At 47.2% G+C, this 44,888-nt stretch carries 34 protein-coding genes, 1 pseudogene and 2 riboswitches; of the genes and pseudogenes, 26 read left to right on the top strand and 9 right to left on the bottom strand.

Translation table 11 applies throughout. From position 1 onward, the window contains the following. The first annotated feature begins 281 nt into the window (after positions 1-281). From ACYVR3_RS11415 to ACYVR3_RS11390, 6 genes are all read left to right on the top strand, one after another. Positions 282-1,022 carry a sugar phosphate isomerase/epimerase family protein gene (locus tag ACYVR3_RS11415; protein ID WP_461244342.1) on the top strand — a complete coding sequence of 247 codons (741 nt, stop codon included), beginning with the start codon at positions 282-284 and terminating at the stop codon, positions 1,020-1,022. A gap of 1 nt (position 1,023) precedes the next feature. After that, positions 1,024-1,791 (top strand): SDR family oxidoreductase, encoded by a 768-nt coding sequence (locus tag ACYVR3_RS11410; protein WP_461244341.1) that lies wholly within the window; start codon positions 1,024-1,026, stop codon positions 1,789-1,791. A 12-nt stretch (positions 1,792-1,803) separates the two neighbouring features. Then, on the top strand, positions 1,804-2,751 hold the full coding sequence (locus tag ACYVR3_RS11405; protein WP_461244340.1) for a phosphoglycerate dehydrogenase: 948 nt from the start codon (positions 1,804-1,806) through the stop codon (positions 2,749-2,751). 2 nt (positions 2,752-2,753) lie between these two features. Beyond that, positions 2,754-3,014: a hypothetical protein gene (locus ACYVR3_RS11400; protein ID WP_461244339.1), complete on the top strand. Its 261-nt coding sequence runs from the start codon at positions 2,754-2,756 to the stop codon at positions 3,012-3,014. Positions 3,015-3,100: 86 nt separating this feature from the next. Further along, positions 3,101-4,123 (top strand): LacI family DNA-binding transcriptional regulator, encoded by a 1,023-nt coding sequence (locus ACYVR3_RS11395; protein WP_461244338.1) that lies wholly within the window; start codon positions 3,101-3,103, stop codon positions 4,121-4,123. Positions 4,124-4,364: 241 nt separating this feature from the next. Next, on the top strand, positions 4,365-8,765 hold the full coding sequence (locus ACYVR3_RS11390; protein WP_461244337.1) for a MucBP domain-containing protein: 4,401 nt from the start codon (positions 4,365-4,367) through the stop codon (positions 8,763-8,765). Between the two features lie 356 nt (positions 8,766-9,121). On the opposite strand, the gene ACYVR3_RS11385 is transcribed toward ACYVR3_RS11390, so the two are convergent. From ACYVR3_RS11385 to thiS, 5 genes are read right to left on the bottom strand one after another with little or no spacing between them, the layout of a single operon-like run. Next, a complete protein-coding gene (locus ACYVR3_RS11385; protein WP_461244343.1) occupies positions 9,122-10,333 on the bottom strand; it encodes a dicarboxylate/amino acid:cation symporter in 1,212 nt (403 codons plus the stop codon). 39 nt (positions 10,334-10,372) lie between these two features. After that, entirely contained in the window at positions 10,373-11,599 is a 1,227-nt protein-coding gene (locus ACYVR3_RS11380; RefSeq protein ID WP_461244336.1) for a M20 family metallo-hydrolase, read from the bottom strand. 5 nt (positions 11,600-11,604) lie between these two features. Continuing rightward, a complete protein-coding gene (locus tag ACYVR3_RS11375) occupies positions 11,605-12,381 on the bottom strand; it encodes a thiazole synthase (RefSeq protein WP_461244335.1) in 777 nt (258 codons plus the stop codon). Between the two features lie 12 nt (positions 12,382-12,393). Continuing rightward, positions 12,394-13,041, bottom strand: a complete 648-nt coding sequence (gene thiF, locus ACYVR3_RS11370) for a sulfur carrier protein ThiS adenylyltransferase ThiF (protein WP_054733003.1) — start codon at positions 13,039-13,041, stop codon at positions 12,394-12,396. A 13-nt stretch (positions 13,042-13,054) separates the two neighbouring features. Next, positions 13,055-13,255: a sulfur carrier protein ThiS gene (thiS, locus tag ACYVR3_RS11365; protein WP_054733004.1), complete on the bottom strand. Its 201-nt coding sequence runs from the start codon at positions 13,253-13,255 to the stop codon at positions 13,055-13,057. A gap of 145 nt (positions 13,256-13,400) precedes the next feature. After that, positions 13,401-13,492, bottom strand: a riboswitch (TPP riboswitch). Positions 13,493-13,810: 318 nt separating this feature from the next. Between thiS and thiE the strand changes: the two genes are divergently transcribed. From thiE to ACYVR3_RS11350, 3 genes are all read left to right on the top strand, one after another. Next, positions 13,811-14,443, top strand: coding sequence for a thiamine phosphate synthase (gene thiE / locus ACYVR3_RS11360; RefSeq protein WP_461244334.1), 633 nt, complete (start codon positions 13,811-13,813; stop codon positions 14,441-14,443). An 11-nt stretch (positions 14,444-14,454) separates the two neighbouring features. Next, a riboswitch (TPP riboswitch) is annotated at positions 14,455-14,555 on the top strand. Positions 14,556-14,593: 38 nt separating this feature from the next. Beyond that, entirely contained in the window at positions 14,594-15,904 is a 1,311-nt protein-coding gene (locus ACYVR3_RS11355) for an acetylornithine deacetylase (RefSeq protein ID WP_461244333.1), read from the top strand. Between the two features lie 26 nt (positions 15,905-15,930). After that, positions 15,931-16,482, top strand: a complete 552-nt coding sequence (locus tag ACYVR3_RS11350; RefSeq protein WP_461244332.1) for an ECF transporter S component — start codon at positions 15,931-15,933, stop codon at positions 16,480-16,482. 161 nt (positions 16,483-16,643) lie between these two features. Here the strand turns inward: ACYVR3_RS11350 and ACYVR3_RS11345 are convergent. Then, positions 16,644-17,350: pseudogene (locus ACYVR3_RS11345) on the bottom strand (flavodoxin family protein). Positions 17,351-17,736: 386 nt separating this feature from the next. Between ACYVR3_RS11345 and ACYVR3_RS11340 the strand changes: the two are divergent. Genes ACYVR3_RS11340 through recO form a run of 5 tightly spaced genes read left to right on the top strand, consistent with a single transcriptional unit; the run spans position 17,737 to position 21,332 of the window. Continuing rightward, the gene (locus ACYVR3_RS11340) at positions 17,737-18,705 is read left to right on the top strand and encodes a PhoH family protein (protein WP_057152209.1); all 969 of its coding nucleotides are present in this window, start codon (positions 17,737-17,739) and stop codon (positions 18,703-18,705) included. A gap of 32 nt (positions 18,706-18,737) precedes the next feature. Further along, positions 18,738-19,223: an rRNA maturation RNase YbeY gene (gene ybeY / locus ACYVR3_RS11335; RefSeq protein WP_461244331.1), complete on the top strand. Its 486-nt coding sequence runs from the start codon at positions 18,738-18,740 to the stop codon at positions 19,221-19,223. Beyond that, complete coding sequence (locus ACYVR3_RS11330) at positions 19,207-19,596, top strand: diacylglycerol kinase family protein (RefSeq protein ID WP_057152210.1); 390 nt, start codon at positions 19,207-19,209, stop codon at positions 19,594-19,596. Before ybeY ends, ACYVR3_RS11330 begins: the two co-directional genes overlap by 17 nt. Positions 19,597-19,614: 18 nt before the next feature. Further along, complete coding sequence (gene era, locus ACYVR3_RS11325) at positions 19,615-20,520, top strand: GTPase Era (protein WP_054733019.1); 906 nt, start codon at positions 19,615-19,617, stop codon at positions 20,518-20,520. Positions 20,521-20,534: 14 nt separating this feature from the next. Next, positions 20,535-21,332, top strand: coding sequence for a DNA repair protein RecO (gene recO, locus ACYVR3_RS11320; protein ID WP_461244330.1), 798 nt, complete (start codon positions 20,535-20,537; stop codon positions 21,330-21,332). Between the two features lie 59 nt (positions 21,333-21,391). Here the strand turns inward: recO and ACYVR3_RS11315 are convergent, their stop codons facing one another. Then, positions 21,392-21,568 (bottom strand): hypothetical protein, encoded by a 177-nt coding sequence (locus ACYVR3_RS11315; protein ID WP_156301636.1) that lies wholly within the window; start codon positions 21,566-21,568, stop codon positions 21,392-21,394. Between the two features lie 210 nt (positions 21,569-21,778). Here ACYVR3_RS11315 and ACYVR3_RS11310 point away from each other — a divergent pair, with 210 nt between their 5' ends. From ACYVR3_RS11310 to ACYVR3_RS11280, 7 genes are all read left to right on the top strand, one after another. Beyond that, positions 21,779-23,197 (top strand): MFS transporter, encoded by a 1,419-nt coding sequence (locus ACYVR3_RS11310; protein WP_461244329.1) that lies wholly within the window; start codon positions 21,779-21,781, stop codon positions 23,195-23,197. A gap of 386 nt (positions 23,198-23,583) precedes the next feature. Then, positions 23,584-30,405 (top strand): mucin-binding protein, encoded by a 6,822-nt coding sequence (locus ACYVR3_RS11305; protein WP_461244328.1) that lies wholly within the window; start codon positions 23,584-23,586, stop codon positions 30,403-30,405. A gap of 227 nt (positions 30,406-30,632) precedes the next feature. Beyond that, positions 30,633-31,076, top strand: a complete 444-nt coding sequence (locus tag ACYVR3_RS11300; RefSeq protein WP_461244327.1) for a LytTR family DNA-binding domain-containing protein — start codon at positions 30,633-30,635, stop codon at positions 31,074-31,076. Then, the gene (locus ACYVR3_RS11295; RefSeq protein WP_461244326.1) at positions 31,073-31,528 is read left to right on the top strand and encodes a DUF3021 domain-containing protein; all 456 of its coding nucleotides are present in this window, start codon (positions 31,073-31,075) and stop codon (positions 31,526-31,528) included. Before ACYVR3_RS11300 ends, ACYVR3_RS11295 begins: the two co-directional genes overlap by 4 nt. 598 nt (positions 31,529-32,126) lie before the next feature. Next, positions 32,127-33,053, top strand: a complete 927-nt coding sequence (glyQ, locus tag ACYVR3_RS11290) for a glycine--tRNA ligase subunit alpha (protein WP_054733034.1) — start codon at positions 32,127-32,129, stop codon at positions 33,051-33,053. After that, positions 33,053-35,125 (top strand): glycine--tRNA ligase subunit beta, encoded by a 2,073-nt coding sequence (gene glyS, locus ACYVR3_RS11285; protein ID WP_461244325.1) that lies wholly within the window; start codon positions 33,053-33,055, stop codon positions 35,123-35,125. Before glyQ ends, glyS begins: the two co-directional genes overlap by 1 nt. Before the next feature lie 473 nt (positions 35,126-35,598). Beyond that, the gene (locus tag ACYVR3_RS11280) at positions 35,599-36,612 is read left to right on the top strand and encodes an SH3-like domain-containing protein (protein ID WP_461244324.1); all 1,014 of its coding nucleotides are present in this window, start codon (positions 35,599-35,601) and stop codon (positions 36,610-36,612) included. A 79-nt stretch (positions 36,613-36,691) separates the two neighbouring features. Here ACYVR3_RS11280 and ACYVR3_RS11275 read toward each other — a convergent pair whose 3' ends face one another. Then, positions 36,692-37,324, bottom strand: coding sequence for a nitroreductase family protein (locus ACYVR3_RS11275; protein WP_461244323.1), 633 nt, complete (start codon positions 37,322-37,324; stop codon positions 36,692-36,694). Between the two features lie 100 nt (positions 37,325-37,424). Next, entirely contained in the window at positions 37,425-38,057 is a 633-nt protein-coding gene (locus ACYVR3_RS11270) for a carbonic anhydrase family protein (protein ID WP_461244322.1), read from the bottom strand. Positions 38,058-38,412: 355 nt separating this feature from the next. Here ACYVR3_RS11270 and dnaG point away from each other — a divergent pair, with 355 nt between their 5' ends. The 5 genes from dnaG (at position 38,413) to pepT (ending at position 44,662) form a co-directional block, all read left to right on the top strand. Then, a complete protein-coding gene (gene dnaG / locus ACYVR3_RS11265; RefSeq protein ID WP_461244321.1) occupies positions 38,413-40,284 on the top strand; it encodes a DNA primase in 1,872 nt (623 codons plus the stop codon). An 11-nt stretch (positions 40,285-40,295) separates the two neighbouring features. Continuing rightward, positions 40,296-41,417 carry an RNA polymerase sigma factor RpoD gene (rpoD, locus tag ACYVR3_RS11260; protein ID WP_461244320.1) on the top strand — a complete coding sequence of 374 codons (1,122 nt, stop codon included), beginning with the start codon at positions 40,296-40,298 and terminating at the stop codon, positions 41,415-41,417. 191 nt (positions 41,418-41,608) lie between these two features. Beyond that, positions 41,609-42,316, top strand: a complete 708-nt coding sequence (locus ACYVR3_RS11255; RefSeq protein WP_461244319.1) for a tRNA (adenine(22)-N(1))-methyltransferase — start codon at positions 41,609-41,611, stop codon at positions 42,314-42,316. Beyond that, positions 42,303-43,415 carry a Nif3-like dinuclear metal center hexameric protein gene (locus ACYVR3_RS11250; RefSeq protein WP_461244318.1) on the top strand — a complete coding sequence of 371 codons (1,113 nt, stop codon included), beginning with the start codon at positions 42,303-42,305 and terminating at the stop codon, positions 43,413-43,415. Before ACYVR3_RS11255 ends, ACYVR3_RS11250 begins: the two co-directional genes overlap by 14 nt. Positions 43,416-43,426: 11 nt before the next feature. Next, entirely contained in the window at positions 43,427-44,662 is a 1,236-nt protein-coding gene (pepT, locus tag ACYVR3_RS11245; protein WP_461244317.1) for a peptidase T, read from the top strand. Positions 44,663-44,888 lie beyond the last annotated feature (226 nt).

Raw genomic sequence — 44,888 nt, 5'->3', positions numbered from 1 at the left:
GAAAACGTAAAATTCCCATCAAGCACTTGAATCATGTGTTTGATGGGGATTTTGGAGTTTCTGGTGAATAATTCAGGATTGATATTATTAATAAATTGAACCTTCGCAATTAACGGACATATTATAGGAACACTGGCGTTAATTGATGATTAGCAGACGAAAAAAGGCGTTGACTTTTACGGTTAGATGATTATGATTGGCAATATAGGAAACCGGTAAACCTAAAAGCAATCGGTTTCCTAAATTGCCACATTAGATCATTAGATAAGGAGTGACACTTCATGACACAACCATTACTTGTACTCAACACGCTCGTACTTCAATCAGAACACAATCAGGGAAAATCACAGCTTGAACTAGTCAAGCAGCTCTTAGCAACCGGTCGTCACGCGATTGAACTACGCCGAGAATTTGGCGATGGGTCGTTAGCCGAATTGGAGACCCTAAATGCACTTCGTTTACAGCATCAGCTAGTTTACTTTTATTCAGTTCCAGAGAACCTTTTTATTAACCAGCAATTGAACCCGCAATTATTACAGATTATCGGGGAAGCTGAACATTTGGGTGCTAGTTATATCAAGATGACGCTGGGTGATTACGTTTCAGGTCAAGAATTTGATAGCCAACAATTGACTAGCATTTTACCGGCCAGCATCCATTTGAACTTGGAAAATGATCAAACACAAGAAAATACTGAACCGGAAAAATTAAAGGATTTCTTTGATCGATTTGATACCACTAAGATCAAAGTTGGTTTTTTAAACGACTTGGGGAACTGGATTTTTGTGAACCGAGATGCTGAAATGGCCACGAAAATATTATTACCGTACACTCGTTTCGTACATTTAAAGAGTTACGTATTGGATGCAAAAGGGCGGCCAACAACCGTACCATTCGATCAGGGAGAACTTGATTGGCGAGCAGCATTACAGCAGTTTGATTCATCATTACCAGTAGCGTTGGAATATCCAACGACTTTGACTGCGTTACAGGATGATTTACGGACTTTAGGAGGCAATTAAGATGACGTTTAGTACTGATTATTTTCGTTTGGATGGCAAGGTGGCACTTATTACTGGTGGGGCTTCCGGCTTAGGTGCTAATTACACTAAGGCAATGCTGAAATCAGGCGCTAAGGTATTTATTGTTAGTTATGATCAACAAGGCTGGGCTGAAACACGAGCATTGGCCGACAATAAGGATGAAGTTCAATTTTTGGAACGAGACATCACGGAGGATGGAGCCGCAAAAGATATTGTTAACGCAGTAATTGCGGCCTTTGGGCATTTAGATATTTTAATTAATAATGCCGGTATTCAAATTCGTAATGAATGGCAGAATTTCAAGGATGCTGACTGGCAACGGGTAATCAATTTAAACCTGAGTGCTACTTACTATCTGGCGCATGAGGCGGCAATCAAAATGGCTGCTCAAGGTTCTGGCAAAATTATTAACGTTGGATCTATGCAATCGTTTAGAGCGGGGAAATACATCTTTCCATACACTGCCAGCAAACATGGGGTCGTTGGTTTGACGAAGGCCTATGCGGATGCGCTTGCCAAAGACAATATTCAAGTTAATGCAATCGCACCAGGTTACATCGATACGCCGATGACAAAAGCACTTCAAAATGATCCAGAACGGAACACAGAAATTTTGGCCCACATTCCAGCAGGTCATTGGGCGGATCCATCAGAACTGATGGGGACTATGGTTTTCTTGGCTAGCCAGGCGTCTGATTACGTGACTGGGGTCACAGTGCCAGTCGATGGCGGCTATTTATTACGATAGGAGGAACTTTCAATGGCAAAAACAGTTGCGATTCCAGCCGGTTTAGCTCAGGTTGGTAAAGACTACTTAACAAAACATGGTGCGCAGTTAGTTGAGTTACCACAGCAGGATGAAACCACGATCCTTAAACAGGCTGCTAATGTGGACGGAATGATTTTGATGACGGATCCTTTCAGTAATGCTGCTGCTCAGCAGATGCCTAATCTAAAGATAATCGCCCGTCACGGTGTTGGATATGATAATTTGGACGAAGATTTTTGGGGAGAACAGGGTGTTTGGGTAACTATTACACCTAATGCGAATGCGGGGACAGTCGCAGAAACAACATTAGCTGAAATTCTAGACGTTTCGAAACGACTTTCCGCCAACACGGCAGCGATGCGGCGGGGTGATTTTAGTTATAAAAATCGTCATATGGGGTTTGATCTCGCTGGAAAAACGCTTGGTATCATGGGATTTGGCCGGATTGGTCAGGCATTAGCTAAACTAGTGAGTGGATTAGGGATGGAAATCTTAATTTACGATCCCTATGTTGAATCTACTGAGGTGGGTGAACTCGTTACTCGAAGTACGTTGTTGACGGAGTCAGATATCATTACGTTACACATGGCCGTTACACCAGCCAATACCCGTGGCATTGGTGAACATGAATTTGGCCAAATGAAAAACGATGCTGTTTTAATTAATTTAGGTCGGGGCGCGCTAGTTGATCAAATTGCATTAGTAGATGCGTTGCGCACCCATACGATTGGTGGTGCGGCTCTGGATGTTTTCGATGAGGAACCATTGCCACTGACCAGTCCGTTTTACCAGTTAGATAACGTTTTGTTAACACCACACATTGCGTCCAATACGACACAATGTATGGATCGAATGGCGTTAGATTCGGCCAAAGAAGTAATCCGGGTTTTAAACGGAAAAGCGCCAGAATGGCCAGTTAATACGGTGAAGGGGGCGTAACTATGGCGACCCAACGTACTCAGATAGATGCAAATCAGTTTGCGTATACTGCACTAAATACGATACATTTTCGAGACTGCGACAATTATGAACGCCAGTTAAAAGAACGACTTACGGTTTTTTTGATGGCTAAATATCTGATCGATGATTTCAACAATCTCGAAAATCGAGCATTTGATGGATTGAACAATAACGATGTCGCTTTATCAAAGCTAGGTTTTGACGAATTACTTAAAAAAATCGAAGCGTTAAATCAGTATTAGGTTATGGTGGTGCATGTTTGATGCTGGGGTAGCGGTTTCCTAACATTGCGATTCGGCGTATAATTAAGCAAAACAAGTTAACCGAGGTGAGCACCATTAACGCAAAAAAGACGGCACCAACTATCAATGATATTGCTAAGCTAACAGGGGTTTCAAAGACGACGGTCTCACGATACTTGAATGGACGTTACGGGAAGATGTCTGCAGAAACTCGTACTAAAATTACTCAGGCAATTACCGAAACCGGTTATCATGTGAACCGCCAAGCTCAAGCGATTACTAAAAAGCAGACTTTTGTGATTGGTGTTATCGTGGCTGATGTGGAAAACATTTTCTCGTCGATGCTTTTTAAAGGTGCGGACGCAGTCTTTGAAAATCAGCAATATCAGCTAATGTTGATGAATTCGGATAACTCAATTGCTCGAGAACGGTCACAAATCGAACGTTTATTAAGTTTAAGAGTGGACGGCTTGATTTTGCAACCCATGAGTAAACAAGCTGCAGATTATCAGATTTTATTGGATAATCACGTCCCAACTGTGATGGTAGACCGCCAAGTTGACCAGTTAAACTGGCCCATGGTCGTTACTGATAACTACCACTATTCCAAGTTATTGGTAGATTACATGATTCGACTACGCTATCAAAAAGTAATCGTTGTAAGTGAAGCTGTTGATGATAATACAGCTCGGCAATCTCGTTACCATGCCGTGCAGGACAGCTGTGAAAAGCAGGGAATTCCCTTCAAATTGATTGAAATTGATTCGACAACAAGCGATGAAAAGTTATATAGCCAACTGGTGGCTGTTACGAATGATCTTCAATTAAAGGTTGCAGTGTACGCATTAAAGGGCACTTTATTAATGCGAATCGTTCATATCTTGTCAACGTATTCAGTTGAGGTACCACAATCACTGGGGTTAGCCGCATTTGATGACTGGGATTGGGCAACCTTAACAACGCCTCAAATTACCACGATTCAGCAAAATCCACAGTTAATGGGGCAACGGGCTGCAGAGGTATTGTTGACGACACTGTCTGAACCGGATACACCGCCGACGACAGTGCAAGTACCTAGTGAATTTATTGTGCGACAGTCACTGATTTGATGTTCCGGGAGCAAAGTAATGACGGATTAGGTACTCGATTTAGGGTGACTTAATCCGTCATTTTTGATTTCAAGCACTTGAAATAGGCATGCTTTAGAAAAACGTACCTGACTGCTGATGTGCTTTTTAAAAAGCAAGACATCATTCAGCTTGAATGATGAAAAAAATGTTAAAATCTGGTTGTCTATAAGTGGCAATAGTTGGAATGACGTCAGCATGAGCGACTTTGGAGGGGATTGAGATGGAAACAAAGACGCATTTTAAAATGTATAAGGACGGTCGACGATGGGTTATTGCGGGAATAACGACGATGGCAGTAGGGCTGACAATTTGGTCAACACCAATGAAAATTGCCCATGCAGCTACTCCGGCAGAGACATCGGTGAGCATGGTAACGAGTACAACGGCTTCAACTCAAGTACCGACTTTAAGCGACGTACAACCAGATTCAGGATCGAGTGATGATTTGACACAGGCGACCCCAACGATACCAACAGAAGCGCAATCGGTAACCGCAGTACCAGAACAATCAGAGGTAACGGTAGCGCCTAGTGATGAACAAATTGCTAATTCAGCAGAGGTACCATCATTAGCTAAGGATGGTCAGACTCAATCGCAAAGTGTACCGATAACGATCGGCAATGATCGCGCGGAATCGACGACTGACAACCCGGTCACAGCTGATTCGCTACGTGAGACCACCACGGCGCAACCTGTAACCGCTGAAGCGCAAGCGCCAGTTGAAGCTCAAGCTGATGACGTCCAGAACGTAACGGCAATCGAGAATCCAGCTGACTCGCCATCAGCCTCGACCACGTCAACTGAGTTAACGAACGTCGTTAAGGCAACTAATCTATTTAACGTCCCCAAGGTTGGTAATCTTCAGTGGAGTTTCAAAAACCCAAGTTTAAGTGAGGTCGTCGGCCAAAATGCCTGGCAAGGGGCGGACTATGCGGCCGGTATTACGACAACTGCCAAGGGAATCGATCCGAAAACCGGTCAGTTGTATCTTGATGAATGGATGCCGGATGAAATCTTCCAGTATTTTCTTTACACCAACAACTACACGGATCAGTACGCAAGTTTTGGCACTTTTCGGTCTCAATTTACCAAGGATACGTTAGCGCAAATGACGACGTTTGCCTCCTCTGAAGCGGCACAACACGTTGGTACCTATCAAAATTTAAGCAGCCTGACAAATTATACGGCGTTAATGAGTATGGGGTCATTAGAAGGCTTACAGTATGCGACGAATTTAACCTCAATTGCCCTTCACCCATCGACTGATATTAGCCAAGAAGTTTTTGGTAACATTGCTCAAAATGGCAATCTATGGGATATTTCGGCGTTAGCACCGTTAACGAAACTGCAAACTGTGACCATTTCAACGTTTTCAATCTCGGATATTTCGGCGTTGGCGGATAAACCAGAATTGACGCGGGTTGATTTAATGTATAACCAAATTTCAGATATTTCACCGCTAGCAACGGACGCTAAATTGAGTCCGAAGTCAACTTATTTAAGATTTCAACACCTCTTGTTAACGCCAATTACGCTGAGCACTGGCACGACGACTTACACAACGCCATCATTTATTGTTAAAAATCTCCAGGGTAATAACGTACCAGTTTTAGCATTTGATCCTAAATCAGACGAGTATCCAAGTTTGTTTCCAAGTACGGCAGACGGTGGTAACTTGGATGATGTGACGCTCAGCTGGTCTAATATCTTGCCTGATACAACCACTAATTATGGCAGCTTTACAACGACTTGGTCCGATATGAGTGCTAATTTTGAAGGATGGATCATTCAACCCTATACGCTGAAAGATGGTATTGGCAATGTCACGGTTAATTATCAGTTGTTACAAGCAGATGGTCAGCAGCTTTCGGTTTACCCGACATCAGTGTTAGCAGGAGATGTGGACGCGGCGTTTGATCTGAACACCGATGCAACGATTGCGCAGGCGTTGCGGGTAATTATGGGTGATAAGGGATTGGATTTCTCCGGCGTTATCTTGACCGGTAGTGGTCAAAATAGTGACTATCTCGCCAATAACGGTCTAGCAGAACGGGTTGGCCTAACTGGCACTTATACGGCAGATGGGCAAACGCTCACGATTTTATTCCTTAAAAGTTGGCAGGTACAGGTTAACTACGGCGTTCTTTCCCCGGATGATCGTTCAGCATCCGCAATTATGAACGACGATGGTCAACCGCTTCAGCAGACCATTAACGGTAACCTTTCAACGCCGATTGCGTTACGTGGCGATAATGGCATTGTTGCCAATCTGCCTGGCTATATTTTTGCGGGCGTTGAGGTGAGTTCACCTGGAAGCGAATGGACACCGTTGCCTGCTGACGCCGATCAAGTTCCGTTCATTGATGGTAATCAAAGTGTGTTAGTGCTGTATCGAGTTGCGCAAACGGCAACCGTGAATTACGTTGATGAAACTACGGGGCAACTACTAAAAACAGTTGCAGCAACGGATGATCCAACGTTGAGTGGCATTGCGGGGACGACAAGTTTATATCGTAGTCAGGAGCAGATTGCAGCGTATGAACAGCAGGGGTACCAACTCATTAGTGATGCGACGCAGGATGCTGACGGGCAATCGTTGATTGTCTTTGGAGATACTGGCCAACCAGTGACATACCAGATTAAGTTGGCGCACACGTATCAGGCGGAACCGGTTCAAACGGTGACCCGGACAATTAATTACGTGAATAAGAGTGGTCAAGTTATCGCCGACCCCCAAACCCAATCGGTAACGTTTATGACGGTGATTGATCAAACGACCCCATCGGCTTCGGGGACGAGTTACTACTATTTGGGGGCGACGCAACAAGCGCCAACTTTGACGGCAACCGGTCAGCCAAGTGACACGAACTGGATTCAAGGTGATAGCGGTCTGTTGACTGACGTTGCTAATCCAATTATTCCGACCTATGAAGTCGTTGAAACAACGGCTGCTGACCAAAATTTAACGCAAATGACCGCAAAATTTGTAACGGTACAAGACGGTAATTCTGTTGAAACGGTGACGTATAATTTCATCCAGGGTCAGGTCGGCGAAATTCCAGCAACAACGAGCCTCACGATTATCTCCGTTGATTCAACTGGACAAGCACTACAAGACCCGAGTGTTCAAAGTGGTTCGCAAAATACTGATTTTGCGGTAACGGCACCGGAAATTGCTGGGTATCGGTTAGTTGATCCGCAGCAAGCGCTCGTAACGGGGACGTATCATGGCAACGTGATGACGCTAACCTTCATGTATGAACCGAAACCAATTGAGGAAGTTGCATCAAATGTAACGCTGACGATCAATTACGTGGATCGCCTAGGCAATTCGATCGCGCCGGCAGCAACTCAAAGTGGCAACCAAGGTGAACCGTTTAGTATCGCAGTGCCAACGATTGCAGGCTATCGACCAGTTGATCCGCAGCAAGCGCTCGTAACGGGGACGTATCATGGTAACGTGATGACGTTGACGTTGATGTACGAACCCGAACCAATTGAAGAAATTGCATCAAATGTAACGCTGACGATCAACTATGAGGATCGTTTGGTTAATGTGATTGCCCCGGCAACGATTCAAAGTGGCACACAAGGTGAACCGTTTAGTATCGCAGTACCAACGATTTCAGGTTATCGACCAGTCGATCCACAGCAATCGGAAGTAACGGGGACGTATCATGGCAACGTGATGACGTTGACGTTGATGTACGAACCCGAACCAATTGAAGAAATTGCATCAAATGTAACGCTGACGATCAACTATGAGGATCGTTTGGGTAATGTGATTGCCCCGGCAACGATTCAAAGTGGCACACAAGGTGAACCGTTTAGTATTGCAGTGCCAACGATTGCAGGCTATCGACCAGTCGACTCACAGCAATCGGAAGTAACGGGGACGTATCATGGTAACGTGATGACATTGACTTTAACATACGAAGCGCAACCAACCGAAACGGTACCGGCAACCGTGCAGTTAACGGTGATCTATGTTGATCAAAATGGCCAGTCAATTGCGACACCAACGCACGAAAGTGGTACTCAAGGTACGGCATTTACCATTACTGCGCCAACGATTACGAACTATCAATTGGTTGACCCGAACCAACAAACGGTGACCGGAACGTACCATGGTAATCAAATGACGCTGACGTTGACATACCGGCCGGAACAGACAACGCCGGCCGGCACACCACCAACGGAGGCTGGTAATTCAATTGTTAACGAGACGGAAACGGATTCTCCGATGATTGAGGTGCCGGTAACTCCCACCCCAACTGATTCAGGTAGCTCAAAGTCGAGTTCACTTGAACCAACGGTAGCTTCGGCACCAGAGAAAACCATTAAAAATACGCCAATGGTGGGGTGGACAGCCGCCCAACCGACATCAGGTAAGCAGCAGTCAGTCGATCAACAACGCACGTTACCCGCTCAGTCAGGTACGGTGTCGGCGACTAACCAACCGATGACATTACCGAGCGATGTAAACCCGATCATCGAGCCGAAGTTACCGCAAACTTCTGAACGTGCAACAACCAAGGTAACCCTTATTGGTGTTAGTTTATTAGCGATGTTGGCCGGTCTCGGCTGGCAATTGAAGCTACGGCGGAAGCATGAGCGTTAATTTCATGGTATTTTAGGTCATTTATATAGGTAAGAAAAGGCCCTCAGTCGGCGCACTTGGTTGCGACTGAGGGCCTTTTGTGGGGTTAATGATCTGATTGAAAGTAATGCTGAAGTGCATCAGCTCAACACTTCGAAAATCAACAATCAAAAGAGGAGTTAGGTCAATGGTTTCCTGTTGTTTTAGTGCAATTTGTTCGTAATCAATCATTTTTAAACTAATTTGAGTTCTAGCGCGAAATGGGTTGCCACGTCAGTTAAGTGTTAGCAACAAAAGACCGGTTTCCCTGATCTCCAATTGAGAGATTAGAAAAACCGGTCTTCTGGTAGTTGAAGCATACAAATTGAGGAAAAAACTTACTTATTCACAGCATGATGCACGACCGTTTCATACACCGAATGATCCAACTCGTCTTCATCACTCGCAATCGCAATTGCCGTCGTGGTATCACCGACAACGTTGGCGACCGTTCGAAACATACCGGAGAACCAATCGATTCCGGCAAGTAATGCAATGCTAGCAGTTGGTAACCCAAGCGTTGGCACGATAATGGTCAATGCAACGAGACCACCACCAGGAACGACAACGGTACCGAGGCAAGCCAAGACGGAAAGGGCAACGATCTGCATTAATCCCGTAACAGAGGTGCCGATCCCGTATAGTTGAGTTAGCATCACGCAAACTAGGGCGAGGTACATTGCAAGACCGTTACTATTAAGCGCCATGCCAAGTGGGAGCACCAGTTTATTGATGCGTTCACTGACACCGAGTCGCTCATGCGCATCGGTCATTTCAATTGGTAGCGAAACGGCGGAAGAAGTGGTCGTCAAGGCAACCAGCATAATTCTGGAAAAACCCCGAATCAGACCAAATAACGGCACGTGGGCGTACCAACTGATGCCCAAGAAAAGCGCGGCGAGAAAGAGGCCAGTGCTGACGCCGTAAATCGCTAGGAATTTGATCAGTGGTAAAATGACACGAAGTCCATTGTCAGCAGTAACGCCGATCATCAATGCGCCGATCCCGATGGGGGCCGCCTTCATGACCAACATGACTAAGTTAACCGTTAACTGGTTAAGTTGTTTAACCAGGTTTAGCACACCATCGAACTGTTGGTGTTGATTGGCGTGGTTCAGGACAAGACCGAAGAGGAGTGCGAAGACAATGACTTGAATCACATCGCCCTTGGCTAGGGCGCTAAAAATGTTATCTGGGAAAAAGTTCAAAATCGTGGTTGCCCAGTCACCGCTGGCGGTTTGGACGGCACTTTTAGCATGAAGTTGACCAAGTTGAAGCCCACTACCGGGACGGAAGAGTAGTCCCATGCCCAAACCGATTGCCGCGGCAATCACAGTTGTTACGAAGAACCAAAGGGCGGTTTTACCGCCTAAGCGGGAAAGGGCTTTGTGATCGAGGCTACCGATGGCTTCAATCACGGCGCCAAAAATTAGGAATACAACGGACATCTGAATCAAGCGTAGAAAGATATCCCCAATGATTTTTAAACTAGCGAGCTGATGGCCGCCGACGATACCAAGCCCCATGCCGACGATCATGCCTAATGTAATTTGGGTTGTTAAGTTTAAACGTTTGATAGTAACTGCCTCCTAGTATGCTTGAGCGTGTAAGCTCGCAGTGAGTAACTTGATGCCGGTTTGAAGGTCCGCAAATTCGGTCCGTTCTTCTGGTGCATGGCTAATGCCGTTGATACTCGGCACAAATAACATCGTGGTGGGAACAAACTGACTCATGATCATACTATCGTGACCCGCGCCAGAGGCGAGTTGCATGCTGGTTAACCCAAGCTGATCAGCCAGCTTTTGATTGAGTTGACAAAGGTCATCAGCTAATTGAACGGGTCGGTCATGCACCCAACGGTCAACAGTGATGGTTAAGGTATGATCTGGGTGATTAGTGGTTAAATGAGTCAGCTGCATTTCGAACTGGTCCAAAATTCCATCAATGGTATGGCGACAGTCGATCGTAAAGGCGACCTGCCCGGGGATGACGTTGGCGGTATTTGGTGAAACGTCAAACTGGCCGACCGTAAACGTAAGCGTTGGACTCAGCGTTTTCGCAATCTGGGCAAGTTCATGAATCAGATTAACGGCCACCTGAAGGGCGTCGTGTCGCTGATCCATTGGGGTCGTTCCTGCGTGATTAGCGGTACCAGACACCGTTACGGTAAATCGGCGTTGACCAACGATGCCAGTCACTAACCCAATCTGAGCTTGATGTTGGACGAGACGCGGTCCCTGTTCAATGTGCAGTTCAGTAAAACTAGCCGGTAGTGCTGGTCGTTCGTGGCGGACGCCAGGCAACGTCAGCAATTGTTGAACCGCGGTTTGTCGAGCATCGTCAAAATTGATACCCGATGGATCCGTAATTGCGGTCGTTTCAGCTAAGCCGGTATAGTGTTTGGAGCCACTAAAAGTTGCCGGAAATCGGCTGCCTTCTTCTTCACTAAAGGAGATCAACCGAAGTGGTCGTTGGGGTTGCCCGTGAGTTTGTTGCAGGGTGGCAATCGCGTGAAGACCACCCAAAACACCGTAGAGACCATCGTAACGACCACCATTTGCCACCGTGTCCATGTGCGAACCAGTCGCAACTGCTGGGGCGTTCGTTTGACCCGGTAAGTCTAAGTAGACGGTTCCGTAGTCGTCAACGCGTACCTGCATCCCAATTGATTGGCCAAATTGAATCAACGCTTGTTGCGCTGCGACCCAGTTGGGGGTGTAGACCAGCCGGTTTTGCCCCGGTGTCGCGTCAGATAGGGCGTTGATTTGATCCATTTGATTGAGAAACGTCTGCCAATTAACCGTTAAAGGCGTCATCGTGATTACGACTTCTTACTAAGGCCGGTCAGAGGTGAGGACGCAACGGCACCGTGTTCGATCACGCGGCCAGGTTCAGCTAAAAAGGCTTTTCGGCCGGCGTCAACGGCAAGCTTAAAGGCTTCAGCCATCAGTGGAATGTTACCGGCAGTCGCCATTGACGTGTTGGCCATGATGGCATCGGCGCCCATTTCCATGGCTTCGGCAGCTTGGCTTGGACGACCGATTCCGGCATCAATGATGATTGGCACGTCGATTTCATCGATTAAAATCTGAATGAGATCCTTGGTTGCGAGACCTTTGTTCGTCCCGATTGGCGCGGCTAATGGCATGACCGTGGCAGCCCCGGCATCAACTAAGCGCTTGGCAACGTTTAAATCTGGCAGAACGTAAGGCATTACGATAAAGCCTTCTTTAGCCAGAACCTCAGTTGCTTTAACGGTTTCATCGTTATCGGGCATCAGGTATTTTTTATCCGGTACCACTTCCAATTTGATAAAGTTGCTGCCACTGAGTTCGCGGGCTAATCGGGCAGTTCGGATGGCTTCTTCAGCGTTAGTCGAACCTGACGTGTTGGGCAAGATCGTAATGCCTTCTGGAATGTAGTTGAGGATGTTTTCTTCGGCCGTGTTGGTCCGGCGAAGTGCCATGGTAATAATTTGCGCGTTGGCGTTTTTGATTGCTGAATCAATGAGTTCGTACGAATATTTACCAGATCCTAAAATAAAGCGTGAGGTAAAGGTGTGACCCGCAATGGTAAGTACATCAGTTTCAGTTGTCATGTGAATGACCTCCTAGATAGTTGAGTGACCTAAAATCAATCGGGTAATCATGTTAGCTTCGTGACCGGCGGCAATCATGACGCGTGGCGCCATTAAGCCTTCGGCACCGGTTGACGTGTTATCGCCAGCAATGTAGACGTTTGGACGAACCTGTTTGGTAGTGATGCTGTTCGAACTATGAACACCAGCCATCCCAGTTGCCATCACGATTGGCTTATGTGGGAAGAACTCACTGGCCGCATCCAGCAACATCGCTTTAGCGGCGGGGTTGTCAAATGCCTCGCAGATGATGTCGCAATCGGCAAATAAATCGGCCACGTTGTCGTGCGTAATCTCAACGATGGCGGTATCGATGGTCACGAAAGGGTTAAATTCCTGCAGGTTTTGCTTGAGTGCCGTCACTTTATCCATGCCAACTTGACTTAACTTGTACTGTTGGCGATTGAGGTTGCTGAGTTCGACGGCATCAAAATCAATTAACGTGAGGTGGCCGACGCCGATTCGAGCAAGCGCAATGGCAATGTTAGACCCCAGACCGCCAGCGCCAGCGATAGTCACGTGTGCCGCGCTAAGCTTTTCGGTTGAGTCGGCCACGTTGCGGGCCTTCATGCCGGTATAAACGTCGTTAATGTCGAGTCCCTGAAGTTGTGGTTGTGTCATGTAATGGGGCCTCCTAACGACCGCCGCCGACAAACGAGATCAATTCTAGTTTGTCGTCCGGTTGGATCTGAGTGGTTTCAAATTGTGGTCGGTGTAAAATCTCACCGTTTAATTCCACCACGATGTTGTCAACTGGTGCTTGTCGACCAGTTAAGAATGCGAAGACGGTTTGACCAGCTGCTTGTTGCGCTGGTTCGCCATTGACCATAACCATAAAAAAAGCCCCTTTCTTAGTAGTTTAGCTACCGAGAAAGGGGTGCGGTCAACTTGATGGGGTGCGTCAGTCACACCCTCCGTCAACTAAAAAAGCCCTTCCAAGTTGACGGAGGAAGGACTTCGGGCGGGGTTAAGTGCCGCCATCAAATTTAAGTCAGTCTTCCTTCGGTAGTACAAACTACATCAGGTTCGATGGGTATCATCTCAGCCGTTACCGGCACCCCAGACGAACTATTCCATTTTTTGAGAATTGTGAGTCGCGTTGGACTCAATACGTTATTTATAAGCAATTTCTTGGTGATTGTCAAGCAGTCCGAACAATTCGGTACAAAATAATTGGTTCGTTAAGTAATTTAGGCTGGTTACCGATTGAATGCGCAAACATCAGGAAAAACTAACCGAAAAATAAAAAAATTACCCTGAAATTGCCGATGATTCAAGGAAAACGACAATTTCAACGAGTAATGGTACTGTACAACCAGATTTGAATCAGGTACACTAACCGTGATTTAAGTTAGAAATTGGCTTAGACCAGTTTGAGGAGGCGAATAAGATGGCGATTAAACGGCCATTGTACTTAGTGACGGATCGGTTGGACTTGACCAACGCGGCATTTTTAGCGCGCATCAAAGTAGCATGTCAGGGTGGTGTTGATCTTGTTCAGTTACGCGAAAAGACCCTGTCAAGTCGTGACTATTATGAATTAGCACAGCAGGTGAAGACCATTACCGATCAGTTCAAGGTGCCGCTATTGATCGATGATCGACTTGATATTGCATTAGCGGTGCAGGCAGCCGGGGTGCATTTAGGTCAAAAAGATCTGCCTGTCGCAGTTGCTCGGCAGTTGTTGGGGCCGGATGCCATTATCGGGGCAACGACCAAGACGTTGGCGCAGGCTCAAACGGCGGTAAGCGAAGGGGCAGATTACTTAGGGGTTGGCGCAATTTTTCCAACCACGACCCACGTTGAAACCGTTCAAACCAGCGTTGAGACGTTGACGGCCATTAAAAAGGCGGTGCCGATTCCGGTATACGCGATTGGTGGGTTGAATGCAACGAACGTTGACGCGGTCAAACCGGCGGCGGTCGATGGTGTCGCAGTGGTTTCCGCCATTATGAAGGCGGATGACCCATTCAGTGCAACACAGCAGTTACGGCAACGGGTGATTGACGTTACCCAAAAATAAACATCACAATTAAAAAAAGCTAGGGGTGCTCGAACTGAGCTGAGATGGCAATGCCAGACCCTTTGAACCTGATAGAGTTAGGACTCGCGGAGGAAAGCTGATCACACGCACGTTGACTAACTCTTGAAGACCCTTCAGGAGCTTTTTTTATTGGTCAAACGAAAGGAAGCGGGTTGGATGGTAGCAACGCAAACGGTAAAAGATACGCTTATGGCGGCAATTGATGCCCAACAAGCGGAGTTGGTCGCACAGTTAAAAACGTTAGTGGCGTTTAAAACGGTTTCCCCACCAGCGAGAAATACCGCACCGTTACAGACGCAATTGGCTCAGCAGTTAACTGAATTAGGATTTCAGGTCAAGCAACAGGCATTTCAGACGACGGATCAACTGGTGTCAGCAACGTTGCCGGGGAACGATGGCCAGCAAGGGCATAGTTTATTACTCAACGGCCACGTGGATGTGGCAACGGTGACGGATGCGGATCGTTGGCAAACGGATCCGTTTGAGCTGGTGCAACAAGGTGATCGCTTAGTGGGGCGTGGCTCAAGTGATATGAAGGGTGCCATGGCGTGCTATTTATATTTGTTTAAGTTACTTAAACAGTTTGAAGTTCCACTGGCTGGTGATTTAAAATTTCAATCAGTCGTGGGTGAAGAGGCCGGCGAAGCCGGAACCAAGACGTTACTGGAACAGGGCGAACGAGCCGATTTTGCGATTGTGGGCGATACCAGTAACCTGAAGTTTCAGGGTCAGGGTGGTGTGATCACTGGTTGGATCACGTTGCGCAGTCCACACACCTACCATGATGGCAATCGGGTCAACATGCTTCGAGCTGGTGGTGGGTTGAAAGCAGCCAGCATGGTTGAGAAAATGCCCGTTGTGATCACGGCGCTTCAAAAGCTGGAACACTATTGGGCGGTCACGAAACAGTATCCTGGTTTCCCAGCTGGTACGGATACAATCAATCCAGCGTACATCGAAGGTGGCATTCACCCAGCCTTTGTGGCCAATGAATGTCGGTTGTGGATTACCGTCCACTACTACCCAAATGAAACGGCGGCGCAAGTGACAAAAGAAATTGAAGCTCAGGTAACTGCGGCGACTCAAGCTGATCCGTGGCTCAAAGACTGTCCACCCATTTTTAGCTGGGGTGGGGACTCGATGTTGGTGGACAAGGGTGAAGTCTTTCCGCCGTTAACCATTGACGAAACGTCATCGGCAATTCAACAATTGCGTCAGGCACATGAGGCCGAATTGGGTCAACAACCTGAAACTGAAATGTCAACATCGGTGACGGATGGTGGCTGGTTCGAGGCGTATGATATTCCGGCAGTTACTTACGGGCCTGGGGAGATGTTGATGGCGCATAGCGATAACGAATCAGTGTCGTTAAATCAGTTAATTGCATATACCAAAATCATTGCTAACTTTGTTTTAGATTGGTGTCAAATTGGCGACTAATTAACATACGAAAGGGTGTTTTCCAAGTGAAAAAACAATTCCATCTTCAAGATATTATTCTGATTGCGATGATTGCCATCATCTTTGGGGCCATTTTTGTCGGTACGGATTATCTGTACAATATTCTATTCGTGGCGGTCGGTCCGTTTGCCAACGAAATTCTTTTTGGTCTCTGGATTATGGCGGGACCACTGGCCATTTACCTGACCCGAATTCCGGGTTCGGCCATTGTTGGGGAAGTGCTTGGTGCGGCTGCTGAGGTAATTTTTGGAGGTACTTTTGGTATTTCAGCATTACTATCAGGCATCGTTCAAGGCGTCGGGAGTGAATTAGGATTTACGGTTTACCGGTATCGGCGTTGGGACTGGGTCAGTTTATTAACGTCTTCAGTGACCACGACGATTGTTGCGTTTGGCTATGAACTATTTCGGTTAGGGTACGTGCACTATTCACTTGGCATGATTGCGGCGTTATTTACCGTTCGATTGGTGTCGGTGATCTTCTTCGGTACCATTATGGTTCGGAGCATCTTCGGATTACTCGACCGGGCGCATGCGTTACGACATGTTCACTCGTAATGCTGGTTAATTAGTTATTGTACACAACAAATGACCTTAAAAATCATTGATTGGCGTTGAACTAATCGATAACGTTTAAGGTCATTTTGTTTGTGTCGAAATTGCCGAATTGAACAGTTGAGTACGAATGGCACTGAATTAATAACTGCTGTATACAAGAATCAATGACGGCGGTGCTTAACGACAGTAAAAAAGTGCAATATTATCGCTAATAAACCATAGAAAATGATCACAAAGCTACCGTAAATCAGCCAAAAATTGGTTGTGGTAATGACGTGAAATAACAGTTGAAGCCCCATCGTGATTAAGGCCATGATGGCAACCATGAGAAATAATTGCAGGTAGCGGCGCATTCCTGAAGCTTGGCGGGTGGAACGGTTGTCATGTGCTGCGTATTGGTTAAGACGATTTCATAAATCTTGATTAACCCGGCCGTCGTCATGATTTTGTCGAGCGTTCGAAAAGTTGGATCGGTCACGCCGGTCAATAAGTTCGTTGGGGTGTTGGCGTAACAACTGGTAATACTGAGGTAGTGTTTATGTTCAAACCGGTCAGGATGCGGATCACCACGAGTGTCAAACCGAACCAGTCGTCCTCGAAGACAATCCAGGCAATTTTTCATACTGCCAGCTAAGCCACCCCAATAAGTTGGTGCGGCCAGAACCCAAACGTCACTGGCAAGTAACTTGTCGGTTAATTCATCCAGCACCGGATCAGGTTGGTGTGGTTGGTCAGGGTGAAACGGATAGTCATCGAGAAAAATGGTTTCGGTGGTGTTCGGTGCAGGAACCGCTGCTAAAACGGTTTTTAGCAACTCGGCTGTTAACCCATCGCGTTGATGACTCGCGAGAATGCCTAAAACTTTCACGTGATCGCCTCCTTATTAGCAATATGATACCGCATTCATTATTGAAACAATAGTATTAAGCCGCGTGATTTTTAGACGTCGATGATGAAATGTAGTTTTTGACGATCAATCGAATTTTAATTTAGGTTGAAAAGTATTATTGTAATATGCAAGTTAGTGATTAATCGCGATTCTATCATAATGACCTGTCGTTAGCGTTTGAACCGTCAAAGTAACTGCATAGGCAATTAAATGGCTGCTGAATCATTATCGATGCTGTCTCAAATTGATTGTCACTTACAACTATCAAGTCAGTTTCAGTGTCGCCGTAACAAGAGCAAGCTTTTTCCGAAAGCTTGTCGTATAATATACTAGAGACTATTCTAAAGTAAAGGAGTCAATTATATTTGGCTGACACGACACAAACCGAAAAAGAATTTATTTTAGAGAACCCAGAACAAGAAGTTCAGATTTTAGGGGCTCAAGATCAGTTTATTGCCATCTTGGAAGAAGGCTTAAGCGTGACGATTCGTCCGTTTGGCAATTCGATTAAAGTTGCTGGCGAACCGTTCCAAGTTCAAAAAGCGATGGCGATTCTCAAAAAGATGACGCAACTGGTTCAACAAGGCATTCAGTTGAACAGTACTGACGTGGTCAGTGCGATGAAGATGGCCGATCGAGGGACGTTGGACTATTTCTTGGATCTATACACTGAGATTTTGATCAAAGACGCTAAGGGTCGAGCTGTTCGGGTTAAGAACTATGGTCAACGCCAGTACGTCAATGCAATCAAGCATAATGACGTTACCTTCGGGGTTGGGCCTGCCGGGACTGGTAAAACCTATCTGGCCGTGGTAATGGCGATTGCTTCCTTGAAGCGCGGCGACGTTGAAAAAATTATTTTGACGCGGCCAGCCGTTGAAGCCGGTGAAAGTCTCGGGTTCTTACCTGGGGACTTGAAAGATAAGGTTGATCCTTACCTGCGGCCAATTTACGATGCCTTATACGCGATTTTAGGCGCTGAGCACACGAACCGATTAATGGAACGTGGTGTGATTGAAATTGCACCGTTGGCTTACATGCGTGGACGGACGCTGGATGGCGCTTTCGTCATCTTGGATGAGGCCCAAAACACCACTAACGCTCAGATGAAGATGTTCCTGACACGGTTAGGCTTTGGTTCTAAGATGATCGTTAACGGTGACGTGACTCAAATCGACTTGCCAAGCAATAGTCGTAGCGGTTTGGTTCAAGCGATGGGCATTTTGAAAGATGTTAATCACATTGAGTTTGTTCAGTTTACGGCTGACGATGTGGTTCGGCACCCAGTGGTTGCGGCCATCATTAACGCCTACGAAGGCACTGAAAAACACTAATTAACAAATTAAAAGAAACGAGTGCGGAAAACATGGATTTAGAGATTTACGATGAAACGAAGAACGGGGTTCCCGAAGAACACGTTAAGTTGGTTCAAAAAGTGTTGGACTATGCGGGTGAGTACATTAAGTTGAAGGAAAACACCGAAATGTCTGTCACCTTCGTGAACAACGATCGAATCCAAGAAATCAATAAGGAATACCGGGGTGTGGATCGGGCAACCGACGTCATCAGCTTTGCGATTGAAGACAGTGCGGCTGACGATGATTTTCCAATCGTCATGGACGATGAACTGGCAGCGGAGATTCCTGAAAACATCGGGGATATTTTCGTTTCCGTTGATAAAGTTGGCGAACAAGCCGAATATCTGGAACACTCTTACGAACGCGAACTGGGTTTCTTGGTTGTTCACGGATTCTTGCATCTGAATGGTTATGACCACATGGAACCAGAGGATGAAAAAGTCATGTTCAAACTGCAACGGGATATTTTAGACGACTATGGGCTTACACGATAAACAACTGAATAAGAATAAGTCGTTTCTGCAGTCCTTTAGCCACGCGATGACTGGGGTCTACAGTTTAGTGGCCACCGAGCGCAACTTTCGCAAGCACATTGTGATGGCGATTTTAGCGCTTGGACTGGGTACTTGGCTCCAGTTATCAATTAATGAATGGTTATGGGTGACCCTCGCCATTTTTGTGGTGGTGGTTGCTGAAGTGCTTAATACGGTGGTTGAGGCCATCGTTGACTTGTTAGTTGGCCACCACTACGACGCAGAAGCCAAGAAGGCGAAGGACGTTGCAGCTGGTGGGGTCTTGATCGCGGCCTTTTTTGCGGTCGTGATTGGCTGTCTCGTCTTCATTCCAGAGTTATTACAGGTTTTTTAAACTAGGAGGAACAAACAAGTGGATAATCCAAATTATCGATCAGGGTTCGTTGCCATTGTTGGCCGCCCAAACGTTGGTAAATCAACGCTTTTAAACCGGGTGGTTGGTCAAAAAGTGGCGATTATGTCCGATAAGGCGCAAACAACTCGAAACAAAATTCAAGGCATTTACACAACCAATGACGCTCAAATCGTGTTCATTGACACGCCTGGGATCCATAAACCTAAGAGTCAGTTAGGGGATTTCATGGTGAAATCGGCCTTGTCATCACTGAATGAAGTTGACGCTGTTTTGATGATGGTGAATGCGGAACAAAAGCGTGGCGCCGGCGATAACTTCATCATTGATCGCTTAAAGAGCGTTAAGAAGCCGGTTTATTTGATCATCAACAAAATTGATCAAGTTCACCCAGATGATTTATTGACGGTCATTGATCAATATAAAGAAGCGTTGCCTTGGCAAGAAGTGATTCCAATTTCAGCGTTGGAAGGCAATAACGTTGAAGAATTGCTGCAAGAAATCGTAGAAAAACTGCCGAATGGGCCGCAATACTATCCAGAAGATCAAGTGACCGATCACCCAGAACGGTTCGTGGTTTCTGAATTGATTCGGGAGAAGATTCTTCAGTTGACCCGTCAAGAAATTCCGCACTCAGTTGCGGTGGTAATTGATACGATGAAGCGCCAAAACGAAGAAAAAATTCACATCCAAGCAACGATTATCGTTGAACGACCAACTCAAAAGGGAATTTTGATTGGTAAGGGTGGCTCGATGCTGAAGAAGATTGGGACATTGGCCCGCCAAGATATCGAACACCTCTTGGGTGACAAGGTCTTCTTGGAACTCTGGGTCAAAGTGGTACCAGGTTGGAAGGATAAAGCTTCCGCTCTGCAATCCTATGGTTATCGGAAGGATGACTATTAGAATCAGGTGATATAATGGCGAGCCGAATCATGACATTTAACGGTCTGGTGATGTACCAAAAGGACTTTCGGGAACGCGATATGTTGGTCAAGTTTTTCACTCGTGAAGCCGGTAAACGGATGTTTTACATTCGCGGGGCGAAGAAGCGCGGGTTTAAAATGACCGCCGACCTATTACCGTTTACGTATGGTCAGTATGTTGGCGATATCCGGGAACCGGGGCTGTCGTACATTAACGCGGCCAAAGAAACGGCTCATTTTCAAACTATCAGCCAAGATATCGTTAAAAATGCGCATGCCACTTACATGATGTCGCTGCTGGATGTCGCAATTCCAGATAACGAGTTGTTAGGTGGGTGGTATCAACGACTTTGGTCAGGACTGTCATTAATTGACGACGGTCTGGACGAGGCCATCATCACCAACATCTTTGAGGTGCAATTGATGGGTTTGTTCGGGGTGAAACCGAACCTGCGGCAGTGTGTGATCTGTGGCCGAACTGATTTGCCATTTGATTATTCGGAGTCGTATGGGGGCTTGTTGTGTCAAGCGCACTGGCACTTGGATCCTCACCGTTTGAAGCTGGATCAGCGCACCATTTACTATCTGCGTCAGTTTTCGGCAATTGATTTGACGAAACTGGGGACGATCAGTGTGCGGGAAGATACCAAAAAGAATCTTCGCCGAGCACTGGATGTGATTTACGCTGATACAATTGGCGTTTACCCCCGTAGTAAGCGGTTTTTGGACCAGATGAATCAGTGGGATGATGGGTTGAAACCGTTAAGTGATCCAAAAAAAGATCAACAATAACGACAAAACGAGCGGGTTTCTAGTTCTGTAATTGAACTAGGAGCCCGCTCATTTTGTCGTTACTTACGACTGCTCTTCTTTAAAATGATTTCACGGTCGCCAATCCCTAAAGCCCGGTTGATTTGGTCGATCTTTTCTTCAGGATTATCAGGTGCTTGATAGTCATGAAGTAGGTGGTTCATGATTTGGTTCATCCGTTGGACGTCTTTGCCCAGTTTACGTTCGCTTTCGTTCATTACGGTAGCCTCCCTAGTTAAGTGTTCTTAGTTATAGGATACAACAATCTGGGCGGTTTTCAACTGCGAATTGAAGCGGTTTCAAAACAAACTCCGGAAATGAAGGCCAGTTAAGCAGTGTCAATAATTGGGTAGGGCATCATATCGGTATTTTTAAATCAATTAAGCTATAATCCCCTCATATAGGTTAAGGCTTAGGGGGAAATCAACATGACAACAACGGGGGAAAATTCAAAACGCTGGTGGATTTTAATTTCAATTGGTTTATTTGCTTTTATGAGTAATTTGGATGCTAGTATCGTCAACATCGCCATGCCCATCATGGCGAAACAGCTGGCGGTGTCGATGGCACAAATTGAGTGGGTCGTTTCGGGATACTTGATCGTCGTCAGCGCACTACTGCTCTTTTTCGGCAAATTAGGCGACCTTTACGGTAAAATTCGGGTGTTTCGACTGGGGACAGTCGTGTTTATTCTCGGCTCATTTCTCTCCGGCTGGCAGTGGACGTTTAAGTTTCTGTTAGTCGGTCGGGTCATTCAAGGTATCGGTGCGGCGATGACGTTGTCAAATACTTACGGCATTACAACGGCAACCTTCGCCGTTAACGAGCGTGGGCGGGCGATGGGCTTGATTGGCACCTTCGTGGCGTTTGGTGCGGTCGCTGGACCGGGAATTGGCGGATTGGTCTTATCGCAGTTGAGTTGGGGGTACATTTTCTGGATCAACGTGCCGATTGGCATCTTGGCAGTTTTACTTGGACAGCTGGTACTACCCAAGTCAGAAGTTGCGGCTACTGACAAACAAATTGATTGGCGTGGGTTTGTGGCGTTTGCTGCGTTAATCACTAGCTTCTTCTTAGCAATTTTAATTGGTCAAGAGGTTGGCTATCTTAAGCTGGTGCCAGCGCTCTTGATGATCGTTGCTGTCATCTCGGCCATTGTGTTTATTCGCACTGAGCGTCGAGTAGTCGCACCGTTGATGCCACTGAGTATTTTTAAAATTAAGTCGTTTTCTTACGGCGTGGGCGCGGCAACGTTAATTTTTCTGTCCAACTTTTTTACGGTGGTGCTGATGCCGTTTTATTTAGAAGATGTGCGTGGCTTTAGTGCCGGTAAGGCTGGGTTGCTGTTGGTGATTTTTCCAATCGTGATGATGATCATTGGTCCCATTGGCGGGGTGTTAGCGGATCACTTTAACCCAGCTAAAATTGTGACGATTGGGTTATCGTTAGTTGCGTTGTCTCAGTTAGGCGTGTTCTTTTTAGGATTAAGCAGTTCAATGTGGCTTTACGTTGGGATTACCGTGGTCATGGCAATTGGGACCGGACTATTTCAGTCACCCAACAGCGACATTGTGATGTCGGTAGTCGCTAAGGACCAGTTGGGGAGTGCTGGTAGCATCAACGCCTTAGCACGAAATATTGGCATGGTTTCCGGGACCGCTTTGGCGACTAGTGTGTTGTTTGCGGTGATGAGCGTTGTTGCGGGAACTAAAGTGACAACGTATGTGGCGACGCAACCGGGTTGGTTTGTGACGGGGATGCACGTGGCGTTCATTGTCTCATTTGGATTGATCGTTGGGGCGTTGGGGTTGTCGTTGCGGCAAGGAGAATTATCGTTGGAAAAGTAAGCGTGTTGTTCGGAATGGTTACTTTTATGACGCTATAATGACATTACAAAATACCATATAAATTGTCATCCAGCCATGTGCCTACCGAGCATATGGCTTTTTCATTGGAAAATATCAGTAATTAATACCAAAATAAGTTTTAAATGTGAACACTTGCTAATTGTTGAAAAGGTAAGTATTTTCTCAAATTTAGGGTGTACATTATTAAATAATTGTGTAAAAATATGGGTAAGTAAGGCGATAGAATACTTGATATTGGGGTAGGAGCTGATGTCAGTATTGGACGGAAATGGGGGCCCTAACAACTAAATTATCGAATTGGGTATATTAATGGGAAACATTGATTAATAATGGCATATTAATTTTACTTAACGGGGGGATTCACTATGGTTGGTAAAAATAACCGGCAGAAGATAGTGCAATCAAATTTAAAAAAGCACTATAAAGCATATAAGATTGGAAAAACATGGGTTTTCGCCAGTATCGCAAGTTTAGCGTTTGGTGCAAGCCTCTTTTTGGGGTCCAGTGTGACGACTTATGCGTCAACTGCGACTACGGATGCAACGAGTACCACTGACACCAATAGTAGTATTGAGTCAGCAACGAACGAACAGGTTCTTCGTAGCACGGCATCGAGTGATACGGCAACTGATCAGAGTGATGCTGATAGCGAAGCAACGCAGACAACTGGTTCAGCAGCTACAGTTACCACAACGGCAACAGATGATGCTTCAACAGCTAGTGATTCAACCAAAGCTACAACGACTGATTCAACGGACAGCAATCAGACCAGCGATGACGCAACGCCTAATACTGACACCGCGACTAAATCTGCAACATCGGCAACGTCTGATTCAACGCAAGCAACCACTGCCACGGCTACTGATAGCGATGCGGCAACGGCTGATTCAACAGCAACTTCAACTGTGAACAAAGCTACGACTGACAGTACTAAGGATTCAGCAACGTCGACAACGGTTGCTGCAGCAGATTCAACGACCGATACAAATGTGGCAAGCAACAATTCAAGCACGAGCACCACAACTGATACGGAGGCTGATGCCGCGACTAATCAACAAACTGCTCAAACGGTAGCTAAAGCACAATCTGTCGCTACGGCTGATTTGACCGCTGATCAAACGACTGATCAAACTGCTGAAATTGCTAAGCTAAAAGCGCAACTGACACAGCAGTTGGTTGATCCAACGGATGCTGAACTTGCCACTGCTAAAACGATTGCTGCTGAGTTATATCAACTTACTGGGCAACCGCAGAAATTGACGGCGGTTGGTGATGCAACGACATCAAGTGTAACGATTACCCCATCTGCAACGACGTTGGGATATGGAAGCAACGTGAAAGACTCAATGACGCTAACAGTCCAAATGATCGTTAACCATGATGGTGACGCTGTTTCAATTACTGTACCAACGGAATTAGTCACCATAGGTGGTGTTAGTTACGATAAGTGGCCCAGTGATGCAGGCGTGACGATTGCGCAGACGGGTAATGCAGATGGCTCAACGACTGTAACGGATACTTTCAGCCATGCAGGGAATTATACACAAACGCTAACGCTTCAAATTTATAGTAATGGACTGAATCAAACTATGCCATCGGATCAAATGGGGCAAACGGTGACAGGGGATGTTACGGCTGCTGTTAACGGAACGGTGGTTACGACTACAACACTCACCCAGACAACTAATCCGACACTGACAATTGAGTCGCTTACCCGAATTCAACCGGATCCCACAATTGTGCCAGCAGTAACAACGAATACGGATTACGTGTACGCTTTGAATTTAAACGACTCAAATGGGATTGCCGATGACGAGGGGACTAATCGAGTTAACGCCAACCTCAACTTAAACGGTACAACGGTGACGATTCCAGTCCCGGCCGGTTTTACGTTGGATAGCGATTTAACCCGAACACTCAATAATTTTGCCGATTGGGACAAAACGACTATCACCCAGTCAGAAACGGGTAACGATATTATCATTACGGTACCAGCGGGTTCTGGTAATGCTGGCATCGATAATACACCTTACTATCTGGTAGGCAGTTATGATGCCGCCAGCGCACCAGCCGGCGAAGTTAATGCGGCGACAAGTGAAATTACCGCAACTCAGCAAATGGGCGATAAAACGCTCTCTGCCCAGGGCTTGACATGGACCGAAAATATGCTTGGAATCGAGGGTGTTGCAGTCACCCCTACGGCAACTATCACTGGTAGAGGGAATAGCTCAAGCAGTTCGAATCAATTAGCGCTTGGCGTTACTGAAGCTGATGCACCAACAAGTGTCAATAAGGTGATTTTTAACGTCAACTCAGCAACTGATCTGACAGACGCGAAATTTACGCTTTCGGTTCCCGATGGCGTAACGGCGACCGGTGTTCAGTTACCAACAGAAACCATCTCGATGCTAAATGGTATTTATATGGAAGGGACCGAAAACTATGGTTACGTTCTGACCTATGCCGATGGCAGTCAATCAACGGGGACTGCGGCATCTGGAACGGTAATCAGCGGAACGGCAAATAAAGCAATTCGGACCATCGAATTGACGCCTAATTTCATCGCAAACGGTGCAACTACCGGGACGGGGTTAACGACTAATGGTTCAGGTGTTGTCGTTGACATGGATTCAATCAATATTTTAGGGACGCTTTCGACCACTTATGATGACGGCAGTGCCGTTCAAATTGGCGATAAGCTCACGTTTGGTCAACAGCTTAGCGTTGGTAACGCGGCGGATGGCACTGAGATGGTGCTTGATGATAGTACGAATGAACAAACAGTTGTATCTGCACTCGGACGAGTTATCATGTGGATACATCAGTATGGCCAAAATATTGGTGATACCGGTGTTGTGGATATACAATCGAACGGTCTATCAGCGCACAATGTTGATCACGTTTATGAACCAGTGCTCTACATTGTTGTTCCAAACCAAACTATTATCACTTCAGTGGCCGTACCACAAGACGAACTGGATGCTGGGGTTCAAGTTTCGTACTATAAAACTGATACGGATCAAACCGGCGTCAAAATTGATTTTACGGGTACCGGGCTCTCTATGGCAACTAATCAAACCGGACGATATGGTGTTAACTTGGTCAACGCCTCGGATGCGCCGTCTGGTAATTACAACGTTTCGATGTACGTAACCTCGCCGACTACGACGTTGACTAATCAAAGTAAGGTGACTGATACATCGTTGACTGATGGTGATGCAAACGCGGTTATAGCCGATAGTGGTTCTAGAGTTTGGACAATTCTAAGCGCTCAAATGACCGCCGCCGTTTCCTTTGCTTCCGGTAACCAAGACGTTTCGCCAACCAAGACTGGGAGTGCAGACACCCGGGGCGATTCAGAACTTGATTTCTACACCAACTTGTTAAATACAACGAATAACATCGCCGACAACGTTTCGGTGGCTATCAACCTACCATCTGTCGGTGATGATCAAGGCTCAACCTTCACCTACACGCTAACTGGTCCGGTAACGGTGCCAACAAACACAACGGTTGCTGGCGGGACTGGTCAACCGATTGACGCAACGGTGCTGTACGGTACAACTCGGTATAACGGCCAAGGCACTACGGCCATCGATACGACCGGTTATGTCACAGCTGACCAAGTCACGGATTGGTCAACGATCCAGTCAGTGATCGTTGAAGCGGGCAACCTTGAAGTGAACAGTACTTCTGGTCGAATCAAAATGACCGGGACAACGTCAGACTTCATTGCGCAAAGTGGCAAGGTTGGGTATTTGCAAACCAACTTCTACGCCAACGATGGCGCACCGGTGATTGCTAACCAAACGGCTAGTCTTACCTTGACCAGTACGTCAACAGTAGCGGCTCAATACCATTACACTGACCGGGATGGTAATGATCACACGATTGCGCTGCCTGATTTGACCCAAACGTTGACCGATAATAAAGACACGTTGACCGTACCAACGTTAACTGACGATGATCAAGCATTGATTCCGGACGGTTATCACGTGGTAACCGATAGCACCGGCGCACCGGTTGTAACGGTTGTTAACTCAACCCACGGTGACTACGGGACTAACGAACCAAACGGCACAGCAACGGTCGGCGATGTGTCACAGTACTACTTTGACGGCGATACGTTACAATTCGAACTTGCAGAAAATCAATATACGGCAAACGTCACTTACGTGGATGATGACGCAAACGATGCTGTCGTAGGTCAAGACGAAACGGCTGCTGACTTTGCTGGCGAAACCGGCACGTACCAAGTTGATGCAACTAAATACCCAACCACTTACGACCTCGCAACCGATCAAGCAACCAGCGTGGCCTACACGTTGACGGCAGATGATTCGGATGCTATTACGATTCACCTCGTTCACAAGCATACGGTGGCGGATTCGAAGACGACCAATTATACGGTCAACTACGTGGGCTTACCAGCTGATAAAGCGGTGGCTACGGCTTCCGGTACGGTAGATTGGACGGCGGATCAAGATGAAGTGACCCAAGTGATCACTTACACGCCATCGAAGACCACGGTAACGGTTAACGTCCCAACGGTGGCTGGTTACACAGCTGATGCTGGCAACCAAGTATTTGCATTTGACACCACCACGACTGCGCCAACTGATCAAAGTCGGACGGTGACGTATACACCAACTGCTCAAGATTTGGCTGTGACCTACGTGGATGATGCCACTCAACAAACGTTAACTGATTTAGGGACGACGTTGACTGGTAAGACGGACGAAACTGGGACCTACACGGTGGTTGTGCCAACCGGGTATGTTTTGAGTAACAATCAACCAGCGACAGTTGCGTACACGTTTGAACCCGGAAATGCAGACGATATTACCGTTCACTTGACTCACGGGGTTACTCACAGTACGGCTACCACTACGCGGACAATCAACTACTACCTTGACGGGACCACAACGCCGGTTCATGATGCGACAACGCAAACGGTTAACTGGAACGTCTCAACCGATGACGTAACCGGTGATCAAGTGATGACGGCCCAAACGAGTTACGCTGCAGTGGCTGCACCAAGCGTAACGGGCTATACAGCAACACCAGCTAGTGTCGCTGCTAGTTATCCAGATGCAATTCACGGTTCGGTTGATCAGTTGGCAGATAGTACCACAACGGTTTACTACCAAGCTGATCCACAGACCATCAACGTGGCTTACGTGGATGACGTAACGAAACAATCACTGACGGACTTGGCAGATACGCTACAAGGTAAGACTGATGAAACTGGGACTTATACGGTTGTTGTACCAACCGGGTATGAGCTTAGTAATGGTCAAACTGCTGAAGTGGACTATACGTTTGAACCTGGTGATACAGATGGCATTACCGTTCACTTAACCCATGGCGTAACCCACAGTACGGCTACCACCACGCGAACAATCAACTACTACCTTGACGGCACAACGACACCAGTCCATGACGCCACGACTCAAACGGTTAACTGGAATGTCTCAACTGACGATGTCACCGGTGACCAAGTGATGACGCCACAAACGAGTTACGCCGCAGTGACTGCACCAAGTGTAACGGGCTACACGGCAACGCCAGCTAGCATCGATGCTAACTATCCAGATGCTGCTCAGGGCTCAGTTGATCAATTAGCCGATAGTACGGCAACGATTTACTACCAAGCTGATCCACAGACCATTGGTGTAACGTACGTTGATGATGTGACCAAACAATCGCTCACAGATTTGGCAGATACGCTGCAAGGTAAGACCGATGAAACTGGAACTTATGCGGTGGTCGTACCAACCGGTTATGAACTTAGTGATGGTCAAACTGCTACCGTTGACTACACGTTTGAACCTGGGGACGCGGATGGGATTACCGTTCACTTAACTCACGGGATCACTCACAGCACGGCTACCGCCACGCGAACGATTAACTACTACCTTGATGGGACCACAACGCCGGTTCATGATGCAACGACTCAAACGGTTAACTGGAATGTGTCAACCGATGATGTGACTGGTAATCAAGTGATGACACCACAAACGAGTTACGCTGAAGTCACTGCGCCAAGCGTGGCAGGCTACACGGCAACCCCAACCAGTGTCACGTCTGATTATCCGGGTGCGCTTCAAGGGTCGACTGATCAGTTGAAGGATAGCACGGCAACAATCTACTACCAAGCTGATCCACAGGACTTGACGGTGAGCTATGTAGATGATGTGACGAAACAACCACTCACCAACTTGGCAGATACGTTACAAGGCAAGACCGATGAAACCGGGACGTATACCGTTGTGGTACCAACTGGTTATCAATTGAGTGACGGCCAGTCTGCCACGGTTGCGTACACCTTTAAGCCTGGTGATGCGGATGCCATTACCGTGCATTTGACCCATGAATTGACTCACGACACGGTTACCACGACCCGGACGATCAACTACTGGGTTACCGGCACGACCACGCCGGTTCACGAGGCAACCACCCAGACGATCACTTGGGCGGTTACAACGGATCAAGTGACCCACCAACAAGTTGCCACGGCGCAACAGCCATACGGCGAACAAACCGCGCCAACGGTAACGGGTTACACACCATTGACGGCGCAGGTTGCGGCTGATTATCCAGCACCAGTTGCAACACCAGCCGATAGCGCAACGACCATTTACTACCAAGCAAATGCAGTTGTTGATCCGGGTAACGGTGGCGATAACGGCAATGGTGGGACTGACAATCCGGGAACGACACCAGAAACGACGCCTGAAACTACACCGGAGACCACTCCAGAAACCACGCCGGAGACAACCACGACGACCACGCCAGAAAATACGGTGGCAACAACACCGGAAACTGGAACAACCTCAGAGACTGGTAAGACCGGGACAACGCCAGCGGTAACGACCGATGAGTCGAAGGCAAGTCACGCAGTTACAGCAACCGAACCACAAGTCACTGGTCAGTCAGCAGCAACAGCGACTGAACCGACTACAATGACGGTTTCTGCGAACGCCACTGCTACATCGGAAAGTGAATCAACCGCCAGTGCAACAACCACGGCTTCGGCAACGCAACAGGCTTCAAACAAGGCCGCTGCTAAGACCTTGCCACAAACTAATGAGCAAACACCTAGTGCGTGGGCTGCGTTAGGACTTGGCATCTTGGGTGCTTTGAGTGCCTTGGGTGTTGGTCGCCGGAAACGCGATGAGGATTAGTCCTGAGACCGAATTTGTTGTTGATGTGATTGAACGCATTTGAAAAACTGAAAAATGCACGTAGGAGCACCAAATAATGGGCGATATGAGACCCGTTATTTGGTGCTTTTGCGTGTGGCTTTTACTGGCTAGCGCCGATTGGTCACCAAAAACGACCAGTTAGGTTGCTAGTCTAGTTAACGCGCTAGAAATTAGGTACACTTTAGTCAGAGATAGGGGGGAGCCACATGAACATTCTTTTTAATATCGCGCAACGGTTCACGGAACCGATGATTACGATCAATGCATCGGAAAAGACACCTGATTTAGTAACATTAGCGGTGTCAATTGATCGATTGGTGAATCAAACTACGTTGATTGGTTATCGGCAAGAACAACGAATCGTGGTCCCGCTGTACCGGGTCATTCGGTTCTACACACAGTCCAAGGTGGTTATGTGCGAAACGGTAGATGGGGTTTATCGCATGCGGGAACGGTTGTACGAATTACGTGATCGACTTTCGGGGGTGTCGTTCATCGCCATTTCTAGCTCTGAAATCGTGAGCAAAATGGCAATTGAATCTTTTTCACTGACAAAACAGGGAAGCTATCAAATTCACCTAACGACGGGAGATACAACGTATACATCGCGGCGGTACATGAAAAATATTCGGGAGGCGTTTTTGAAATGATGAAATGGCTGACAAGACTAGTATCAGGAGGAGTCGTCGGTATTGCGGTCGGTTTTATGATGGCACTGGCGTTTTCTGCGGGTTATGGCACTGATATCTTTATGCCCTCTAGTCCGGATTTTGTAGCTGGTTTTAGGTCCAATTTGTGGGCGACGGTAGCTTCAACCGGATTGTGGTTCTTAATGGGCGTTGTGTTTAGTGGTTCGGCGGTTGTATTCGAATCAGAACGGTTGAGCATTGTGCAGCAAACCAGTATCCATGCTGGACTGACTTTTCTATTATTCACGCCACTGGCTTTGCTGGCCGGGTGGTTTCCGTTGAAGGTGATGTGGCTATTGAGCTATACGTTTGAATTTATGTTAATTTACGTGGCATTGTGGTGCCTGTTTATGTGGCAGGCGAAACGGCGGGTGCGGCAGTTGAACCGGCTGATTGCGGAGAAGCGGGAGTAATGGTCAGGTGTGCTGTTGCGTTGAAAGTTGTTTTAAGCAACTAAATGCCTGTGCTTTTGTCATACTGTGTGCATTTAGGCAACAAATTTCGGCGCTAGGTAAATGTTTTTCTTAGAGTGTCTGCAATTTTGCCAACTTGGGGCATCTCGGTACTTTTTGGCTACTGCGCCGAAACGCGCGGAAAGAAGCAGTGAACTGCACATAAGTGACTTCTACCACAATCCCCCAAGACCGGGGATTCTGGCAGAAGTCACTTATGCGCCGCTCCCTAATCGCTTCTTTCCACGCTCTGCCTTGACAACCCCTCCCGCAACGCTTATGATAAAACAGAATTGAATAGTGATTGGCATTGAAAAAAGAGGGTCAGTTCAACCGCTTATTAGCGACTCCGGGGTTGGTGTAAGCCGGAGAAAACGGTGAATTGATTGGCACTTTTAGAGCTGAATCAAACGAAGCTGCTGGGGTCACCCAGAAGTAGGGTGGAACCGCGAAAATTTTTTCGTCCCTATGTGAGTCGACGAGACTACATAGGGACGTTTTTTTGTGGTTTGCCCCTGACTTTCTTACCCGTCACATTATCTTAGGAGGAACTTGTTTTATGACCAAGAAATTGTCAATGCAACAAATTATTCTGACCTTGCAACAATATTGGTCCGCACAGGGTTGCATGTTGATGCAGGCCTACGATACTGAAAAGGGTGCCGGGACCATGAGTCCTTACACTTTCTTGCGGGCAATTGGACCAGAACCTTGGAACGCCGCTTACGTGGAACCTTCACGTCGGCCAGCCGATGGTCGGTACGCGGAAAACCCTAACCGGTTGTACCAACACCACCAATTCCAAGTTGTCATGAAGCCATCACCTGAAAATATCCAAGAACTTTACTTAAACAGTTTAAAGGAACTCGGTATCGATCCTTTGGAACACGATATCCGGTTCGTTGAAGATAACTGGGAAAACCCATCAATGGGTTGTGCCGGTGTTGGTTGGGAAGTTTGGCTTGACGGGATGGAAGTTACCCAATTTACCTACTTCCAAATCGTTGGGGGCCTTGAAGTTGACCCAGTGACCTCAGAAATCACATACGGTCTTGAACGACTAGCTTCTTACATCCAAGACGTTGATAACGTGTTCGATCTTGAATGGGGCGACGGTGTGCTTTACGGTGATATCTTCCGTGAACCTGAAATTGAACACTCAACTTACAGTTTTGAAGAAAGCAATCAAGCGATGTTGTTGAAGATGTTTGACGATTACGAAGCTGAAGCTAAAAAGCAAATCGCTAACGGCCTCGTGCACCCAGCTTACGACTACGTGTTGAAGTGTTCACACACCTTTAACTTGTTGGATGCGCGTGGTGCCGTATCCGTTACTGAACGAGCCGGGTATTTGTCACGGATCCGGAACATGGCACGGAGCATCGCACGGGCCTTTGTTGCTGAACGAAAGAAGTTTGGCTTCCCATTGATCAAGGACGAAGCTAAGCGACAAGCATTATTAGCAGACGGGGAGGACGAGAAATAATGGCACACACCTTTTTACTCGAAATCGGATTGGAAGAAATGCCGGCGCACGTGGTCACGCCCAGCATCAAACAATTAGTTCAAAAGACCAAGAAATACCTGAAGGACGAACGGATCAGTTTTGATGACATCAAGTCATTTTCAACGCCACGCCGTTTGGCTATTCAATTGACAGGCTTAGCTGATAAGCAACCCGACGTTGACGAAGAAGTGAAGGGCCCGGCTAAGAAGATCGCCTTGGATAAAGACGGCAACTGGTCAAAGGCTGCCCAAGGCTTTACTCGCGGTCAAGGCGTCACCGTTGACGACATTACCTTCAAGGAATTGAAGGGGACTGAATACGTCTACGTCAACAAGCACATCGCGGGTCAACCCGTTGAATCAGTGCTTGCCGGTTTGAAGGATGTCATCACTGGCATGACTTTCCCAACGATGATGAAGTGGGGCAGTTACCACTTTGAATATATCCGCCCAATCAAATGGTTGGTGGCTTTGTTGGACGACAAAGTGATTCCATTCCAAATCTTGGACGTGGCAACTGATCGCGAAACTCGCGGCCACCGGTTCTTGGGCAAGACTGTGACCTTGAACACAGCCACCGATTACGAAGCCGCTTTAACGAGTGAATTTGTGATTGCGGACGCCGCTAAGCGTAAAGCCGAGATCCGGACGCAAATCGACCGGTTAGCTAGTGACAACAACTGGGTCGTTAAGATCAACGAAGACCTGTTGGAAGAAGTCACCAACTTAGTTGAATGGCCAACGGCCTTCGCAGGTGGTTTTGATGACAAATACCTAGCAATTCCTGACGAAGTACTAATCACTTCAATGCGTGATCACCAACGTTTCTTCTACGTTTCAGACGAAGCCGGCAAGTTGTTGCCACACTTCATCTCAGTTCGTAACGGGAACGATAACCACTTGGAAAACGTGATCTCTGGGAACGAAAAGGTGTTGGCAGCCCGGTTGTCAGATGCCATGTTCTTCTATGAAGAAGACCAAAAACAAACCATCAACGATTACGTTGAACGGTTGAAGACGGTTAGCTTCCACGATAAGATCAGCACGATGTATGAGAAGATGCAACGGGTTACTGCCATTGCTGGCAAGTTGGGTCAAACGCTTGGCTTAACTGAGGCCCAATTGAAGGATGTTACGCGAGCTGCTCAAATCTACAAGTTTGACTTGGTTACCGGGATGGTCGGTGAATTTGCCGAACTTCAAGGGGTCATGGGTGAAAAGTACGCCTTGTTAAACGGTGAAACGCCTGCCGTTGCGCAAGCCGTTCGTGAACACTACATGCCAATTTCAGCTGATGGCGACTTGCCAGCTTCAACGGAAGGTGCCGTCTTGGCCCTTGCTGATAAGTTGGACAGTATCTTGACCTTCTTCGCTGCTGGCATGGTACCAAGTGGTTCAAACGACCCATACGCCTTGCGTCGTCAAGCAACCGGGATCGTTCGGATCATCCGCGCCTATGACTGGCACTTTGATCAAGATTTGGTGAACGCTGCGATTGCTGCTGAAACGGCCGCTAACGTTGCCCCTGAACTTGACCAAACTGCTCAAGTGAGTGCCGTTGAAGCCTTCTTGAAGGATCGGATCAAGGTCACATTATTAGGTGAAAAGGTCAAGCATGACGTGGTTGACGCCGTAATCGAAGGCCCTAACACTGACTTGTTGGATAACTTCGCCGCTGCGCAAGTCTTGAGTGACCACCAAACGGATGATGACTTCAAGGGTACGATTGAAGCTTTGAACCGGGTCTTGCGGCTTGCCCAAAAAGCGGATGCTGATAAGGTGACTGCCGTTGATCCAGCGCTGTTTGAAAACGACAGTGAAAAAGGCTTGTATGACGCCGTTAACGAAGTTGCTGCTAAAGCAGCTGGGTTAGCCATTCCAGCCTACTACAACGCCTTAGCTGGGTTGAAGCCAGCCATCAACGCTTACTTTGAAGCAACGATGGTCATGGCTGACGATGAAAAGGTCAAGAACAACCGCTTAAGCCAATTGAGCCAATTAGCCCAATTGATCTTACGTTTAGGTGATTTGAACCAATTAATCGTTAAATAACACCATTAGCACGTTACCATTTGGCGAATCCGTCAAAAAGTGCTATGATAATGTTATGCTATTAATGAAATCTGTAAATTAATGACCAGCCCGAATGTGATGTTCGGACTGGTTTTTAATAGAGTGGACGATAGCGCGGTTTGATTCCAGAATATAACTAAATAACGCAGTAGTTCGCCGTTTTTTGGCGAGCTACTGCGTTATTTAGTTATATGGCCGGAATCTGCGCTATTTCTCACGTTTCGGCGTGGCGGCCAGAAATCGGTTAAGTCACCTAACTTCACTAGATATAAATTGTCTGAAATTGATCAACTAAAGATCCTTTGAGTCCGTGGTGGAGATTCAAAGGATTTTTTTTGGGGATAATCAGTTTATGGTAAACTAAACGTGTAGAAATTAATGCGTTGTAATTGCTAATGGTGAATTTTTAGAGTGATGTTAGATTTATTTCTACTATGTTGGGAGGCTTATCGATGAAATCAATCGTAAAAACCATATTGATTACGGCAATTTCGGCCGGTTCAATTGGATTGTTTAGTATGCAGGCACATGCCAAGACTTATGCCAAGGTGACTAAAATTACAAGTAATCTGAAGGTATCAGATAATTATATTAATTTTACGGGAACTAACGCACTGTACACTAAGGCTGGTACGCTGAAAGGTGCTAAGCTGGTTAAATCAACGAGTCAATTGAAACGTTTGGCCAGTTCAAAGCGGGGCTTAGATTCGTTTATGGTGCTACGGACGGCAACAACGAACCGAAATAGTGTCTATGTTAAAGTTCGGTCGTTAGATAATCGAACGACCGGTTGGATATATAATGGTAAATCAACTCAAACTAAGTTCGGTTCAGTTGTGTACAAAGATAAAGCACATACGCTACCAGCTGGTGGTGTAATGGCATACGATACCAAAACAGTAAGCAAGCTAAACCAGGAAGAAAAGACGAGTTATTATCGTTTGGCAACGCCTGGTACCGCAACGGACGGTACGGGACTGATTTATAGTACCCCGTTAGAGATTAAGTCAATTGTTTGGGGGGCACCACAAGTTAACCAGCCCAACAAAACAACGTCAATGCCTTATGCGAATGATGTCTTTATAATCACTGGTGCAGTGACGCGAACGCGGCAAGGTGATCGGTGGCTGACGGTGGCAGATTTGAATAATCCAAAGGTTATGGGGTATCTTAAGGATGGTGCGTTAACTAAACTACCAGCAGTAACTGCCCAGACTGGGGTCACAATTAACTTCACTGACTATCAAACTAAACAAGTTGTTGGCACGACGATTGTGCCAACTGGTACAGGAGCCATCAACCTATACGCTACTTTTGGCGGTTATCAAGGGCTCCCTACTGGCTACACAGATGATTATGAAAAAGGATTTGATGAACAGATGCTAACAGCCGGCTTTACGAATAAAGTGACTGCTGAAAAAGCGACTGCTGGTTCGATATTGACCTATCAGGTGGGGAAAGAATAGGTTAGTAAAATATAAAACCTCTGAGCGTACCAAGTGGTCGTTCAGAGGTTTTTAGTGTGCGAATCAGTTTGATGATGACTTACTTAAACGTCGTAATCTGACTAGCTGGTTCCCGGTAAGAAGCGCTTAATTGACCAACGGCCTTACCAACTGCAATCAACATCACGGGTGCGTATCGATCAGCGTCCAAATCCAACGCGCTGACGATATGATCATGGTCGAAACCAGTCATTGCGCCAGTGTCATAGCCGTGTTCTTGAGCGACTAGCATAAACTGCATGATTGCCAACGCAGTATCCATGGATAATGCGGCTTGCAAAGCTGGTTTCGGTGAGGCTTGTTCGATCTTATTAATGATGGGTTCAAGGTGGTCTCTAGCAGCTTGACTCATTTTATCTGCAGAAACGGCAGCATCAAAAACGGAACCGATGTGTTCACTTGTCTTGAGATCTGCCAGGAATAAAACGAGGGCGGAAGCAGTTTGGTTTTGCGTCCCGTTAGTCCCCATGAGTGGCTTGAGGGTTTTGCGGACATCGTCACTGTCGATAACAACAACGCGCCAAGGTTGACGGTTTAATGCTGAGGGAGCGGTCATTGCCTCGTCTAGCATTTGTAACATTTCAGTCCGACTGATCGTGACGCTGGGGTCAAATTGCCGGGTAGCATGACGACTAGTCAGAATTTTTTGAAAATCAGTTTCAACAATTGCCATGAAAAACACTCCTTTTGGTTATTCTAGGCGGGTATGGTGTGGGTTATACCGTGGCCGTTATGTTTATCTTATTCGGATTTGAGGACATGTCAATCATTGATCATGCGCCGTAATAAATAATTGGTCGATCGGCTCGATTTTGTGGTTGGCGTTGATTCGAACCGAAGTGGGTTTTGAACCATTGCACTTGTTCGGCGCTGACCGTTAGTGCTGAGTTGGTAATCACTAACCATTCAACGCCCTCGGTGAGTGGTGGTGTGGTGAGCGAACCAAGGTAGTGGTATCCCGTAGCGGCTTGTGGTGCCCAGTGCGATAGCATGAGCGTGAGTGGCACCTCATGACCGGCACTAAACTGGTCGATCAACGTTTGCAAAGTCGTATCGGCGGGGCCTTGGTTGACCATTAACGCCACAACGCAAAGCTGACCGATCGTATTTTGGTGAACTAGGTGGATTTCAAGTGCGCTTGGCTGTCCTTTGATTAGATGCTCTGAGGGGCAGTGGAAATGCAGTTGGGTGAACTGAAATGGGCGCTTGAAAATTGAAGCGGTACCTTCGCCCAGAACCTTAATAGTGGTGTGATCATCAGTTTCTAGATGAAGCCGATAAGGTGCGGTGATCTGAAACGGTAATGTAGCTGTACCGCCTGCTGTAATGGGGGCAGCTAGATCAAGGGGTGATTGTTGGTGCCCGCTTTGGGGGTGCCAATGGGTTTGATTGTCATAAGTAAACATCGTGAACCTACTTTCTGTGTGAAATTCGACGTTACGTTAACCTGATTATAGGCGGAAATTCGTGGCTTGAAAACGATAACTTGTGTAGGCCGTTAACTAAAAAACTTCATGAACGATCCAAGTGGTTATAGTTGCGTAATAGGTGGAGGTTTGCTATTATGTAATTACGTACGCAATGCATTGCAAAAGAGAAAGATATCCTATAAACGAATCGTCGTTTTGACAATGTGTTCAAGCGTAATGGTAGCGAAAGTGATCTCGCTATCGTAACGCCCGTTAGACGTCAAGCAATTTGGCGTGGCATATTATTGGTAGAAACACGACTCTGGTACTTAAATTGAAGGGGGTTGAGCCAGTGGCAAGAATACCCGAACCCGTGATTGAACAAGTCCGCGATGCAACCGATATCGTGGATTTTATTAGTCAGTACGTTCAATTACAAAAATCAGGTAAAAACCTATTTGGTCTGTGTCCGTTTCATGAGGAACGGACGCCTTCTTTTTCGGTTTCGGAAGATAAACAGATTTTTCACTGTTTTAGCTGTGGCCGTGGGGGTAACGTCTTTAAGTTCTTGATGGAACTTGAAAATTTGAGCTTCCAAGAAGCCGTCGTTAAAGTTGCCGATTTCTCACACGTTGAGTTGGATGCAACCATTACGCGGCAGGCCGCCGGAACCAGTGGGCAGTCTGACCCACAATCACCGACGAATCAGTTGATTCATCTGCACCAAGAAGCAACTAAGTTGTATCACCATATTTTGATGAATACCGAAGCAGGTCAGCCAGCGTTAGATTACCTGCATGAGCGCGGTCTAACAGATCAGACGATCAACGACTACGGGTTAGGGTACGCCTCTGACCAACAGTTGTTGAAGCCGTTCTTTGAACAGCGGCAGATTGATTACCAGACGTTACGTCATTCTGGGTTGTTTATTGAAAATCAGGATGGTGAGTTGCGTGATCGGTTTGTTAATCGAATCATGTACCCGATTCGCAATGAGTCTGGTCAAGAAATCGCGTTTTCGGGCCGACTGTTAGCTAAGTTGCCGGATCAACCCAAGTATCTGAACAGCCCGGAAACGGAATTGTTCAATAAGCGACGAGTCCTGTTCAACTTTGATCAGGCTCGGGGGGCGGTTCGAAAACAAGGTAGTCTGATTTTATTTGAAGGCTTTATGGACGTCATGTCGGCTCACCAATCTGGAGTCGATAACGGCGTTGCATCGATGGGGACCAGTTTGACTGAGGAGCAGATCTATGCGATCCAGCGGATCACGAAGCAGGTTTACGTCTGTTACGATGGTGATACGCCGGGGCAAAAGGCGACTCAGCGGGCATTGAAGATTCTACAGGATAATTCCAGCTTAACGTTGGGTGTTATCCAGATGCCCGAAGGAATGGATCCTGATGAGTATCGACGGCAATATGGCGAAGCAAAGTTAGCCGATGCTTTAGCAACGGCTAAGGAAACGCCAGTCGCCTTTATGATGCGGTACCTTAAAACGCAGTATGACGTTCAGTCCGATACGGGGCGGTTAAGTTACCTCGATGACGTGATTGCGTTATTGGCAACGGTTCGTTCACCAGTTGAGCAGGATGTTTACCTCACGCAACTGGCAACGACCTTCCAATTAGATAAGGCTAGTTTGCGTCAACAACTCAGCATGGTTCGGCCACCAGCGCCAACACCTCAGATTGCACCACCGCCCGTTCAACCTTATGGTGGCTACGGTGACGCCGATATGCCACCAGCATCGACTACAGTGCAGCATCGACAAGTAACACCACTCAGTCGAACGGAACGGGCGGAACGAAATCTGTTGTTTCGCATGCTTCACGAACGCGATGTTTGGTTACGGGTGACCGGCGTGGCAGGCTTCAGCTTCGTGCATGATGATTATCAACTCATTTACACCATGGCTCAGGGATACTTTGAAACGCATCAGGACTACGCACCAGCGCAGTTTATTGATTATCTTCAAGATGACCACTTACAAAACTTACTCATCGAGCTGGAATCGATGCAGTTGAGTGACACCGCCGTTGACACTGAGATCGACGACTACTTGCAGGTGATCATGAACGATGCGCCACTTGAAGATCAGTTACGTGATCAGCAACAAGCGTTACAGGAAGCGACCCGATTAGGTGATCGTGACCAACAACGTCAACTGGTCATCGAGATCATTAAATTACAGCAACAAAAGCAGTCTAAAAAACAAGCTTAGGGGGCTCTCTAATGGCAAAAGAAACAAACGATAAAACTTTTGATCAAAAGGCATTTGATAAAGCAATCAAGGACTTGGTGAAAACCTACAAGAAACAGGGCCAAGTAACTTACGATGTCTTATCAGACAAAATTGCGTCCCCATTTAGTTTAACCGCTAAGAAGATGGACCAACTCTTAGAAAAGGTCGAAGATGCTGGAATCAGCGTTGTTGACGAAAAGGGTGATCCGGATGCTCGGGCGGTCAAAGCGGCCAAGAAGGTCAGCAAAGCCGAATTAAAGGATACGTCAGCACCATCTGGTGTCAAGATCAACGATCCTGTTCGGATGTACTTGAAGGAAATTGGTCGGGTTAAGTTGTTAACGGCCGACGAAGAAGTTGCGTTAGCCCTTCGGATCGAAGAAGGCGACGAAGAAGCCAAACAAGAATTGGCCGAAGCTAACTTACGGTTGGTGGTTTCCATTGCTAAGCGTTACGTTGGTCGTGGGATGCAATTCTTGGACTTGATTCAAGAAGGGAACATGGGTCTGATGAAGGCGGTCGAAAAGTTCGATTACCGTAAAGGGTTCAAATTCTCAACTTACGCCACTTGGTGGATTCGTCAAGCCATCACACGGGCCATTGCTGACCAAGCTCGGACCATTCGGATCCCAGTTCACATGGTTGAAACCATCAACAAGTTGATTCGGATTCAACGGCAATTACTCCAAGACTTAGGGCGCGAACCTACCCCTGAAGAAATCGGGGCCGAAATGGACATGCCAACGGAAAAGGTTCGTGAGATCTTGAAGATCGCGCAAGAACCCGTTTCATTGGAAACCCCAATTGGTGAAGAGGACGATTCTCACTTGGGTGACTTTATCGAAGACGATGACGCTACGTCACCAGCTGACCACGCCGCTTACGAATTGTTGAAGGAACAACTTGAAAGCGTCTTGGATACGTTGACCGACCGGGAAGAAAACGTCCTTCGGTTACGGTTTGGTCTGGATGATGGTCGGACGCGGACCCTTGAAGAAGTTGGGAAAGTCTTCGGCGTTACCCGTGAACGGATTCGTCAAATCGAAGCTAAGGCGCTCCGGAAGTTACGCCACCCATCACGTTCAAAGCAACTGAAAGATTTCTTGGAATAAAGATGGTTCAAGTCGGCACGACGTTGTTCGTTGTGCCGGCTTTTTTAATAGCTACGTGATGATTTTGCAAGTTGCTTTAAAAATTTTGGTGGGAAATCGACAACCCGAAACCAATCCTAGTATAATAAGTGATAAGTCAGTACCACAGCGTTGCCAATGACGCGATGCTGGAGGTCAAAGGAGAGAATGTTATGAATGGGACACACCTGTCCAACCGCCTACAAACGGTGGCGGATTTTGTTAAAGCAGACGCACGGGTTGCCGATATCGGTTCGGACCATGCGTACTTACCAGTTCACTTGGCACAGCAAGGTCAATTGAGTTACGGCATTGCCGGCGAAGTTGTTCGTGGCCCATACGAAAATGCCGCGGTTGAAATTCAGGCGGAGGGATTGACTGACCGCATTATTCCTCGGTTAGCGGATGGCTTAGCGGCGATTCAGCCAGAAGATCACATTGATACGGTGACAATTTGTGGTATGGGCGGGACCCTGATTGCTAAGATTTTAGAAGCGGGACAAACGCACCTGACGCACACGGAACGGCTGATCTTACAGCCCAACGTTGGCGAAGATAACGTGCGGCGCTGGTTGCAAGACCACGCTTACGAGATTCAGGCGGAACGGATTCTGGAAGAAGATGGTCACGTTTACGAAATTATTGTGGCCGATCCAGTGGCTACCCCGGTTGCGTACACGGCGATTGAACTTAAATTTGGCCCATTTCTGCTACAAGAAAAGAGTCCCGTTTTACAGCAAAAATGGCGCCGTGAACAGGCTCGGCTCGATCAAGTGATTACCACGATGCAACAGGCTAAAAACGCTCCAGCAGCTAAAATTGCGGAATTCCAAGCACAGCGTGATCAAATTCAGGAGGTTATTCTTAATGCTAGTAAGTGAGTTGATTGATCGTTTTGAACAGTTTGCACCCAAGCATTTGGCGGAACCGAAAGATCCGGTTGGTCTTCAATTAGGCGCGTTGTCGGCACCAGTTCATAAAGTGTTAGTCACGCTAGACGTTCGACCAGAAGTGGTTGATGAAGCTATTGAAGTGGGCGCAGATTTGATTTTTGCCCATCATCCAATGATGTTTCATCCGGCGAAAAACTTAGACTTAAGTGATCCGCAAAATCAGATGTATGCAACGTTACTCCAACATGGCATCACGGTTTACGCGGCTCACACGAACCTTGATAGTGCCGATGGCGGCATGAATGACTGGCTGGCAGAGGCGCTTGGGTTACAGGACTTGAGCGGCATGGTCGCGGGGTATCAAGAACCCATTTATACGGTGACGGTTCACGTGCAATCGGTTTACGCCGATGCTGTTCGCTTAGCGATGGTTGGTGCCGGCGCCGGTCAAATGACCCATTACGAAGGGGCTAGTTTTGAATGGAGTGGTAACACTTGGTACACGCCGTTAGCCGGTGCTGATCCAGAATTAGGGCCTGAAGGTGAACGTAACCACGTCGAAGAATTTGGCATTCAAGCGCGGGTAACCGAGTCCCAACTGGCAACGGTGAGAAGTGCCATCAACGATGTCTATCCTGGTGGTCACCCAACCATTGATGTTAGCCCACTAGCCGGTGATGGCCATCAGTATTCGATGGGCCGAATTGGTAATTTACCAGCGCCGATGACAGTGCGGGCGTTCGCAGAACATTGTAAGCAAGTCTTCAATGTCCCCGGCCTGCGATTAATTGCGGCCGATGAAACCAAATCCGTTCAACGCATCGCGGTATTAGGTGGCGATGGCGGCAAATTCTTCAAGTTAGCACAACGCTTAGGCGCGGACGCTTACGTGACTGGGGACGTTTACTACCATACTGGCCATGATATGATTGCGGCTGATTTCCCGGTAGTTGATCCCGGGCACCATATCGAAAGTATTTGTAAACCCAAACTGACGGCGCTGTTTAAGCAGTGGGCGACTGACAACAATTGGTCGCTTGAAGTCGTTGCGTCACAGTTAAACACGGATCCGTTCACGTTTATTTAGAAAGGAAGTTCATGATGACTTACGAGCAGTTATTACCCCGGTTTTTGAAGTATGTGAAGATTGAAACGCGCTCAGATGAAACCAGTGAAACGGTGCCATCAACTCAGAGTCAAGTGGCGTTCATTCAGCAGTTAGCAGCCGAACTGAACGAAATTGGCATGAGTAATGTGCATATCAACGACCAAAGTGGTTACGTATTCGCAACGTTGCCAGCTAACACGGATCAAGCGGTTAAGACGCTGGGCTTCATCGCTCACGTTGATACGGCTGACTTTAACGCTGAAAACGTGACGCCAAAAATCGTTGAAAATTACGATGGTGAATCGGTGATTCCGTTAGACGATGCTGGCAAGTATCAGCTTGACCCAGCGGTATTTCCAAGTTTGAAAAAATACCAGGGTCACACGCTGATCACCACGGATGGCCGGACGTTACTGGGGGCCGATGATAAGGCGGGGGTCGCTGAAATTATGACGGCGATGGCCTACTTGCTGACCCATCCAGAAATCAAGCACGGTACGATCAAAGTCGGTTTAGGGCCGGATGAAGAAATCGGCACGGGTGCTGACCGATTCGACGTTGCTGACTTTGGTGCTGACGTGGCCTATACGGTTGATGGCGGGCCACTTGGTCAACTGGAATACGAAACCTTCAACGCGGCGGATGGTCGGGTTCACATTACCGGAACCAACGTCCACCCAGCTGAAGCAAAGGGCGTCATGGTCAACGCCAATCAACTGGCAATTGACTTCCATAACGCACTGCCTGCCCACGATCGACCAGAAGCCACTGAGGGCCGAGAAGGATTCTTCCACCTCTATAAAATTAGTGGTGACGTGGATACGGCTGATTTGGGCTACATCATTCGAGACCATGATCGTCAGCGGTTCGAAGCACGTAAGCACCTCTTTGCGGGGATTGCGGATCAGTTGAATGCCAAATACGGTCCGGATACGGTAGTCGTGACGCTCAAGGATCAGTATTATAACATGCGTGAAGTCATCGAAAAGGACATGTCAGTGGTTGAACTGGCGAAGAACGCGATGCTGGCATTGGGCATCAAGCCGGATATCGCACCGGTTCGGGGCGGTACTGATGGCTCGAAGATCTCCTTCTTGGGCTTGCCAACGCCAAACCTCTTTGCGGGTGGCGAAAACATGCATGGCCGGTTCGAATATGTTTCGTTGCAGACGATGAATCAGGCGGTTGATGTGATTTTGAAGATGAATGAATTGAATTTGAAATAGAACATAGTTTGATGGGACAGCGTAGTTGAATGCGTTGTCCTTTTTTGATGGTCGTTTGTGTCCAGCGTAAGTGTGCGGAGCGAGACGGGTTGAGAGCAGTGTGCAAGGTAACCTCGGTGAAGGCGCCCGGGCCTGGCGGGTTTACCGAGGTTGCCTTGCATGCAGCTCTCAGTCTCGCGCAGCACCATTCGGCGTGGTGGCCAGAAAGCGCGTGGTTGACAAGTTC

Source organism: Secundilactobacillus muriivasis, from assembly GCF_054785195.1.
Note: the sequence above shows the minus strand (reverse complement) of the source record. Positions and strands in the feature narration are given on the sequence as shown.

Coding starts and splice junctions, on each gene's coding strand:
- ACYVR3_RS11415 (WP_461244342.1), top strand. CDS start 282: ATGACACAACCATTACTTGTACTCAACACGCTCGTACTTCAATCAGAA.
- ACYVR3_RS11410 (WP_461244341.1), top strand. CDS start 1,024: ATGACGTTTAGTACTGATTATTTTCGTTTGGATGGCAAGGTGGCACTT.
- ACYVR3_RS11405 (WP_461244340.1), top strand. CDS start 1,804: ATGGCAAAAACAGTTGCGATTCCAGCCGGTTTAGCTCAGGTTGGTAAA.
- ACYVR3_RS11400 (WP_461244339.1), top strand. CDS start 2,754: ATGGCGACCCAACGTACTCAGATAGATGCAAATCAGTTTGCGTATACT.
- ACYVR3_RS11390 (WP_461244337.1), top strand. CDS start 4,365: ATGGAAACAAAGACGCATTTTAAAATGTATAAGGACGGTCGACGATGG.
- ACYVR3_RS11380 (WP_461244336.1), bottom strand. CDS start 11,599: ATGACGCCTTTAACGGTTAATTGGCAGACGTTTCTCAATCAAATGGAT.
- ACYVR3_RS11375 (WP_461244335.1), bottom strand. CDS start 12,381: ATGACAACTGAAACTGATGTACTTACCATTGCGGGTCACACCTTTACC.
- thiF (WP_054733003.1), bottom strand. CDS start 13,041: ATGACACAACCACAACTTCAGGGACTCGACATTAACGACGTTTATACC.
- thiS (WP_054733004.1), bottom strand. CDS start 13,255: ATGGTTATGGTCAATGGCGAACCAGCGCAACAAGCAGCTGGTCAAACC.
- thiE (WP_461244334.1), top strand. CDS start 13,811: ATGGCGATTAAACGGCCATTGTACTTAGTGACGGATCGGTTGGACTTG.
- ybeY (WP_461244331.1), top strand. CDS start 18,738: ATGGATTTAGAGATTTACGATGAAACGAAGAACGGGGTTCCCGAAGAA.
- ACYVR3_RS11330 (WP_057152210.1), top strand. CDS start 19,207: ATGGGCTTACACGATAAACAACTGAATAAGAATAAGTCGTTTCTGCAG.
- recO (WP_461244330.1), top strand. CDS start 20,535: ATGGCGAGCCGAATCATGACATTTAACGGTCTGGTGATGTACCAAAAG.
- ACYVR3_RS11315 (WP_156301636.1), bottom strand. CDS start 21,568: ATGAACGAAAGCGAACGTAAACTGGGCAAAGACGTCCAACGGATGAAC.
- ACYVR3_RS11310 (WP_461244329.1), top strand. CDS start 21,779: ATGACAACAACGGGGGAAAATTCAAAACGCTGGTGGATTTTAATTTCA.
- ACYVR3_RS11305 (WP_461244328.1), top strand. CDS start 23,584: ATGGTTGGTAAAAATAACCGGCAGAAGATAGTGCAATCAAATTTAAAA.
- ACYVR3_RS11300 (WP_461244327.1), top strand. CDS start 30,633: ATGAACATTCTTTTTAATATCGCGCAACGGTTCACGGAACCGATGATT.
- ACYVR3_RS11295 (WP_461244326.1), top strand. CDS start 31,073: ATGATGAAATGGCTGACAAGACTAGTATCAGGAGGAGTCGTCGGTATT.
- glyQ (WP_054733034.1), top strand. CDS start 32,127: ATGACCAAGAAATTGTCAATGCAACAAATTATTCTGACCTTGCAACAA.
- glyS (WP_461244325.1), top strand. CDS start 33,053: ATGGCACACACCTTTTTACTCGAAATCGGATTGGAAGAAATGCCGGCG.
- ACYVR3_RS11280 (WP_461244324.1), top strand. CDS start 35,599: ATGAAATCAATCGTAAAAACCATATTGATTACGGCAATTTCGGCCGGT.
- ACYVR3_RS11275 (WP_461244323.1), bottom strand. CDS start 37,324: ATGGCAATTGTTGAAACTGATTTTCAAAAAATTCTGACTAGTCGTCAT.
- ACYVR3_RS11270 (WP_461244322.1), bottom strand. CDS start 38,057: ATGTTTACTTATGACAATCAAACCCATTGGCACCCCCAAAGCGGGCAC.
- rpoD (WP_461244320.1), top strand. CDS start 40,296: ATGGCAAAAGAAACAAACGATAAAACTTTTGATCAAAAGGCATTTGAT.
- ACYVR3_RS11255 (WP_461244319.1), top strand. CDS start 41,609: ATGAATGGGACACACCTGTCCAACCGCCTACAAACGGTGGCGGATTTT.
- ACYVR3_RS11250 (WP_461244318.1), top strand. CDS start 42,303: ATGCTAGTAAGTGAGTTGATTGATCGTTTTGAACAGTTTGCACCCAAG.
- pepT (WP_461244317.1), top strand. CDS start 43,427: ATGATGACTTACGAGCAGTTATTACCCCGGTTTTTGAAGTATGTGAAG.